The 49,202-nt window shown below is 38.3% G+C and carries 42 protein-coding genes; 21 read left to right on the top strand and 21 right to left on the bottom strand.

What is annotated here, in order from left to right; all coding sequences use genetic code 11:
- Positions 1 to 487 precede the first annotated feature (487 nt).
- The 3 genes from ACWIB3_RS08490 to ACWIB3_RS08480 all read right to left on the bottom strand — a co-directional run bounded on the left by ACWIB3_RS08490 (position 488) and on the right by ACWIB3_RS08480 (position 2,088).
- Positions 488 to 715 (bottom strand): hypothetical protein, encoded by a 228-nt coding sequence (locus ACWIB3_RS08490; protein ID WP_454291366.1) that lies wholly within the window; start codon positions 713 to 715, stop codon positions 488 to 490.
- 51 nt (positions 716 to 766) lie between these two features.
- Positions 767 to 1,222 (bottom strand): DUF3575 domain-containing protein, encoded by a 456-nt coding sequence (locus ACWIB3_RS08485; protein ID WP_454291365.1) that lies wholly within the window; start codon positions 1,220 to 1,222, stop codon positions 767 to 769.
- A gap of 77 nt (positions 1,223 to 1,299) precedes the next feature.
- Positions 1,300 to 2,088: a Cof-type HAD-IIB family hydrolase gene (locus ACWIB3_RS08480; RefSeq protein ID WP_185211884.1), complete on the bottom strand. Its 789-nt coding sequence runs from the start codon at positions 2,086 to 2,088 to the stop codon at positions 1,300 to 1,302.
- Positions 2,089 to 2,379: 291 nt separating this feature from the next.
- Here ACWIB3_RS08480 and ACWIB3_RS08475 point away from each other — a divergent pair, with 291 nt between their 5' ends.
- From ACWIB3_RS08475 to ACWIB3_RS08425, 11 genes are all read left to right on the top strand, one after another.
- The gene (locus ACWIB3_RS08475) at positions 2,380 to 3,420 is read left to right on the top strand and encodes a class I SAM-dependent methyltransferase (protein ID WP_454291364.1); all 1,041 of its coding nucleotides are present in this window, start codon (positions 2,380 to 2,382) and stop codon (positions 3,418 to 3,420) included.
- A 178-nt stretch (positions 3,421 to 3,598) separates the two neighbouring features.
- Positions 3,599 to 5,992: a phenylalanine--tRNA ligase subunit beta gene (pheT, locus tag ACWIB3_RS08470; RefSeq protein WP_454291363.1), complete on the top strand. Its 2,394-nt coding sequence runs from the start codon at positions 3,599 to 3,601 to the stop codon at positions 5,990 to 5,992.
- A 27-nt stretch (positions 5,993 to 6,019) separates the two neighbouring features.
- Positions 6,020 to 6,328, top strand: coding sequence for a hypothetical protein (locus ACWIB3_RS08465; RefSeq protein WP_093095920.1), 309 nt, complete (start codon positions 6,020 to 6,022; stop codon positions 6,326 to 6,328).
- Positions 6,329 to 6,377: 49 nt separating this feature from the next.
- Positions 6,378 to 6,668: a cell division protein ZapA gene (locus tag ACWIB3_RS08460; protein ID WP_185211888.1), complete on the top strand. Its 291-nt coding sequence runs from the start codon at positions 6,378 to 6,380 to the stop codon at positions 6,666 to 6,668.
- 270 nt (positions 6,669 to 6,938) lie between these two features.
- Positions 6,939 to 8,498: a ribonuclease Y gene (rny, locus tag ACWIB3_RS08455; protein ID WP_254529971.1), complete on the top strand. Its 1,560-nt coding sequence runs from the start codon at positions 6,939 to 6,941 to the stop codon at positions 8,496 to 8,498.
- Between the two features lie 136 nt (positions 8,499 to 8,634).
- Complete coding sequence (locus ACWIB3_RS08450) at positions 8,635 to 9,324, top strand: response regulator transcription factor (protein ID WP_254529973.1); 690 nt, start codon at positions 8,635 to 8,637, stop codon at positions 9,322 to 9,324.
- A complete protein-coding gene (locus ACWIB3_RS08445) occupies positions 9,321 to 10,655 on the top strand; it encodes a sensor histidine kinase (RefSeq protein ID WP_454291362.1) in 1,335 nt (444 codons plus the stop codon). Before ACWIB3_RS08450 ends, ACWIB3_RS08445 begins: the two co-directional genes overlap by 4 nt.
- 49 nt (positions 10,656 to 10,704) lie before the next feature.
- Positions 10,705 to 11,976, top strand: a complete 1,272-nt coding sequence (locus ACWIB3_RS08440; RefSeq protein WP_454291361.1) for a TolC family protein — start codon at positions 10,705 to 10,707, stop codon at positions 11,974 to 11,976.
- A gap of 2 nt (positions 11,977 to 11,978) precedes the next feature.
- On the top strand, positions 11,979 to 13,085 hold the full coding sequence (locus ACWIB3_RS08435; RefSeq protein ID WP_254529977.1) for an efflux RND transporter periplasmic adaptor subunit: 1,107 nt from the start codon (positions 11,979 to 11,981) through the stop codon (positions 13,083 to 13,085).
- 2 nt (positions 13,086 to 13,087) lie between these two features.
- Complete coding sequence (locus tag ACWIB3_RS08430) at positions 13,088 to 16,192, top strand: efflux RND transporter permease subunit (RefSeq protein ID WP_454291360.1); 3,105 nt, start codon at positions 13,088 to 13,090, stop codon at positions 16,190 to 16,192.
- Between the two features lie 10 nt (positions 16,193 to 16,202).
- A complete protein-coding gene (locus ACWIB3_RS08425) occupies positions 16,203 to 16,727 on the top strand; it encodes a hypothetical protein (protein WP_454291359.1) in 525 nt (174 codons plus the stop codon).
- A 95-nt stretch (positions 16,728 to 16,822) separates the two neighbouring features.
- On the opposite strand, the gene ACWIB3_RS08420 is transcribed toward ACWIB3_RS08425, so the two are convergent.
- Positions 16,823 to 18,706 carry an alkaline phosphatase gene (locus tag ACWIB3_RS08420; RefSeq protein ID WP_454291358.1) on the bottom strand — a complete coding sequence of 628 codons (1,884 nt, stop codon included), beginning with the start codon at positions 18,704 to 18,706 and terminating at the stop codon, positions 16,823 to 16,825.
- Between the two features lie 169 nt (positions 18,707 to 18,875).
- Here ACWIB3_RS08420 and ACWIB3_RS08415 point away from each other — a divergent pair, with 169 nt between their 5' ends.
- Positions 18,876 to 19,469, top strand: coding sequence for an LURP-one-related/scramblase family protein (locus ACWIB3_RS08415; RefSeq protein ID WP_185211895.1), 594 nt, complete (start codon positions 18,876 to 18,878; stop codon positions 19,467 to 19,469).
- Positions 19,470 to 19,490: 21 nt separating this feature from the next.
- On the opposite strand, the gene ACWIB3_RS08410 is transcribed toward ACWIB3_RS08415, so the two are convergent.
- The 5 genes from ACWIB3_RS08410 to ACWIB3_RS08390 all read right to left on the bottom strand — a co-directional run bounded on the left by ACWIB3_RS08410 (position 19,491) and on the right by ACWIB3_RS08390 (position 23,015).
- Complete coding sequence (locus tag ACWIB3_RS08410) at positions 19,491 to 19,964, bottom strand: DUF6428 family protein (RefSeq protein ID WP_454291357.1); 474 nt, start codon at positions 19,962 to 19,964, stop codon at positions 19,491 to 19,493.
- Between the two features lie 57 nt (positions 19,965 to 20,021).
- Positions 20,022 to 20,351: an ArsR/SmtB family transcription factor gene (locus ACWIB3_RS08405; RefSeq protein WP_454291356.1), complete on the bottom strand. Its 330-nt coding sequence runs from the start codon at positions 20,349 to 20,351 to the stop codon at positions 20,022 to 20,024.
- 111 nt (positions 20,352 to 20,462) lie between these two features.
- Positions 20,463 to 20,966, bottom strand: coding sequence for a GNAT family N-acetyltransferase (locus ACWIB3_RS08400; protein ID WP_185211898.1), 504 nt, complete (start codon positions 20,964 to 20,966; stop codon positions 20,463 to 20,465).
- 6 nt (positions 20,967 to 20,972) lie between these two features.
- Positions 20,973 to 21,812: a prephenate dehydrogenase gene (locus tag ACWIB3_RS08395; protein ID WP_454291355.1), complete on the bottom strand. Its 840-nt coding sequence runs from the start codon at positions 21,810 to 21,812 to the stop codon at positions 20,973 to 20,975.
- A gap of 39 nt (positions 21,813 to 21,851) precedes the next feature.
- Complete coding sequence (locus tag ACWIB3_RS08390; RefSeq protein WP_185211900.1) at positions 21,852 to 23,015, bottom strand: pyridoxal phosphate-dependent aminotransferase; 1,164 nt, start codon at positions 23,013 to 23,015, stop codon at positions 21,852 to 21,854.
- 585 nt (positions 23,016 to 23,600) lie between these two features.
- On the opposite strand from ACWIB3_RS08390, the gene ACWIB3_RS08385 reads away from it, so the two are divergent.
- The 5 genes from ACWIB3_RS08385 to ACWIB3_RS08365 all read left to right on the top strand — a co-directional run bounded on the left by ACWIB3_RS08385 (position 23,601) and on the right by ACWIB3_RS08365 (position 29,264).
- Positions 23,601 to 24,656 carry a LacI family DNA-binding transcriptional regulator gene (locus ACWIB3_RS08385; protein WP_454291354.1) on the top strand — a complete coding sequence of 352 codons (1,056 nt, stop codon included), beginning with the start codon at positions 23,601 to 23,603 and terminating at the stop codon, positions 24,654 to 24,656.
- 172 nt (positions 24,657 to 24,828) lie between these two features.
- Positions 24,829 to 26,652: an ABC transporter ATP-binding protein gene (locus ACWIB3_RS08380; protein WP_185211902.1), complete on the top strand. Its 1,824-nt coding sequence runs from the start codon at positions 24,829 to 24,831 to the stop codon at positions 26,650 to 26,652.
- 61 nt (positions 26,653 to 26,713) lie between these two features.
- On the top strand, positions 26,714 to 27,913 hold the full coding sequence (mqnE, locus tag ACWIB3_RS08375) for an aminofutalosine synthase MqnE (protein ID WP_454291353.1): 1,200 nt from the start codon (positions 26,714 to 26,716) through the stop codon (positions 27,911 to 27,913).
- Between the two features lie 12 nt (positions 27,914 to 27,925).
- The gene (locus ACWIB3_RS08370; protein WP_185211904.1) at positions 27,926 to 28,552 is read left to right on the top strand and encodes a histidine phosphatase family protein; all 627 of its coding nucleotides are present in this window, start codon (positions 27,926 to 27,928) and stop codon (positions 28,550 to 28,552) included.
- A complete protein-coding gene (locus tag ACWIB3_RS08365) occupies positions 28,545 to 29,264 on the top strand; it encodes a menaquinone biosynthetic enzyme MqnA/MqnD family protein (RefSeq protein WP_185211905.1) in 720 nt (239 codons plus the stop codon). The genes ACWIB3_RS08370 and ACWIB3_RS08365 overlap by 8 nt, the downstream gene beginning before the upstream one ends.
- 47 nt (positions 29,265 to 29,311) lie before the next feature.
- Here the strand turns inward: ACWIB3_RS08365 and ACWIB3_RS08360 are convergent, their stop codons facing one another.
- The 3 genes from ACWIB3_RS08360 to ACWIB3_RS08350 are packed head-to-tail and all read right to left on the bottom strand — an operon-like array spanning position 29,312 to position 31,014.
- Positions 29,312 to 29,689, bottom strand: a complete 378-nt coding sequence (locus tag ACWIB3_RS08360; RefSeq protein WP_185211906.1) for a DUF423 domain-containing protein — start codon at positions 29,687 to 29,689, stop codon at positions 29,312 to 29,314.
- A gap of 21 nt (positions 29,690 to 29,710) precedes the next feature.
- Positions 29,711 to 30,409, bottom strand: a complete 699-nt coding sequence (locus ACWIB3_RS08355; protein ID WP_185211907.1) for a thioredoxin domain-containing protein — start codon at positions 30,407 to 30,409, stop codon at positions 29,711 to 29,713.
- Positions 30,410 to 30,438: 29 nt separating this feature from the next.
- Positions 30,439 to 31,014 carry a PhnA domain-containing protein gene (locus ACWIB3_RS08350; protein WP_454291429.1) on the bottom strand — a complete coding sequence of 192 codons (576 nt, stop codon included), beginning with the start codon at positions 31,012 to 31,014 and terminating at the stop codon, positions 30,439 to 30,441.
- A 150-nt stretch (positions 31,015 to 31,164) separates the two neighbouring features.
- On the opposite strand from ACWIB3_RS08350, the gene ypfJ reads away from it, so the two are divergent.
- Complete coding sequence (gene ypfJ / locus ACWIB3_RS08345) at positions 31,165 to 32,034, top strand: KPN_02809 family neutral zinc metallopeptidase (RefSeq protein WP_185211908.1); 870 nt, start codon at positions 31,165 to 31,167, stop codon at positions 32,032 to 32,034.
- A gap of 1 nt (position 32,035) precedes the next feature.
- Here the strand turns inward: ypfJ and ACWIB3_RS08340 are convergent, their stop codons facing one another.
- Both ACWIB3_RS08340 and fabG read right to left on the bottom strand, forming a co-directional pair.
- On the bottom strand, positions 32,036 to 33,016 hold the full coding sequence (locus ACWIB3_RS08340; protein ID WP_454291352.1) for a LuxE/PaaK family acyltransferase: 981 nt from the start codon (positions 33,014 to 33,016) through the stop codon (positions 32,036 to 32,038).
- A 190-nt stretch (positions 33,017 to 33,206) separates the two neighbouring features.
- The gene (gene fabG, locus ACWIB3_RS08335; RefSeq protein WP_185211910.1) at positions 33,207 to 33,950 is read right to left on the bottom strand and encodes a 3-oxoacyl-[acyl-carrier-protein] reductase; all 744 of its coding nucleotides are present in this window, start codon (positions 33,948 to 33,950) and stop codon (positions 33,207 to 33,209) included.
- 1,342 nt (positions 33,951 to 35,292) lie between these two features.
- Between fabG and ACWIB3_RS08330 the strand changes: the two genes are divergently transcribed.
- The 3 genes from ACWIB3_RS08330 (at position 35,293) to ACWIB3_RS08320 (ending at position 38,669) form a co-directional block, all read left to right on the top strand.
- Complete coding sequence (locus tag ACWIB3_RS08330; RefSeq protein ID WP_454291351.1) at positions 35,293 to 36,789, top strand: malate:quinone oxidoreductase; 1,497 nt, start codon at positions 35,293 to 35,295, stop codon at positions 36,787 to 36,789.
- A gap of 65 nt (positions 36,790 to 36,854) precedes the next feature.
- Positions 36,855 to 37,592: a nicotinamide riboside transporter PnuC gene (gene pnuC, locus ACWIB3_RS08325; RefSeq protein ID WP_454291350.1), complete on the top strand. Its 738-nt coding sequence runs from the start codon at positions 36,855 to 36,857 to the stop codon at positions 37,590 to 37,592.
- Complete coding sequence (locus tag ACWIB3_RS08320) at positions 37,593 to 38,669, top strand: acyl-CoA dehydrogenase (protein WP_454291349.1); 1,077 nt, start codon at positions 37,593 to 37,595, stop codon at positions 38,667 to 38,669. It abuts the gene before it with no gap.
- 52 nt (positions 38,670 to 38,721) lie between these two features.
- Here the strand turns inward: ACWIB3_RS08320 and ACWIB3_RS08315 are convergent, their stop codons facing one another.
- The 7 genes from ACWIB3_RS08315 to ACWIB3_RS08285 form a co-directional block, all read right to left on the bottom strand.
- Positions 38,722 to 39,993 carry a DUF4302 domain-containing protein gene (locus tag ACWIB3_RS08315; protein ID WP_454291348.1) on the bottom strand — a complete coding sequence of 424 codons (1,272 nt, stop codon included), beginning with the start codon at positions 39,991 to 39,993 and terminating at the stop codon, positions 38,722 to 38,724.
- A gap of 7 nt (positions 39,994 to 40,000) precedes the next feature.
- Positions 40,001 to 41,266 carry a DUF4302 domain-containing protein gene (locus tag ACWIB3_RS08310; RefSeq protein ID WP_454291347.1) on the bottom strand — a complete coding sequence of 422 codons (1,266 nt, stop codon included), beginning with the start codon at positions 41,264 to 41,266 and terminating at the stop codon, positions 40,001 to 40,003.
- The gene (locus ACWIB3_RS08305) at positions 41,263 to 42,123 is read right to left on the bottom strand and encodes a substrate import-associated zinc metallohydrolase lipoprotein (protein ID WP_185211916.1); all 861 of its coding nucleotides are present in this window, start codon (positions 42,121 to 42,123) and stop codon (positions 41,263 to 41,265) included. Before ACWIB3_RS08305 ends, ACWIB3_RS08310 begins: the two co-directional genes overlap by 4 nt.
- Positions 42,124 to 42,135: 12 nt before the next feature.
- Complete coding sequence (locus ACWIB3_RS08300; RefSeq protein WP_185217875.1) at positions 42,136 to 43,608, bottom strand: RagB/SusD family nutrient uptake outer membrane protein; 1,473 nt, start codon at positions 43,606 to 43,608, stop codon at positions 42,136 to 42,138.
- A 12-nt stretch (positions 43,609 to 43,620) separates the two neighbouring features.
- Positions 43,621 to 47,289, bottom strand: a complete 3,669-nt coding sequence (locus tag ACWIB3_RS08295) for a SusC/RagA family TonB-linked outer membrane protein (protein ID WP_454291346.1) — start codon at positions 47,287 to 47,289, stop codon at positions 43,621 to 43,623.
- A gap of 101 nt (positions 47,290 to 47,390) precedes the next feature.
- Complete coding sequence (locus ACWIB3_RS08290; RefSeq protein ID WP_454291345.1) at positions 47,391 to 48,551, bottom strand: FecR family protein; 1,161 nt, start codon at positions 48,549 to 48,551, stop codon at positions 47,391 to 47,393.
- 56 nt (positions 48,552 to 48,607) lie between these two features.
- Entirely contained in the window at positions 48,608 to 49,150 is a 543-nt protein-coding gene (locus tag ACWIB3_RS08285; protein ID WP_185211920.1) for an RNA polymerase sigma factor, read from the bottom strand.
- Between the last annotated feature and the right edge of the window lie 52 nt (positions 49,151 to 49,202).

The raw sequence follows: 49,202 nt of genomic DNA, 5'->3' as shown, positions 1-49,202 counted from the left end.
GAACCAGGATTAAATGGATGAGAGGATGTGCCAAGATTTGGTAAAGAATCACGATTGAATGGATGAGAGGATGTACCAAGATTATGATCAACAAGTCGCTGGAAAGTCCCCAACATAGAAGGGGCGTATTGCATACGCCCGCTCCATACAAACCGAAAATAATATCAATTCTGATTAAATCTTGGCGCAGGAAAAGTCTCGGAAAAACACAAAAATCCACATTGAAATTATGGAAGTTTGCATTGGCGTAAAGTTCCTGTACCTTCGGTACAGCATGACAGGTCCTTTTGGATGAAAATCATACAGATTCTTCACTATTTGTTCAGAATCAGAGTTATAAAAAAGCGGGATCCTTAATATATTAAGGATCCCGCTTTTGACTTTCTAAAAACTTATTGGCTATCCTCCATCATTTCCATAAATATTTCTATTCTTTTTTATGGATAAATAAGGTCTTTTGTCTTATGTCTTCTGTCTGTTGTCTATCTTAAAATCTATATCCTATAGAGATACCAGCGCGGATACCTCCCCAGGGGCTTTTTGCTTTTAGTGAGGCGCCTTGAGCATCTACTGTGGTTTCAATATCTACAACATCATTCTGTAAGTTTTCAAGCTCTTCTCTTAGGTATTGCTGCTCTTGAGGGGAAAGGTCCATTTTTCCTGATATGGTTCCGCTAGCGCCGCCATAATGTGGTCCAAGGATTCGAAGATCCATGAATACTGATTTTGCAAGTTTAAATTGAGACCCAATAACGAAACCGAAGCCCTAAGTTCCGATTCCACCTTTAAGAGGAACTGTTTCTGTGGTTCCTTGGTCAGTTTCATAGGGATAATTGGTTGTGATGTTGTACTTTCCATATTTGAAGAAAGGACCTACGTAAAATCCTCTTCCACCATCTCCATTTTTGCTTGTATAGAATCTGAATTCGGGAGAGAAAGTAAAATGGTCTAAAGTAGCATCATTGGTAAAGTTTTCATCTTCGATCAATTCTTCAATAGTTTTTTTGAAGGGGAGGGATGATTTACCTCTAAATCCAATACTAGCATTAACACTCATTTTGGGAGCTACCATGCGTTCGTATTCGAAAGCAAAAGTTTTACCAACCAAGGGTAAAAGATTGAACTTTACGGTATTCTGTTGTGCTAAAGTCAAGGATGGGAGTAAGCATAGGGCGAAGGTTATGGACAGAAGCGCGAGTCCAAGGGAATTTTTATTTTTCATTGTGAGTTAACATTTGGTTTTGATAGTCCAAATATATTTAACTACAATGAAAGCCACAATACCTAGAAGTTGGTATTTTATAAAACTGAAAAATATTTTAGCGCATTCCAGATTCCATCATTATCTACATCATCTGTGACGTAGTTGGCGATTTCCTTTACCTCTGGGTTAGCATTCCCCATTGCGACTCCTAGCTGAACGTGTTTAAGCATGCTGATGTCGTTTCCACCATCACCGAAAGCCATGGTGTTTTCCAATGGAATACCAAAATGCTTGCAGAATATGTCAATCCCCACCTTTTTACTTAAGCCTTTTGGGTTTACATCGGCAAAAAGAGGAGTCCATCTCGAAGCAAGAGAATTCGGCATTACGGTTTCCATAAACTGCTTTTCTTCCTCAGGCCCTAAGAAGATATTGGTCTGTAAAATACTATGGATATCAACCTTCTCCATGTCGACCAATTTTGGAACCGGTAGGTTGAGGTGGGCATACATGCCGGCAATTTCAGGAGTTACATCATGAATGGTAATCTCTTGTTCAGACATAAAGGAGAAACTAAGGGGTTTTTCCTTTGCATACTCAATCACGGACTGTATATCCTGACTGGCAATGGTCTGCTTGAATAGCACTTCAAAATCATGGGTAAGGCAATAACCGCCATTAAAGGTGATATATCCATCGAAATCCAAAAATTTGATATGATCAATACTGTTTATGGATCTCCCTGTTGAAAGAATGGTTTTGATGCCATGAGTCTGAAGTAATCTGATTGCTTCAACGGTTGATTCAGGTACTTTGTGGGTCTTGAAACTCAATAAGGTTCCATCAATATCAAAAAATACGGCTTTAATTTTAGGATTTAGCATGCCCAAAGGTACGTAAATTGGGCCAATTAGCCTAGGAAATGGAGGTTGATTTAGCTGCTTGGGCAACCATTAAACATTGATTTGACCATCCTAGCTGAATTAGTTTGTAGGCAATGATTATCTTTGTACTGAAATAATAATGGTATGACTATATTCATGGATTTTTTAGGTGAGCTGGAAGGGATGCTTTTAAGAAAAGAACTGCAAAAAATTTCTTTAGGAAATTACCGAGGTGAAGAGGCTAATTTAAAAAATATCTATATAAAGCCTGTGTTAATAAAACAGGACTTAATGCTTTCATTTGTATATCGTTATCAAACGAAAGATATCACTAAGAATTATTCCATTGAAGATTCGATAAAAGAGCTGGAAAAGCTGGTGGACTTTAGAGGATTCAGACAGGTGAATGTTCAGAACCTCAGTGAAAATCTGGTTTTTCAGATGAACAAAAAAGGAGAATGGCGCCTGCAAAAAGAAAAGGTTGAGCAGAGAAAGGAGCAGTCCTTGTCTCATGATAAAATCAAGGACCGAAAAATTGCGGATTCCAGTAAGGCCTATCTGCATCAGTTAAACCTTACTGATGGGGAAGGAAAAGTGTTCAAGAATGCCCAGGATAAATGGAAGCAAATCAATCATTATATCGAATTATTGAGTTCGTCCTTAGCAGGTCTTCCTTCTAAGGAAATGCTGAAAGTAGTGGATATGGGCGCAGGAAAAGGTTATCTGACCTTTGCACTTTATGATTACCTAAGAAATAGCCTGGGGAAACAGGTGGAAGTAGTGGGGATAGAATACAGGAAGGATTTGGTTGATTTCTGCAATCAGGTTGCGCAAGATTCAGGATTTGATGCCCTGCGTTTTGAGGAGGGAAGCATTGAAGATTATCAAACAGTTGAAGGAATAGATGTACTGATTGCCTTGCATGCCTGTGATACAGCTACGGATGATGCCATATTCAAAGGCATCCAAAATGATGCTGAACTTATTGTGGTGGCTCCTTGTTGCCATAAGCAGGTCAGGAGGGAATTGGAAGCGGTGAAAGCTAAGAATGACCTGGATTTTATGACCCAATATGGTATTTTTTTAGAAAGGCATGCAGAGATGCTAACGGATAGCATACGTGCCTTGATCTTGGAGTATTATGGTTATGAAATGCGAGTCATGCAGTTTATTTCGGATCAGCATACACCAAAAAATGTCATGTTGGTCGGCTCTAAGCGAAAGATAGAGCCTAAGAAGCAGGTTGAAATCTTAGAAAAGATCAAAAGTCTGAAAGCTTATTTTGGAATCAATTACCAGCACTTGGAACGTTTGTGTGGCCTTGATATATAAGTTTTTACTTTAGTTTAGTTAATATATTTATTTAGATAATAGACAGGCTTTTTATTTATCGTTTATGTAGCAACAAACCAGTTGTTCATTTGGAATAAGGTAATTCCGGATAATAGTCCAAAAAACCTGTGCATTTAGGTCACAAAGTTCTATCTTTGTGTCTTGAAAAATTGTAGCGATGAGAATTTCTTATAATTGGTTAAAGAATTTTATTGATATAGATAAAACCCCACAGGAGCTTTCCTTAATCTTGACAGATATTGGTTTAGAAGTAGAGTCCTTGGAGGTTGAACAGAGTATTCCTGGAGGATTGGAAGGGTTGGTTGTTGGAGAAGTGATTACTTGTGAGCAACATCCAAACGCTGATAAACTAAAAGTAACAACAGTAAACGTAGGTAAACCTGAGTTATTGAATATCGTGTGCGGTGCGCCAAACGTACGCACTGGTTTAAAAGTTATAGTAGCACAGGTTGGCACAACCTGTCACCCTACATCAGGAGATCCTTTTAAAATTACCAAGTCCAAAATCCGTGGCGAAGCATCAGAAGGGATGCTTTGTGGTGAGGATGAAATTGGTTTGGGTACTTCACATGCAGGTATCGTAGAGCTAGATTCTGACGCCGAAATTGGCAGTTTGGTGAAATCATACTTCAATATGGAGGATGATTATTGCTATGAAATCGGTTTGACACCAAACCGTGCAGATGCGGCATCCCATTTAGGTGTGGCAAGAGATTTAGCGGCTTATTTCAGGTCGAATTTAAAAGCTCTGGATTTAGGTTCGTTTCAAGAGGTGTCAACAAGTGAAACTGCGGTAAAAGTAGATGTTGTAGAAGATGCCCCTCGATATTCTGGGATAAATATCAAGAATATCAAAGTTGGAGAGTCTCCGGAATGGTTAAGAAATAAATTAAGTGCAATTGGTGTTCGCTCGATCAACAATATCGTCGATGTAACCAATTATATCCTTCATGATTTAGGACAACCTTTACATGCATTTGACCAGGACAAGATTTCTGGAAATCAGGTAATTGTTAGGAAAGCGAAAGAAGGTGAATTGTTCAAGACTTTGGATGGCATAGAGCGTAAGTTGTCATCAGAGGATTTAGTGATTGCAGATGCTGAGAAACCGATGTGTATTGCTGGGGTTTTCGGTGGTGAATATTCTGGAGTTACGGAAGGAACGACTTCGATTTTCCTAGAGTCGGCATACTTTAACCCGGTAACGGTTAGGAAAACATCGAAAAGACACGCGTTGAAAACAGATTCATCATTCCGTTTTGAGCGTGGAACCAATCCGGATATTACTGTAGAGGCTTTGAAAAAAGCGGCTATCCTGATTGCTGAAGTTGCCGGTGGGGAAGTGTCATCCAATATTGTTGACCTGTACCCAAATCCTATAAAACCATTTGAGTTTCCAGTAAGCTATCAAAATATTCAACGTGTTATCGGAAAAGACATTCCCGCGGAAACGATTAGAGAGATCATCGTGAGTTTAGGCATTGAGCTTGAAAATGAGACTGCTGAGGGGTTTGATGTCAAGGTACCTGCTTATAAAGTAGATGTCATCCGTGAGATTGATGTGGTTGAAGAAGTATTGCGCATCTATGGATACAACAATATTGAACTAAAGACGCAGATCAAGGCTTCCTTAAATACCTCGGAGAAACCAGATAAGGAAGTTGTGTTGAACCAAATTGCAGATCTATTGATCGCTAATGGGTATAGGGAGATCTTGGCGAATTCATTGACCAAAGATGATTACCTGGAAAATGAGCAGACTGCTGTGAAGCTGTTAAATCCATTGAGTAGCGATTTGGACGTGATGCGTCAGAACCTGTTGTTTTCTGCTTTGATTGCCATTGGATACAATCAAAAACGCAAGAATGCAGACCTAAAGATCTTTGAATACGGGAGGTCGTATAATTTAGTTGAAGGTAATTACGTAGAAAAGCAATTGTTCTCTATCGCTATATCAGGTAAGAAAGAAGCAGAGCAATGGAATAATAATGCCAAAGGCGTAAGTTTCTATGATATCAAAGCAGTTGTAGACGATATCGTCAAAAGACTGAAAGTAGAAGGTATCCGCGTTGAGGATTATGTTGGGACGTACTTTGACTATGGATTGAGCTATAGAAAAGGAGAGAAGGTCTTGGTTTCCTTTGGGGCGGTTTCAAAAGCTAACCTGAAGAAAACAGATGTTGATGGACCGGTATTCTTTGCGCAATTTGATTGGGACTTGATGATTAAAGTTATCAAGAAAAATAAAATCACTTACAAGGAAGTTTCAAAATTCCCATCCGTAAGACGCGATTTAGCGTTGTTGCTGGATGATCAGGTGACCTTTGAGCAATTGCGTTTAATTGCCACAAAGACAGAGAGAAAGTTATTGAAGGATGTTCAGATATTTGATGTCTATAAGGGTGATAAATTGCCGGAGGGTAAGAAGTCATATGCCTTGAGTTTTACGCTTCAGGACGAAGAAAAAACACTTACAGACAAACAAATTGATGCAATTATTCAAAAATTAATTATTAACTTTGAGAAAGAAGTAGGCGCATCAGTGCGCTAAAAATTTATACATTAATTGCGAAATACTATGGCGTCATTATCTTCCCAAATGAATATTATCGTTGAGAAAACGAAAAATCTTATTCAATTGTGTGAAGCCTTGCAAGAGGAGAATGACTTGTTAAAGTTAGAAGTTCAATCATTGCAAGTTGCATTTGATACGAGTTCGGATAAAGTTAAGCAGCTGGAAGACAAGGTAAAAGCCTTGGCGGTTGCCAAAACATTAGACAATTCGGAGATCGATAAAGACGCTATAAATGAAAAAGTACTTGACACAAAACGAAAAATTAACGATTTTGTGCGAGAAATAGACAAATGTATAAGTCTATTGAAGTAGGAAAAGGGAGTAGGAGAATAGACTTATTACGTTATTAAGCTCAAAGAAAATGGGAGAGATTTCCATAAAAATAAATATAGCAGACCGAGTATATCCTTTACGTGTTGAGACGGAGGAGGAAGAGGTGATTAGATATGCCGCGAAGCTAATAAACGAGAAAATTAAAGAACTGCAGGATAACTATGCGGTTCGTGATAAGCAAGACTTGTTGTCGATGTGTGTATTGCAATATGCCACGGGGATGATCAAGGCTGAGCGGAATAGTCAGAACCAGGATTCTGGTCTGGAGCATTCCATTCATGAACTAGACAATATTCTGACAGATTTCTTCAAAAAATAAAACGTTTACGTTCTTAGAATTTAGAGCTTGTAACGACGAATTTGCCGCAATTAAATTCGGGTTGTCACTATTTTAAACTTAACGCTTCAATATCACGAGCAATTTTAAAGATGTAGGCCATTTTGCGAAAGCCATCTAGGTCATGATCATACGCTCAAATCATGTGTAATCGAAGTTTAATAATACATGGTACCTGATTTATTTAATTGCGGTTTTTTTTTGGAAACTAAATGCTATTACATTAACATATTAAATTATAAATAATAACAAATGGAGTTATCAACTACTATATCAATAATAATTTCACTGGTTGTCGGTGTTTTTATTGGACGATATCTTTTGCAGATGTTGTTCAAGAAGCAGGAGCAATCAGCGAATGATAAGGCTGCCCAAATAGTAAGGGATGCAGAGCAACAAGCAGATCATATAAAAAAGCAGCGTCAGCTAGAAGCAAAAGAGAAGTTTTTGCAATTGAAGGCTGAGCATGAAAAAGAAGTCAACCAAAAGAATAATACCATCTCCCAAAAAGAGAATACCATTCGTCAGAAAGAACAGTCATTAAATCAAAAATTGGAGAATCTAAATCGTGAAAAACAGGATTTGGATAACAAAACCAAGAAACTGGATCAAATGATTGAGTTCAATGACAAGAAAAAGGAAGAGGTAGAACAGTTAAAAGGCCAACATATCAAGCAATTGGAGAGTATGGCTGGACTGTCTGCTGAGGAAGCTAAAGAACAGTTAGTGAATTCATTGCGTGAAGAAGCTCGTTCTCAAGCGATCATGCAGATCAAGGACATCGTTGATGAAGCGAAATTAACAGCTTCGAAAGAGGCCAAGAAAGTAGTTATCCAAACTATACAACGTACAGCTACTGAATCTGCCATTGAAAATACGGTATCTATCTTTAACATTGAAAATGATGAGATCAAAGGTCGTATCATTGGACGTGAAGGTCGTAATATTAGAGCACTTGAGGCTGCAACGGGTGTAGAGATTATCGTGGATGATACCCCAGAAGCGATTATCCTTTCTGGCTTTGATCCTGTACGTCGTGAAATTGCCCGTTTATCATTACATAGATTGGTTACGGATGGTCGTATCCACCCAGCACGTATCGAGGAGGTTGTTGCAAAGACCCGTACGCAGATTGAAGATGAAATCGTTGAAATCGGTGAACGTACCGTCATTGATTTAGGTATTCATGGTCTACACCCTGAACTGATCAGGATGGTGGGAAGAATGAGATATCGTTCTTCATATGGTCAAAACCTATTACAGCACTCACGTGAGGTTGCGAATTTTGCGGCTACGATGGCGGCGGAATTGGGACTTAATGTGAAACATGCGAAGCGAGCTGGATTGCTGCACGATATTGGGAAGGTGCCCGATGATAACCCCGAATTGCCTCACGCGATCTTGGGGATGCAATTGGCCGAGAAATATAAGGAACATCCAGATGTATGCAATGCGATTGGTGCTCACCACGACGAGATCGAGATGACTTCGATGATATCTCCGATCGTTCAGGCATGTGATGCAATTTCAGGTGCCCGTCCAGGAGCTAGACGTGAGGTCGTAGAAAGCTACATCAAACGTTTGAAGGAACTAGAAGACCTAGCTTTGTCATATCCAGGTGTGGAGAAAACATTTGCTATCCAAGCAGGACGTGAACTGCGTGTTGTGGTTGAAAGCGAGAAAGTATCTGATGCGCAAGCTGAGATCTTGGCAGCAGATATTTCAAACCGTATCCAGACAGAGATGACTTATCCAGGTCAGATCAAAGTAACAGTCATTAGAGAGACCAGATCGGTTTCTTATGCAAAATAACATTCAATTAGAATTTATAGGAAAGCCCGTCATTTGATGGGCTTTTTCTTTTCCCTTGTATTAGAATTTGATTAGAATTCCATAAAATAGCATTAAGGTATGGGCTAAATGGCTAAATTTGAAATAATTAAAAGAAATGCAAGTATTAGTTGTAGAAGATGATCATCGGATAAGTTCCTTCTTAATTAAAGGTTTAGAGGAAAATGGTTTTTTGGTTACCCTTTGTAAAACCGCGGAGGATGCCTTGTTGGAGGAGAACCTTAAAATTGATTGGGATGTCATTGTTTTGGACATTATGTTGCCTGGAATCGATGGGGTGCAGTTATTGCAGACCTTACGCTATAAACAGGTCTATGCTCCTGTATTAATGCTGAGTGCCTTGAACAGTATTCAAGACAAGGTGACTTCCTTGGATTATGGTGCCGATGATTATTTGACCAAGCCTTTCCATTTTGAGGAACTGCTGTCGCGGATCAATGCCCTGAGCAGGAGAAAGCAATACCATAATCAGGAAAAGCCGAAGAGTCCGATTTTGGAATTTGATGAGCTGCAGATCGACACGGATCAGTATAAAGTCTTTTTAAAGGGGGAACTGGTTGACCTCTCGCCGAGGGAATTCAAATTGCTGATGTACCTGATAGAAAACCGAAATAAGACGGTTAGCCGAATGCAAATATTAAATGCAGTTTGGGGCATCACATTTAACAATCACAGCAATGTAGTGGATGTATATATATCCTATTTGAGAAATAAAGTTGAAAGCCAAGATCAGAAGTTTATCCAAACCGTAAAAGGAATTGGATATATGTTTAAGTATGATTCATGAAGTTAAAGCATAGGTTAGCCTTATATTCGATCTGTATTTTTAGCGTTGTTACGCTATTGATATCAGTTGTTATTTATTTTGCCTATTACGTGCAGATGGAAAAATCTGAACAACATGCTTTGGAAAGTAAATCATTATTAGCTGCCATCTATTATCTGGAACGCGATGAGTTGAGCAGTCTGGACCATGAAAATATCCAAAAGCAATTGCAGAAGACTATTTCCAGAAGAGATATTGTTGTATTTGATAGTCTTGATAAAAGGAAGGCTGGAGACATGTCCGTAATTTCTGATATTTCGAAGGATTTTATAGGGCAGGTTCGGACGGATAAAAATTCATTCTTTAACACAGATCATTTCTTTTATAACGGTATATTCTATAATGATAACGAAGGGGATTTTGTCATTGTCACCCGAGAATCCAAAGAAGGCTTCAATAATCAGATGCAATCATTATTTCATATCTTGATTATTGCATTTTTTGTTGGACTGAGTATAATTTACTTCTTTTCAAGGTTCCTGGGCTATATTGCTTACCAGCCAATAGTGGATGTAATCAAACAGATCAAGGACCGAGATAGCAAGAACTTTGAAAAACCTATCCAATTGGAAAGATCCTATTCAGAAATCCAGGATTTGGTGAACACCTATAACCTGTTTGTAGATCGCATCTCTCAAACCTTCAATGTTCAGAAAAATTTCATTGATTATGTTTCCCATGAACTCAGGACTCCGATTACTGCCCTTTTAGGCACCTTGGAGGTGACCAACCAAAGGGAGCGGAGCAAAGCGGAGTATGAAGATGTAATCCAACAACTAAAGCAATATACCACTGATCTGGAAGAGACCTTGGAAAACATGATGTTGCTGTCTGGAGCAAAAACAAGCTTTGAGTTCTCAAGATTAAGAATTGATGAGATTATTTGGCAGGTCATTGAAAATGCGGTTCTCTATTACCAAGCTGATATTGAGGTGAAAATTGAAGTAGAGGATGCTAACTTAATGGAATGGGAGGGTAATGAGAAGCTCTTGGCTTTAGCCTTCAATAATATCATTGAGAATGCAATAAAGTATTCAAACAATAAGAAAGTAACTGTGATCCTTCATGAGGACCTAGGCAGGTTGGAGGTTTTAGTGGTAGACCAGGGGATTGGCATATCTCAGGAGGACCTCAAAAAAGTAAAGGAAAACTTTTACCGAGGGGAAAACACAGATAAATTTTCTGGTAAGGGAATTGGTCTCTCTATGGCCAACATTATCTTTGTATTGCACAAAGTTGAAATGAAACTACAAAGTGAAGGGATGGGCACACAGGTCTCTCTCAAATTCTAATCAAATTCTAATCTAATTTAAAACTCACCTTAATCTGCAAATTATAGGTTTGCAGAAAATATTAATGGTGAAGAAATTCTATCTAATTTTCGTATTAAGCTGCCTTGCTGTTATTCTGCAAGCCCAGACCTATTCCCTAAAGGATTTAGAATCCCAGTTTCTGAAAAACAATTTGCAGTTAATCGCGAATAAGTTTCATATAGAAAAGTCTGAAGCATTGATCGTTCAGGAGAAGCTGTGGGCCAACCCAAATCTTACCGTTGACAACCTGAACCTTTGGGCTAACCGATCTTTTGAAACCATGCCCAACCTCATCGGCAATTTCGGAAGTAAACAGCAGCTCAATATGGAATTAGAACAGCTGATCGAGACAGCTGGGAAGAGAAAGAAACGAGTGGCCATTAAAACATTGGAGAAGACTTCTGCCCAGCTGGAGTTTGAGGAAATCCTGAGGCAATTAAAGCTAGATTTAAGAACCAACTTTTATAGCCTACAAAGAATTCAATTGGAAGAAAATCAATTGCAATCCATATTGGAATTGTTCTCTAAATTGAATGAGCAATATAAGTTGCAAGCTGAAAAACAGCATGTTTCCCAGGTAAGTTTTTTAAGGGTCCATACCGAGCTAATCGGTATCCAGAAGGAGCTTTTGGATTTAAAGAGCCAAAAAAATGAGATCCTCCAGCAATTAAGAACCCTTACTCAATTACCAGATCTGAAAGCAGATCAATTATCCTTTGATGGATTTCATGTTGGCGAGAAGACTTTATTACCGGCCGAGCTAAAAGAACAAGCTAATTCCCAAAATATTTATTTGCGTTCGATGGCCAATGATATTCAGCTTTCTGAAGGTCAGTTGAGATTGGAGAAGGCACAGAAAACCCCAAACTTAAACCTATTGATGAATTATGAGCGCGGAGGTAATGTGATGAGTAATTTCATTGGTATTGGGGTGAACATTGAATTGCCCATCTTCAACAGAAATAAGGGAAATATCCAAGCTGCAAAAATCCAGGTTGAACAAGGTCAAGCCCAGTTTCAAGCTAGGCAATTAGAAATAGGAAATGAGATCGATAAGCTATTGAATAAACTTGCTTTATTCCGGGAGAACCTGACAAACTGGAAGGATACTAATACTGCAGCACAACAAAGAGTTTTAGAGAATTATATCAAATATCTTCAGGAACAACAGGTTACCCTCATCGAATTCATTGATTTTTCCCAAGCTTTTCGTGAAGCTCAGCAAGCCTATTTGGAATTACAGGAAAGTTATTTAATCACATTTGAACAACTACAGTATGTAGTTGGCCAGGAACTATAATAATGAAAAATATTAAAAGTTTACCCTTAGGTTTAATTACCCTGATTGCATGTTGCACTGGCTGTGGAAGCAGCCAGCAGCAACAAATTGACGTACAGGATAGCACAAAAGGGTTTTGTATCAGCGATCAATTAAAAAAGACTACAGAAATTATTACGGTCAAGGAAAGCCCCATTGTAGAGCAATTGACCTTATCCGGAAAGATTGAATATAATGAGAATGATCTGGTTACCTTTCGTAGTTTATTGCTTGGCGTAGTCGATCGTGTTGATTTTGAGCTTGGTGACCAAGTTAAAAAGGGTCAGGTCCTGGCAACCATCAAATCAACGGAAATCCAAAGTCTGTTTCAACAGAAGAATGCACAGCAAAACCAGATCAATCTACTAGCGAAACTTTTGGTAACCAAGAAAGACCTGTTGAAAGACGGGATGATTTCAGAGCCTGAAATGCTGCAAGTGGAGCATGAACTGGAAAGTGCCAAGATTGAATTGAAACGCATCAATCAATCTTTGCAGCTTTATCATGCCGTAGGCGAGGGGACTTTCCAGATTTTAGCACCAAAAAATGGTTATATAATCCAAAAAGATATCAGCCAAGGGCAAATCATTACCCAGGAAAGCAATCCCTTGTTTTCTATTTCGAATCTGAAGGAAGTTTGGGTGATGTTGAACGTCTATGCAAGTAACCTTAGGTTTATCAAAACTGGAGACCAGGTTAAGGTGAGGACAATTGCATATCCAGATCAGGTCTATACCGGGAAAATAGATAAAATATACAATGTATTTGATGCCAATGAGCATGTAATGAAGGCACGGGTGGTATTGGAGAACCAAAACCTTAACCTGATGCCCGGCTTGAGTGCCGATATCATAATCGATAAAATAAAATCAGAAGAAACAGCATTAGCCATTCCAAATAAGTCGCTTGTATTCAGTAATAATGAAAATTTCATGGTTGTTTACAAGGGAGATTGCCAATTGGAAGCAAAGAAGCTTGATATTATTTCGAGCAATGAAGAAGTGACCTATGTAAGCAATAAATTAGAAGCGAACGAAAAGGTTATTGGTAGCAATGCACTATTGATTTTTGAACAGATTAAGGGCTTGTAAGGATGAAGAAGTTTGTTCAAAATATAGTAACCTTTTCATTAAGGAATACCACTTTTATTTTATTTGCCACGTTTGCCCTTTTGTTTGCGGGTATTTATGCGCTCAAACATACAGCGATTGAGGCCTTTCCTGATGTTACCAATACGCGGGCGAGGATTATCATCCAATGGCCAGGTCGAAGTGCAGAGGAGGTGGAGAAGCTGGTCACTTTGCCGATTTCCAAGGAGATGAACAGTATTCCTAAGAAATCAAATATCCGTTCGATTTCTTTATTTGGTCTGTCTGTGGTAACTGTACAGTTTGAGGATGGGGTAGATGACTTTTATGCGCAGCAGTATGTTTCTAATAAATTAGCGGGAATAGACCTTCCAGAAGGAACGGAAATAGAGGTAGAGCCACCTTCAGGTGCTACAGGAGAAATCTTTAGATACATCATTAAAAGCGATCTGCCGATCAAGGAAATATCAGCGATCCAAGATTGGGTAATTGAAAGGGAGCTTCTTGGCGTACCTGGAGTGGCCAATGTGATCAGTTTTGGAGGCGAGGAAAAAATCTATGAGATCAAGATCAATCCGACCGAACTAAAGAATTTCAGTCTGACACCGCTCGATGTTTATGAAGCGGTATCAAAATCCAATATCAATGTGGGCGGGGATGTAATCCAACAAGGAGATCAAGCCTATGTGGTGCGTGGTGTCGGGTTATTGGACAAGATTGAAGATATAGGAAATATTACGGTCAAATTAAACGGCTCTACGCCAGTTTTGATTAAAAATGTTGCAGAGGTTGTAGTTTCCAATAAACCACGGTTGGGTCGCGTGGGATACAATGAGCAGGAAGATGTTGTGGAAGGGATTGTGGTCATGTTGAGAGGGGAGAACCCATCCGAGGTTATTGGATTGCTTAAAGAGAAGATCGAAGAATTAAATACAAGGACATTACCGGACAATGTCAAGATCGAAACAGCGGTTGACCGGACGAAATTGGTGGACAGCACGGTCAAGACCGTATCAAAAAACATTGTTGAGGGTGTTTTACTGGTATCCCTGATTGTATTTATCTTCCTATATAATTGGAAATCCACCTTTATTGTAGCTTCTGTTATTCCGCTTTCATTCTTATTTGCCATAATAATGCTGAAGATCCAAGGGTTACCAGCGAATCTGATTTCAATGGGCTCTTTGGATTTCGGTTTACTCTTGGAGGGAACCCTGGTTATCGTGGAAACGGTATTTGTCGCTTTAGCGACGCTATCCCATAAGGTAGGCCCGGAACGGTTTGCAAAGATGTCCAAGATGGGAGTAATCAAGAAAAGTGCAGGTAGTGTAGCTTCCTATATTTTCTTCGCTTTGATGATTCTGATCGTTGCGTTATTACCTATTTTCTCTTTCCAGAAGGTAGAAGGGAAGATGTTTACCCCATTGGCTTTTACTTTAGGATATGCATTGTTAGGTTCCTTGATATTAAGTTTAACCTATGTTCCTGCTATGTGCAAGTTGCTTTTTACCAAAGGCATGGAAGAGAAAGAAAACTTTGTGACCAGATTCTTTCATAGATCTATCTATGGACTTTATAGTTATGCCCTGAAATTCAAAAAAATAACCATTGTTGTTTTTATTGGCATTCTAGCTTTATGTTCGATAAAGTTTATGAATTATGGTTCTGAATTCCTTCCTCAATTAAATGAAGGGGCCATCTATATCCGAGCGACTTTGCCCAATAGCATTAATCTGGATGAATCTAGCCGGCTGACCAAAGAAATGAAGCAATTGATGGTGGAGACCTGTCCGGAGATTGATTTTATCTTAACCCAAACCGGTAGACCCAATGATGGGACTGATCCCACAGGCTTCTTTAATATTGAGTTCAACGTCCAATTGACTGAACAAAATACTTGGAAACGAGGATTGGATAAGGAGGAGATCATCGAGGAACTGAGGGAGAAATTGAATCAATACCCAGGGATTAATTTTGGATTTAGCCAACCCATTCAAGATAACGTAGAGGAATATGTGGCCGGAGTTAAGAGTTCTTTGGTTATTAAGATCTTTGGTGATGACCTGTACAAGTTAGAAGACTATGCAAATCAGGTATCAGATGCGATCGGCAAGGTTCGAGGGATTACAGATATCAACGTTTATAAGAATATTGGTTTGCCAGAATTAAGAATTCAGCTTCATGATTCTAAAATGGCGAAGTATGGCATCTTTACCAAGGATGTACAAGCCGTTATCGCGATGACCATTGGTGGACAGGCGGCAACCAAATTTTATGAAAAAGATCGACAGTTTGATGTGGTCCTCCGATTCAATAAAGAATATAGGGATACACCTGAAAAAATAGGAAATATCCTCATACCGACAAGCACCGGAGAGAATATACCGTTGCAAGAGATCGCTAGCATTGGGTATGTGACTGGACCTGCCTTTATCTATCGTGAGGGCAATAGCAGATACATTGGTATTGGCTTTAGTATATCGGGAAGGGATCTAGGAAGTACGATTGAGGAGGCAAAAGAGGTAGTAGCCAAATCCATAAAACTTCCTAAAGAAAATTATATGGAATGGGCTGGTGAATTTGAAAGCAAGGAACGGGCAACCAAACAATTAATGACGGTTATTCCTATTTCCCTTATTCTGATCCTCATATTGCTTTACAGTAATTTTGGAAATATGAAAGATACCGCCATTGCTGCTATTACCATTCCATTTGCCTTTATTGGCGGCTTCCTGTCTTTATGGATCACAGGTACCATCTTTGGGATTTCCGCAGGTATCGGATTGATTATCCTCTTCGGTGTAAATACCATCAATGGAATCATCCTGATCGTTGTGATGAAGGAGTACCTGAAAAAGAAACCGCTGAAAGAAGCTATCGACCAAGGAGTGAAAAGTAGGATCAGATCTATTGTGATGATTGCCCTGATGGGTTCGATGGGATTGCTACCTGCTGCGCTCTCCAGTGGGATGGGGTCTGAAATACAGAAGCCCTTAGCCATTATGATTGTTGGTGGCCTATTGATCTGTTTGATACTTTCCTTTGCAGTGTTACCGGTAGTATTCTATTATGCATATAGAAAGGATAAAATGTTAGCAAAGAATAGTTAACTTTGCAGGCATGAAGAAAAAGGCTCATGAAACCAATAAAAAGGTAGAATTTTCCAGACCTGTAGAGAAACATTTTTACGAATTGGATCAAACATATGGAACAGGAAACTTTGCCTTATATGCCATATTTATTTTTTTGGCCTTCTTTGGAATCATGGGATTGATATGGATGATCCCTTTTCCTCAATTAGAATTTTTGGTTAAGATGAATGCCCATACGTTCTTGAACTGGGGGTCATTTTTCATAGCAATAGTTATCTACTGTTATTTGAAATTGGCACCGACCCTTTCTTATGCCGTGCTATTCACGATTGGGATCATGAGTTATTTCATCGTCCAACTGGAATATGTTGAACGAGATGGTGGGCCAACGGTCATCTTAGTGTGCAGTATTATTGCAATAATTGGATTATTTGGACTGTTCTTAAGCAGCAATAAGGTGAAAAAAGGAAATGCTTCCTTCTTGAATCTATTGACGATTGGACCCATTTGGATGTGGTCAAAAGTATTCGATAAATTGAAGTGGAAATATTGATCCATTTGATTTAGATCCATAAAGAAATAATAATAAAGGCTAGTCTTCCGATACGGGGATAACTAGCCTTTATTTATTCTAGGTAGCTAGATTGGCTATTTTAGGCCTTTTAAATCATAAATAATCTTCGCGATATCTGTATTGTCCAAAAATCCTTGAAAGCGTTCTGCAGCGGGTCCAAACGCCATTAAGGGAACTGGAGTACCCGTATGGTCATTTGTAGCAAAGCTCGCCAGGACCCTACCAGATTTAGGATCCGCATCAAGCACAATCATTCCACCAGTTTCATGATCAGAAGTCACGATGACCAAAGTTTCTTTATCCTGTTCCGCAAATTCTAATGCTTGACCGACTAATCTATCAAAACTCAGATATTCCGTCATAGAAAAACCAGTAGAATTGCTATGACCACCACCGTCTATTTTCGCGCCTTCAATCATTAGGAAAAATCCTTTGTCATTTCCTCTTTTCAGGAAATCAATGGAGGGTTTCAAGGCATGTTCAATAAAGCGATAGGATGTTTTGATTTCCGATTGCTCTTTATCCAGTTTATTCCATTTATGGTCAACTTGGTCTTCTTGAAAAACTAAAAGTTGCTTAGCAGAACTTTTTTGAACGGTTTCCAAGGAGGTGCCAATTTCTATACCTTTAGATTTTAATTTCTTAATGAGTGAACTATCATTTTTACTGAAGGATTGGTTAGGACCGCCGATGAATAAGTTTATTTTGCTAAATAAAATGTCGTTAGCAATACTGTCAGAAAGATCTCTTTCATTGACATGAGTGAAAAAAGCAGAAGGGGTAGCTCCAGTGATTTCATCATTGGACACAACACCTGTCCTCATACCTAACGTGTTCAACCTGTCAGGCAGGTTATCCACTTTATTTCCCAAGCTATCGACTCCGATATAACGGTTCTTGGTCTTATGGCCAGTGGCAATTGCGCTGCCTCCAGCGGCAGAATCGGTATGGTAGTTATCAGTGGGTTGTGTCTTTAGATAACCGGTATAGTGCATATTTAGTACATTCAGATTTCCTCTGTTAGCCATGGCAGAAGCCCAAAGCTGCGATAGTCCGGCACCGTCACTGATCAATAGAATAATGTTTTTCGGTTTTAATCCAGTTTTGAATTTCTCTTTAATCTGATAGGGGATGTAGGTAGAGTTCTCTTGATAAACTGTTTTTGGCTCATTGATCAAGAATTCACTTAACTCAAAAGGTTTGTCTGTATTGATGAAATCAATCCCTATTTTTTGCCATTCATACCAAGTGGTTTTAGTATCAGGAGCTGCCCAAAAACGAATTTTCTTTCCTAGGTTATGAACAGAATCTACTTTAGTTTTTACTTTTTGTAAATCCTTGTCCGTTAATCTGCCAAGGCCATTCCATTTGGATAAAGAGCTAAAACTTGCACTAATAAGCCCTATTCTTTCCAACTCTTGTTGGTTGAATTTCTCATTCAACTTCCCATCGAAATAGAAGATTTCATCATATTTATGAAAATCTGCAGGCTTAGGACGGTTTCCACTTATAACCAACTTGACTGCCTTAGGATTGTTTTTGCTGTCAAAGAGGTCTCGATGCGGTTTCAACAACTTGGTCAGATGCTCTAAAATTGGAGCACCCTCGGTTTTTGGATCAATTAAGAGTTGCAATTGCCCTTTGTTAGGAAAGAGGTATCCATCCGAGCTATGCTTAAATGCTTCGAGTATTGGCTCTAGGTACAGCTTGCTAAAAGTTCTTTCTTTGGTGATGTCTTCAGGATCATGAGCAACATATAGTTCTCCGTCTTTTAGGAATAAATCTGCCTCAATAGACCCAAAACCTAGGCCATAGGCCTGGTTAAAGGGATTATTACGTGTGTAGTCGTTATGCGAATGAGCATTAGCCAAAAATCCAATGGGCTTGATCTGAGAAAAGGTATTGAAAGATAAACTGCAAAAAAATGCTAGGCTCAGATAATATTTAATTCGATTCATTATAATGACTTAATATTATGGTTTTAGGTGTTTGTTTTAAAGTTAAGAATAAATGATTTAGCAAAATTAGGATGGACCTATTATTGTTGTGTTATACTACCGTTACCTCATTGTAAAGTCTATCAAGTCCTTTCATCCAAATGTCAATTCTATTCTCTATTTTTATTTCATGAAAGACCTACAATATCCTTTACATTTCCAGTTTCGTGTTACGAGCCTTGCGAATGATTTTTCGGCAAAGGATGCCAATGGAAACAGTATCTACTATGTCCGTGAAAAGATATTCTCTTGGCGTGACATTATCATGGTCTATAGGGATGAAAGTAAGGCAGAATTGCTTTATGAGCTTCGGTCCAATAAACTCATAGACTTTCAGCAAACATTTACGATTACAGATCGCACTGGAAAATTGATCGGAAAGGTGAGGAGGAAGTCTATAAAATCTTTATGGAGGTCTACATTCAATTTAATGGATTCAAACGATGTTCAAGACCATACCATTAAGGAAAAGAACCCTTGGGTGAAGTTTTGGGATGGGCTTTTTGGCGAGCTCCCATTGATAGGGATATTATCAGGTTATATCTTTAACCCTGCGTATATCCTTCGAAATGATCAGGAAGAACCCGTTTTTGAAATTATTAAGGAACCTTCCTTCTTTGGTCGAAAGTTTACAGTTAATAAATTAACCCAGCGTGAAGTCGATGATGAGCGTTTTGTCCTCAGTCTAATGCTGATGGTCTTGATAGAAAGAAGGAATGGCTAACTACCATTCCTTCTTTTATATTTAACAGCAACCTGAACCTGGAACACAGCAAGAACCTTCGATTACATTCAGGTCTGCCAAATTCAGCTTTTGCTTTTTGGGAGGAATCCCACAAGAATCTTCCGCCAAACAAGCAGTTTTTTTGTTCTTTAGGAGAAACTGTTTGCCATTGAATTCCAGATCATATTTTCCAATAGTATCTGCCTGGTATTCTACTTCAATCTCTCCATCCTCAATTTGTAGCTTATCTTCTGATAATTTTATGATGTCCAATAATTTTCCCGGTTTTAGTCTATGCTCAAAATCATCGGCACTCCATAATTGGAAATTCACGACCTTCTCCTTGCGGATTGTTCCACCGCAGTCTATAAAATTCTTAAGGATACTTCCTATTTCCGTAACATGAAAATGTTCGGGAACCTGGGTTCCGTTTTCCAGTTGAAACTCCACATTGTCCAATGTGGGAAGGATTTCTTTTATTTCTGATAGTTTCATGGTATTAGTTTTAATCTATATATCGTAATATTGCGATACTTAAGGGTAAAAAAAATGCTAACAGCATTTTTCAATTTTAAATGGTTTTTCAAAGAAATGATGTATTTCTTCCTGGAGTTCATTCCATACCGTTTCATTGATACAATAGCAAACACTCTTGCCTTCAATGCTTCCTTGGATGATATCAACACTTTTAAGCTCCTTCAAGTGTTGGGAAATAGTGGCTTGCGCCAAGCCTAGTTCGTCCACTAAATCATTGCAGATACAGCCTTTTTGCTTTACGATATGCTGTAGAATAGCAATCCTGGCAGGATGGCCTAATACCTTGAAGTAATTGGCCAATTTGTTCTGTTCCTCGGTAAAGATCTCACTCTTAGTAATTCCCATAGCAATTCTTTGTATCGCAATATTACGATATAATGTTTTTTAAATCAAATTTGAATAAAAAAATCCCTTACTGTAATACGTAAGGGATTGAAATACAGTTCGATAATTTTCTTATCTATTGTTTTTGTAAATGGCGTATGTGAATTTCAAACTACCATTTTCATCAAATTCATTCTCTTTTACCGCATTGATTTTTTCCAATGCTTTTTGAGAACGTGTGTTTTCTGAGGCAACATGGAAGATTACCTTATCCAATTTTTCAAAGGCAAAATCCATCATCAAGTTTTTTACGGACTGGTTGTATGCTCCACCCCAATATTCTTTGGCAAGGAAGGTATAACCGATAGCTATTGACTTTTCATTTCTATCATAATGATAAAATGAAGTGGCACCAATAACCTGTTCAGTTTTGCTGTCAATTATCAAGTAGGGGATATCAGTATCAATCAGTTTTTGAAAATATCTGGTAAAACCCACCGGTGTATAGCGATTGCTGTCAGGATGTTGAGCCCAGATTTCTGGATCTGACGCAGCTGCAAATACCCATTCAAAATCATTTTTGATCATGGGGATTAATTTTACCAAATCGTTGCTTAAGGTTTTTCTTTCCAACATAAGCTATTATTTAATGATACGTTTAATTTTATTGGATTTCTTAATCCATTTATGTACTGCATCGTAATCTTCTTTTTCAATCTTTTCGTAGATATGTTGCAGTTGTTTGATGTGCTCTTCCAATACTTCCAAAACATTATTTCTGTTCTGCTTGAAGATTGGAGTCCACATATCGGGAGATGATTTTGCCAGACGGACGGTCGATTGAAAACCTGAACCCGCCAATTCAAAGATCCTTCCCTGAGATTTTTCCTTTTCCAGAACGGTAAGGGCCAATGCAAAAGAAGTCAAGTGGGAAATATGCGAAACATAGGCAGTATGCATATCATGTTCCTCTGCCGTCATAAAAGAGGTTTTCATTTCCAGCTGCTCCGTTACGGAGTCTGCCAATTCAAATGCATCCTCATCCGAGCGGAATGCTTCTACATAGACCATCATTTTATCCTTAAACAAATTAGGAATTGCTGCTTCGGGACCAGAATACTCTGTACCGGCCATTGGATGGGCAGCTACATATCTACCACGGTTTGGATGATCCTTGATGAGGTTCAGGATATTAGACTTGGTAGATCCCATATCGATGATGACCTGATCTGTCGCAATATCCAATAATTTTGGCAACAAGATCATGATAGCATCTACAGGAATAGTAAGGACAATAACTTTACAGGACTTCAATGCTTCCTCTAAGGTTTGGATTTCATCTACCAACCCTAATTGAAGAGCCTTCTTTTGATTTACTTCGCTTTTTTCTACTCCGATAATCTTTTCGAAGAGTTTGGTTTCTTTAAGTCGGATACCGATGGAACCACCGATCAAACCTATTCCGACAATTGCTATATTCATTTCAAATATTATTCAAATTTTTAAAAAATGGTTTAGGATCTAATCGATCGCTTTCTTGATTCGGTCGATAGCGTTCTCAAAGACTTCGCTTTTTGCACAAAGGCTGATACGGATGAATTTTTCCCCTTCAGAACCAAATATTCCTCCAGGAGTAATAAATACATGTGCCTTATATAGGACATCATCACAAAGTTGAAAGGAATTCTCAAAACCTTCCGGAATCTTGGCCCATACAAATAACCCAACTTGGTTGGTATCATAGGTACAATCTAATAGATCCATGATTTCAAAAACTTTTTCTCTCCTAATCTTATATTCCTGATTCAGCTGGGTATACCATTCTTTATCTAAGCTCAAGGCTTTTGCTGCGGCCAATTGAAGCGGTAAAAACATACCAGAATCCATATTGCTTTTGAACCTCATGATCTGACCGATCCTGTTTTCATTAGCGATTAACATCCCAATTCGCCATCCTGCCATATTGGAAGATTTACTCAGGGAGTTTAGCTCAATGGCTACATCCATTGCACCGGGAACTTCCATGATGCTTTCGGGATGCTCATTCAGGATAAAACTATATGGATTGTCATGGCAGATCAGGATCTGGTGTTTCTTCCCAAACTCAACGATCCTTTCAAAGAAAGAACGGTTGGCCAATGAACCAGTAGGCATATGCGGGTAATTGATCCACATTAATTTCACCTTACTTAGATCCCTAGATTCGAGTTCCTCAAAATCAGGAAGCCAAGAATTTTCAGCCTTCAAGTTATAGGTAACTGGAGTAGCTCCGGTAATGGTTACCGCACTTGAATATGCCGGATATCCAGGATTCGGAATCAAGGCTTCATCACCTTCTTGAAGGTAGGTCATACAGATATGGACGATCCCTTCCTTCGAACCAATTAATGGAAGGATTTCAGTATTAGGATTTAGTGAAACGCGATAATATCGAGCATACCAATCAGCCATGGCAGTTCTAAGGGCAGGAGCGCCTTTATAACTTTGATAACCATGAGCGGTTGATAATGCTGCCTGCTCCTGAAGCGTTTTGATCACTTCGGGATGAGGAGGCAAGTCAGGGCTGCCGATGCCAAGGTTAATCACCTGCGCACCGTTCCTGTTCATCTCATCGATCTCTCTCAACTTCTTCGAAAAGTAGTATTCTTCAGTTCGTTGAAGTCGTTTCGCTACTTCTATTTCCATTATTTATTTTAATTTGGCGATAAAATTATAAAATCTTAATGGTTTTATTTCAATTATGATAAATAATAAACCTACTTTTTGAATAATTAATGACCGATTTTCAATAAAATCAACAGTAATTTAAACATCCACTTTTTTTTAACCTTTTTTAATTTTATTAAATACCCAAATCCTTTAAAATCTGAGCTTAACAGAGTGCAATTATTTTGCTCAAAAATAATTAATAGGAAAATGCCTGCTTGATTAAAAATTTTAACTAAAACAAAGTCAGTTAGTTTAGCTGTTTAGGATGAAATATTGATTTATTTACGGTATAGCTTTTTAAAAGATGTTTGATTTGGTTTGATTTCAATTTTTACCCATTAGGGTATCACTAAAGCATTTTTTAATGTTTACTTAAACTACAAAGATTAACCAATTATTTTTGTTAAGTGTCGTCTTACCCACGATTTTACTATGTAAAAACCTGTTCATGTAAAATTAATTTTAAAGAAAATAATAATTAAAGATTTAAAAGTGTATTTTCGTTTAAATGATAGTGTGACACAACAAAGAGTAAAAAATTTTCTTTAATTATCAAGACGCATGAAAGTATCTGAATTATCTGGTGTAAAAGAGATTGCTCGAAGAGCAAATGTATCCATAGCCACAGTCGATAGAGTCCTCCATAATCGAACTGGCGTAGCGCAAAAAACTAAGGAAAAGATATTGTCCATAATAAAGGAAATGGATTATAAACCAAATATCCTTGCAAAAAGGTTGGCGTCCAAAAGAGTATATAAATTTGGTATCCTGATTCCCAAGGAATGCTCAGAGGCAGATCAATGGAATGCACCTGTTTCAGGTATTAAGGAAGCCCTTTCTGAATTTGGTGATTTCGGAGTGGATTTACGTTATTATTTCTTCGATACAGAAGACCGTTTGAGTTTCATAGAACAAAGTGAAGAGCTATTAAATAAGCATATAGACGGTGTTATTGTGGTTCCCATTTTTATCAACGAAACAAGGGAATTTGCTGCAAAATGTATAGAAAGGCGGATTCAGTTTGTCTTTATTGAATCTCAGGTCCCTAAAGTCCACCCCTTAAGCTATATCGGACAAGACCTTGAACAATCAGGAAGGGTAGTAGGGCATTTATGCCAGTACCTTATTCAACCCAAAGATGAGATTTTAGTGGTCAATGTGGTCAGGGAGAAAGATTCGATCCAGCATTTGGAAGAAAAGATCAGGGGATTCGAGCAATATTTTCTGGACAGCCATTATAATTGCTCCATTGACAGCTTTAACATCGAAATAAACGAAAATGATGAATTCTCCGTTTTCATGGATGATTATTTGCTGAATAAAAACCCTAAACTTATCTATGTGACGAATTCAAGAGCATATATTGTTGCGACTTACCTAAAAAATCGCGGTCTAGATCATATCAAATTAGTTGGCAATGGCTATCATAGCAAGAACATTGAATTCCTGAAAGATGGCATCATTGATTTCTTGATCTGCCAGAAACCTTTGGAACAGGGTTATAAGGCTTTTCTTGCCTTGTATGAGTTCTTTATTGCAAAAAGAAAGGTTGTTAAGTTGCAATATATGCCGATTGATATTGTTACCCGGGAAAACTATCAATATTATGAAAACTAAATCTTATTAATCAGTCAAGAATATAAAACCATTTAATTGTGATTTTGATGCTTGGGTTCCAAGTTCTTTATAGGTTGGATTTTGACATTTATTTGCAACAATTCAATGCCATCAGGATCGAAAATCAGCTTAGATTACAATTTTTATTACATTTGTAATCTTAGTAATCTGCATGAAGACATACTTTAGACTGCTCTCGTTCGCGAAACCCATAGAAAAATATGCTATTCCTTATATCATATGTACTTTGATAATGGTGGTGTTCAGCACCTTGAATTTAGCATTATTAGCACCGCTATTACATACTTTATTTAATTCCCAAGATGCCGTAATCGAACCTATTGCCAAGCCTGAAGGCTTTGATGTGATGGGTTATTTCAATTACTTTGCCTATGACCTTAACTACCGTTTAGGTCCATACAATGCATTGAAATATGTCTGTATCGTCATAGTAGCTTCTGTATTTATCAGTAATCTTTTCAGGTACCTTTCTCAAAGGATTATGGAGAACCTTAGGATACATACCTTGTTAAATCTGAGAAAATCGGTTTTTAACAATGTTATGAACCTTCACCTTGGTTATTTTTCCAATCAACGCAAAGGTGACATCATTTCCAAGATTGCTTCCGATGTACAGGTTGTTCAGTTCTCCGTTACGGGAACTTTACAGGTTGCTTTCAAGGAGCCCTTGCAATTGATTGCTTATTTGGTCATGCTGTTCCTGATTTCTGCAAAACTGACGGTTTTTTCTTTATTGGTCATTCCGGTATCGGCCTTTTTTATTTCCAAGATCGTTAAAACCCTAAAGCATCAGGCCCAACAGGGGCAAAAGATCTATGCCAATATGATTACCTTATTGGAAGAAGCTTTGTCCGGTATAAAAATCATTAAATCATTCAATGCTGTTGAATTCATTAAAGGAAGGTTCAATTGGGAGAATGATGAATACGCAAAGATCAACCGTAGGATGGTACGCCGTCAACAGATGGGATCTCCAGTATCTGAATTGTTGGGCGTGGCTATGGTCGCGGTAATCTTGCTTTACGGCGGGCACCTTGTTTTAAGTGGTCAAGGTGATTTGGAAGCCTCTGAATTCATCGCTTATATTGCCATTTTCTCTCAAGTGATGCGCCCAGCAAAAGCACTGACCGATGCATTTAGCAATATTCATAACGGTATTGCTGCGGGTGAACGTGTATTGCAGCTTATCGATGAGAAAAATCAAGTAGCAGATAAACCGAATGCCTTGGATATCGAACGTTTTGATAGCAAGATTGAATTCAATAATGTCTTCTTTGCTTATGAGGAAACACAAGTCTTGCAAGATATTAACCTAACCATCAATAAGGGTGAAACCGTAGCGCTCGTGGGACCTTCGGGTGGAGGGAAATCAACTTTGGTAGATTTAATCCCTCGATTTATGGATGCTACGCAAGGGGCAATATTGATAGACGGAATCGATGTCAGGGATCTAAAACAAGATTCCCTAAGAAGAATAATCGGTGTGGTTAATCAAGAGTCGATCTTGTTCAATGATACGATATTCAATAATATAGCTTTTGCGAATGCAGAAGCAACGGAAGAGCAGGTAATCCAAGCAGCGAAGATTGCCAATGCTCATGATTTCATCATGGGTACCGAAGCAGGCTACCAAACCAATATCGGTGACCGTGGATCCAAGCTTTCCGGTGGACAGCGTCAGCGTATCTGTATTGCCAGAGCAGTTTTGAAAAACCCTCCAATCATGTTATTGGATGAGGCAACTTCTGCTTTAGATACCGAGTCTGAACGTCTTGTGCAGGATTCCCTGTACAAACTTATGGAGAATAGGACCACCGTTGTTATTGCGCACCGTTTGAGTACCATTCAAAATGCAGATAAAATTATCGTCTTGGAAGCTGGTCGAATTGTTGAAGTCGGGTCGCATTTGAACTTGATCGCTCAAAATGGTCTTTACAAACGCCTGATTGATATGCAACAATTTGTAGAAGCTTAGACCTCCAAAATTTAGCTTTTTCGGGTATGTTTTCCTACATTTGTATAGTAAGGACTGCGAAATGGAAGCAACAGAAAAATTATCGTTTTTATTGAACGACAAAAATTTATCGAATGAATTAAAGCTAATTGCAGAGAAGGTACTTAATAGCGAGCGTATTACATTTGAAGAAGGTGTATACCTTTATGAAAACGCAGAATTAGGATATTTAGGCGTATTAGCAAATTATATCAGAGAGAAAAAGCACGGAGATTACACCTACTTTAACCGTAATTTCCATATTGAACCAACTAACGTCTGCGTATATGACTGTAAATTTTGTTCCTATTCGAGATTGATCAAAAACAGGACAGATGGTTGGGAAATGGATGTTGATGGTATGATGGACATCGTGAAAAAATACGATGGCGAGCCTGTAACCGAAGTCCATATCACTGGGGGAGTTGTCCCTAAACAAAACCTTGAGTTTTATGCTGAGTTTTTTAGACGTTGCAAGGAGCATCGTCCTGAACTGCATATCAAAGGTCTAACCCCTGTAGAATATTATTACATTTTCAAGAAAGCAAAATTGAGCCATTATGAGGGCATGAAGTTCATGCAATCCTGTGGTTTGGATTCTATGCCGGGTGGTGGTGCTGAGATCTTTCATCCAGAAGTACGGGAGAAGATCGCGGACGATAAATGTAATGCAGAACAATGGCTGGATATCCATGAGCAGGCACATAAATTAGGAATGTATACTAATGCAACCATGCTATATGGCCATATCGAAGAATACTGGCACCGTGTAGACCATATGGAACGCTTAAGGGAATTGCAGGACAAAACAGGGGGATTCCAAACTTTCATTCCATTGAAATTTAGAAACAAGGATAACCAAATGGACCATGTTCCTGAGGTGTCCGTTATTGAAGATTTGAGGAATTATGCCATAGCGAGGATTTATCTGGATAATTTTGCCCATATCAAAGCGTATTGGGCGATGATCTCTCGAAATACGGCTCAGATGGCCCTAAGTTTTGGAGTAGATGATATCGATGGCACATTGGATGATACCACCAAGATCTATAGTATGGCAGGTGCAGAAGAACAGACCCCTGCGATGAGTACGAAAGAACTGGTTGAATTGATCAAGAATGTTGGTCGTCATCCGATTGAACGTGATACCCTTTATAATGTGGTCACAGATTATAAAGATTTTGTATTTGAAGAAACCAATCCAAAGAAACAATATTATTCTTTGCCTGTCGTAAATTCATAAGTCGGAGCTAAATTGAAGAAAACATTTTATTTTATACGTCACGGTCAAACCGATTTAAATTTAAAAGGTATTGTGCAAGGTAGAGGTGTGGACAGTCCATTGAATGACAATGGATTTAAGCAGGCCCAAGCCTTCTACGATGCATATAAAAATATCCCTTTTGACAAGATTTATACCTCAACCTTATTGAGAACCCACCAAACGGTTTCTCCTTTCCTTAAAGACGGTGTTCCAATGGAACAATTGATGGGCTTGGATGAGATCAGTTGGGGAATCTATGAAGGGCAGGAGCAGACTGAAGATATCCTGTCGGGATTTGATAAAGTGGTTACCTCTTGGAAAAACAATGATCTGGATCTTGCTATTGAAAACGGGGAATCTCCAAATGCCCTTGTCTTTAGACAGAAAGAAGCCGTTGATTACATGTTGGAACAAGAAGACGAAGAAACGATTTTGGTCTGTATGCACGGTCGTGCCATGCGGATAATGCTCTGTCACCTGACTGAGGTCCCTGTATGTAAAATGGATGACTTTCCGCACACTAATACCGCTCTATATAAATTAGAGTATGAAAACAACAGTTTTTCTATTGTTGATTATTACAACACAAAACATTTAGAAGGTTTGTTAAATGAATAAGATTAGAATATCTGCAGTTTCTTATACCAATACATTGCCCTTTTTGCAAGGAATAAGAAATTCAGATGTAATGAACGATATTGAGCTTTCTGTAGATTATCCGTCAGAATGTGCTCGTAAGGTTATTGCCGATGAGTCTGATATGGGTATTATTCCCACTGCCGCCTTAACCGACCTAAAGGAATACCATTATATAGGTGATTACTGTATTGGTTCAACCGATTATGTTGATTCAGTTTTTATCTTCTCCACGAAACCTATTGAGGAAATCAATACCCTGCTATTGGATAAGCAATCAAGGACCTCAAATGGTCTCGCTAGGATCCTCTTGAAGCATTACTGGAAGAGAGATGTGGAAATAGTCACGGAAGGAGCGGCTGATGCCTATGTATTGATCGGTGACAGAACCTTTGGTAAAAAAGAGCAGGTTCCATATGCCTATGATATGGGGCATTATTGGAAAGAGTTGACAGGTTTGCCATTCGCCTACGCCGTCTGGGTGTCGAATAAGAAATTACCTGATAGTTTTGAGGAAAAATTCAACGCTGCATTAGCTGATGGAGTTTCAAGACCCGATGATGTCATTCCTGGTTTACCGATTTTCCCAAATTTTGATTATCATAAATATCTAAATGAGAATTTGAATTATCATTTGGATGATGACAAGAAAAAAGCCATTGAAATGTATTTGAAGTGGTATAAAGAACTATAAAAAAAATCCCCGAAAATTTTTCGGGGATTTTTTTATTTTTTCAGTTTCTAGTTCATAAAAGAAATCAGGAGCATTAGCCAACCAACGATCATCAAAAGACCGCCCAAAGGGGTGATAGGTCCAATAAATTTCATATTGAATTTCAAAAGGTCCTTAAAGCTCAAGATATAGATGCTTCCTGAAAACAGGATACAGCCCCAAAACAGACCATAATATGCCCAGTTTTCAATAGAACTGGAGAAATCAAGATGAAAACCAATGATCAGCAAAGTAATGGCAGCATACATTTGGTAGCGGACTCCAACTTCAAAGGAACTTAATCTTTCTTCAGATAACACCTTCTTTAGGGCATGAGCACCAAATGCTCCAAGCACAATGGAAAGAATTCCTAAGACAGCTCCGGATATTAATACAGTTTGGTTCACCTTTTTCTAATTTTTGATTCTTTATTTCGCTTTTTTGATCTGTGCTAGTATTTCGTCTTCGGTTGCAACGCCTGATTTATTCCAAGCTTCTTCACCTTTTTTGAAAAGTAATAGTTGAGGGATGCCACGGACATTTAAAACTTTCATCAGTTCCTTGTTCTGGTCTGCATCTATCCTCACCACCTTAACTTTTCCGGCCTGTTCTTTTTCAATCTTTTCAATGGTAGGTTTCAACTCCTGGCAAGGAGCGCACCATACAGCAGAAAAATTAACCAAAACCAGATCAGATGAATTGATGATCTTATCAAAATCTTCAGTGCTTAAGCCTTTGCTTTCCTTAGCGTTGTCAGGTTTAATCTCAGGTTTTTCTGCACTTCTCCAATCCATCATGCCACCTGAATAGTCATATACCTTAAAACCATTTTCAGTCAGTAATGCCGCAGCTTGTTTACTTCTTCCACCACCTAGGCAATACACATAAACAGGTTCATTTTTGTCTAACGTTTTGATGGACTCCTTGAAGTTTTCTTTTTCGTTCCAATCCACATTTACTGAATTTGGAATATGTCCGCCGGCATATTCAGCAGCAGTGCGCACATCCAATAATTGGGTTTGAGGTTTTGCTATGACCTCTTCCATTTTTTTTGCATCAATTTTTTCTTGCGCATTTACCTGTAAACAGGCAAGCCCAATCAATGCGGTGAATAATAATTTTTTCATGTTCTATGTTTTTCTTTCTGCCTAAAAGCTTAGCCTTTACGCAGGTACTTTGTTAATATAACGATTGTTTGCCCTTCAATCTTACCTTCAATCTGTTCGGTATTGTCAGGAACAAGTCTAATATTCTTAACTACGGTACCCAATTTCGCTGAAATGCTTGAACCTTTTACGTCCAATGTCTTGATAAGCACCACGGTATCACCTTCAAACAAACGGGTGCCATTTGAATCCTGATGAAATTCTACGGTTGCTTCAGCTTCATGGTCTCCAGTTTTCTTAGCCCATTCTAGAATTTCATCATCTAAATAAAGGATATCTAAATTATTGGCTGCCCAGGCTTCATTTCTCAATCTGCTCAACATTCTCCAAGCCACAACTTGAACTGGCAAATGCTCTGACCACATGGTATCTCCAAGGACTTTCCAGTGTTCCGGATCAATCTGTTCGGTTTTTTCTATCTGTGCTCTGCAAACAGAACATATCAAAATGCTGTTATCTAAAGAAGGGTTGGAAGCAGGAGGGACTTCGTAAATGTCCAGGTTTTCGGATGAGCGACATAATTCGCATTGACTCTCACTTCTATTTTTCAGATCGTCTAATAACATATGTTTGGTAATATATAATGATTTCAAAGATAAGCATTTTAAATGAGGGGAATGAATTGTACCTTTAACCAATATTATCACCTGATAATACCTATGGCAAAGAATTTGTAGTGTAACCAAAACAAACTAAAATTAAATAAAGAAATATTTATGAAATGGCAAGGCGGCCGCCGCGGCGGAAATATCGAAGATCGTAGAGGGATGTCCGGTGGACAGAAAATGACTCTTGGGGGAATAGGAGGTGTTATCGTTTTGATTATCGGCTTCTTAATGGGCGGTGATCCTAATGATTTATTGAACCAGATGCAAGGATCAGGGCAACAAGGGACAGTCAATGAACAAGGTGAATATCAATCTACACCTGAAGAAGATAAATTAATGGATTTTGCTGATGTAGTTTTGGCCAGTACTGATGATGTATGGGGCAAGATTTTTCAGGAAAATGGAAAATCATATCCTAAACCAACCATGGTGGTGTACACCGAAGGTACCGAAACTGGTGGTTGTGGTGTTGGTCGATCAGCTTATGGACCTTTTTACTGTCCTGGTGACCAAAAAGTATATCTTGACCTCAGCTTTAACCGTGAACTATCTCAAAAATATGGTGCAAAAGGTGAATTTGCTTTAGCTTATGTTATTGCGCATGAGGTAGGTCATCATATCCAAAATATTTTTGGAGTTCTATCGCAAACCAATGCCATGCGAGCAAAATTGAGCGAACGTGAAAACAATAAAATCTCGGTGATGACCGAACTGCAAGCTGATTTTTATGCTGGGGTATGGGCGCATCACTTAAATAAATCTACCGATGTAGAGATCACTTATGATGATATCGTTGAAGGAATGCGTGCAGCAGCAGCTGTAGGTGATGACCATATCCAAGAACAAGCGTATGGACAATCTAATCCAGAATCATTTACACACGGTTCATCAGAACAACGTATGTACTGGTTCAAAAAAGGATATGATACCGGCGATATCAATGCTGGTAACACCTTTGAAGATCCAAGCTTGCAATAAGCTACTGAACTAAAAGATTGCAACCTCGGATATCCGAGTTGTCAAACCTACCCAAGATTTCAAAGGATCCATCCGCATGGAACTTTCCAAGGTCTTGTGTAGCTATAAAGGAACAGGAATAATAATTGGCTAAATCAATGACATTTATTGCTCCTGTTTTTTTATTGTCCAATAAAGACAGGGGATCATTGGTGTCACGTATCAAGATTTTCATCCAGTTTGGGGTATGGAATAAACCTTCACCATAAGAATAGCCTTGAGAAAGCAATTCGGTCATGCCATATTCAGAATGTATGCTCTTCACATTAAACCCCTCACATAATATCTGATGCAATTCCTCACGGATCATTTCCTTTCTCTTACCCTTCATCCCACCTGTTTCCATCACAATCAAGTCCGGGAAATCAATTTGGTATTGCTCAATGAAATCCAATAGGGCATAGGTTACTCCGAATAGGACAGTCTTGGTTCCCGACTCATTGAGTTTGTTCAATGTTCGTTGCAGATCCTCATGGTTGTATAGGAAATAACCACTTTCGGGTTGATTTGATCGGTTAATGAGGTCGTCTACCATATAGATCAGGGATGATCCTGAACGCTCTAAATAGGAGGGCAATAAGGCTACTATGGCGATGTCTTCGATCTTACCATAAAATTGCTCGAAAGCTCTCCTGAAACTCTCCACATACAAATCACCCTTTGCGACAAGATGTTTGCTGGTAATCATACCTGTTGTACCTGAAGAAGAGAAGGTCACTTCCGGTTCCAAACCTTCTATGATTACTTCCTGCGATTTAAAGAATTGGATAGGGAGAAAAGGGATTTCACGGTAATGCTGTATTGCTTCTGGATTCACTTTTAAAATATCCAGAAATTGCTGATAGACTAGATTGTTCTTGGCTTGGAATCTAAAGATTTCAACAGCACAATTGTTAAAGTCTATTTCATTTTGAATAGTGAATATTTTGTCCGAAATTTCCATTGCTGCAAATATACGACAACAAATATTAAATGCTTTTTTAATACTGTCGAATTTCAAAAATCCCAAAAAACAGATAAAAAAAGTTCGGGTCAAGCTTTGACCTTATTCGAGACATATTCCGAAATTTCCGAATATGTCTCGAATGAGACCAGAACTTGACCCGAAGAATTTTACTCAAATTCGTTCGATCTTATAACATTCCTCCACAAACAGGGATCACCTGTCCAGTGATATAGGAAGAGAGGTCTGAAGCTAGGAACAAACATGCATTGGCAACATCTTCAGGTTCACCAGCACGTTTTAATGGGATATTAGCTTCCCAACCTTCAACAACCTTAGGGTCCAATACATCAGTCATTTCAGTGCGGATAAATCCAGGAGCCACTACGTTGGTACGGATGTTTCTTGATCCCAGCTCTTTAGCAAGGGATTTAGAAAAACCGATGATACCTGCTTTAGAAGCTGCATAGTTAGCTTGTCCAGCATTTCCTTGTACACCTACTACAGAACTCATGTTGATGATGCTACCTTTACGGTTTTTCATCATCACCTTGGAAGCAGCTTTAGAAACGTTGAAGATTGATTTTAGGTTGATGTTGATTACATCGTCCCAGTTTTCCTCTGTCATACGCATCAATAGACCATCTTTAGTGATTCCCGCATTGTTAACGACGATATCAAGGGTTCCAAAATCAGCAACGATATCATTGATTAATTTATCAGCTTCATCAAATTTAGAAGCGTCAGAACGGTATCCTTTTACTTTTGTTCCGAATTGTTCAAGTTCTTTTTCTAGGGCTTGGCCTTTTTCTACCGAAGAAAGGTAGGTGAAAGCAACGTTCGCTCCATTTTGGGCAAATACTTCAGCAATTTTTCTACCGATCCCTTTGGATGCCCCAGTAATCAAGGCTGTTTTTCCGGCTAACAATTTCATATAAATAAATATTTATGTTCAATAATATAAAGTCCACAAAAGTGGAAAATAAACTGCATAATACAAAAAATGAATAGCAATAGGAAGGATTCAATGACATAATTAAAGAAAGATGGACAAACCTTCTTTTCATTAACCTTTCCAGTGTCACCTTGAGGAACGAAAGGTCTCGGTCCTACATAACCCATTTTTGGAATAGTTTCTGTCGTAAGTTTGCAGATTGACCGCATTCTCTTCGTTACTTTTAGAGCCCAAAAGTAACCAAAACCAAACCGACAAAGGAGCTCACGGACACCAATTTTCTTCGTTACTTTTGAAGCCCAAAAGTAACCAAAAGGCTTCGGCTCATTTAAGATGGCTTTTCGCACAATCATCTGCACATGAAAAGAACGCCTTGTTGTCGGGAATATCTTCCTTCAAAATTCTCCTTTAGATGGAGAATTTTGAAGGAAGTATTCCAAGGCCAATCCCATCGCACAGGGCAACGGCATTCTTTCCATTTTTCCGCCATTGGAAATGAGCCGGAGGCTAAAGGGCTTCCTTCGGAAGGATAATGTATATTTATATATTTTGAGAAACCCCCAGAGGGGGTGGAATCTTTGTAGAAGTTGGATGTTTGAAATGGCCAACCCCTAGCGAGGGTGGAATATTTTTCCATATATTTTTTATACGGGTCTAAAAAGAAAAAAAATAGTTTGCTCATCTTACGATTTGGCAATGACAACGATCCTTAAAAAAATAAAAAAATAGATTCTTCGTTTCACTCTGAATCCCTCTTTTTCGCATTTTGATTCTGAACGATTAGTGAAGAATCTGTACGGTTCTCCTCCAACAGGTCCTGTCATGCTGCACCACAGGTGCAGGAACTGTACGCTAATGCAATGATTCCCAAAAATTGGTTTGGAATGTTCCGAGATCCTTCCTGCGTCAGGATGACCGGCTTAGCATTATAAAAGGTATGTTACAGATCCTTCCTTCTTTAGGATGAAGCAGAAAATATGTGTCGGGCTATGCAATAGTCCCTACGCAAATTTGTATTAAAACCGCATTCAATGGTTTACGATCTTGGTCTATCCTCCCATCCATTCAATCCTGGTTCTTCCCCAGATCTTGGCCTATCCTCTTATCCCTTTCATCCTGGTTCAAACCTCTGGCGGGTGAGCCTGTCTAATCCCAAACCACCCCTTTTTAACACTCAGAAATCTAAAAAAATAGGATTATGGTAGATTTGAATAAGGGAATAGGTGTTTATTGATAAAATCACAATTATTTGAAATGTTTCTGACAAATTTATTCGCTATAATATAAAGCGAATATTAATTTTGTATTTCATTTAAAAACCATGGGTAAGAAAACAAAAAAAACGGAGGTTGACGTCGTTCTGATTGGTGGAGGCATCATGAGCGCGACGTTAGGTACGTTAATTAATGAGCTGAGTCCAGATATTAATATTGAGATAATCGAGCGTTTGGATGTTGTTGCTGCAGAGAGTTCAGATGCGTGGAATAATGCCGGTACAGGTCACTCGGCACTTTGTGAACTAAACTATACACCAGAGCAGCCTGATGGAAGTGTGAAAATTGATAAGGCAATCAGTATTGCTGAACAATATGAGATTTCCAAGCAGTTTTGGTCTTACCTAGTAGAGAAGAATATTATCAAGAACCCTAATCACTTTATCCGCCGCGTTCCGCATATGTCGGCCGTTTTTGGCGATAGAGATGTGCAGTTCTTGAAGACCAGATTTGAGACCATGACCAAACAAAATCTATTCATAGGTATGGAGTATACCGAGGATAAAACTTTGTTGAATGAATGGGTTCCCTTGATGATGGAAGGCAGGTCAGCTGATGAGGCTATTGCTGCTACAAAAATGGATATCGGTACTGATGTGAACTTCGGTGCTTTGACCAGAGATTTGATTACTTACTTGGATGGAAAAGACAATATCAAGTTGTCCTTGAACCAAGAAGTTAAAGATATTGACCGAGAGGATGATGGTAGATGGGAAGTAGAAGTTAAAGATTTGAAAACAGGCAAGAAGAGAGAAATCTTGGCTAAGTTTGTTTTCATCGGTGCAGGTGGACACTCTTTATTGTTGTTGGAGAAATCGGGAATCCCTGAAGCTAAAGGCTATGGTGGTTTCCCCGTTGGAGGACAATGGTTGAGATGTAATAATGAAGAGATCATCAAGCAACACCATGCCAAGGTTTATGGAAAGGCATCAGTAGGTGCTCCTCCGATGTCGGTTCCGCATTTGGATACCCGTTATATCGATGGAAAACAAGCTCTGTTGTTTGGTCCTTATGCAGGTTTCTCGACCAAATTCTTGAAAAAAGGATCATATTTCGACTTGCCGGCATCCATTAAACTTTCCAATATCCGTCCGATGTTATCGGCAGGATTGGATAACCTACCATTGACTAAATATTTGATCACCGAGGTGATGAAAAAACCTCAGGACAAATTAGATTCCCTGAAACAATTTATGCCAACCGCTAAATTGGAAGATTGGGAAATCGAAAAAGCTGGCCAACGTGTACAGGTTATCAAAAAAGACCCTAAACATGGTGGTATCTTGGAGTTCGGAACTGAGGTAGTTTCCAGTGCCGATGGATCCATTGCTGCCTTATTGGGCGCTTCACCAGGTGCATCAACTTCAGTAGCAATCATGATCAACTTATTGAAAAGATGTTTCCCTGACCGTGCAAAATCTGATTCTTACCGTAAGAAATTGCGTGAGATGATCCCATCTTGGGGCAAGAAGTTAAATGATGACGCCGAGCTGTGTCAATCAACAAGAAATCGTACCTCTGCAATTTTGCAGATCGATAAATAATATTCACAATACTTATGGGGTGCTGAATATGTCCCGTTTATGACGGGACATATTTTTAGGCTGAGATGATACCCAATTCCGGTTTTGATCGGAATGAACCTGATCCAGGTAATGCTGGCGTAGGAATAAACAGAGATCCTTTCCCTTATCTCCATAAGTGCTTATACCATTCAGCGAAATTGGAGGAAATCTTTAATAACATTATTCAAACATTGCAGCAAACGTCCTGGTTGGAAAGGTTTTCTGTGATCTGTGGCATTATCCAAGTCCTATTGTCCAAGAACAATAAGGTATCCAATTACCTGTTTGGGATACTGGGGATTACGACTGGGATGCTGGTTCTGTACAATGCCGGGCTATATGCTGAAATTGCTTTACAAATCTATTATTTGGTCATGAGTATCTATGGCTGGTGGTTTTGGATAAGCAATAAGACCGCAAAGGAACAGCCCATTACCCATACGACTAAGCAAGAATGGGTTACCGTCCTCAGCATCGTATTTGGAGGTTTCTTGATCTTTTACTTTTTGCTTCGCAGCATTACCAATTCCGATGTGCCTATTTGGGATGCTTGGGTGACCTCCACAGCCTGGGCTGGTATGTGGCTTTTGGCGAAAAGAAAAATAGAAAATTGGATCTTGCTCAATATCAGTAACCTTTTTGCCATACCACTTTTGATCCATAAAGACCTTTACCTATTCGCAGCACTGACCACGTTTCTATTTATAGTTGCCATTTTCGGTTACCTAAATTGGAAACGAATTATGAAAATCCAAAAATTAGAATTAAATACAGACAATTAAATGTTGATATCAGAACAAATTCAGATCATAAAGGAATTACAGGCCGAAGGAATCAAGAATAAGGCGCTTACGAAAGAGCAACTTGACCTTGTGTACCAAAACAACTGGTTTAATCTTTGGGTTCCGAAAACATTAAACGGCTTGGAAATGTCCTTTCCAGAAGGCTTGGACTTATTGGAAGAGCTGGCTTATTGGGATGGCGGATTGGCCTGGACGGTAACCTTATGTGCTGGTGCGAATATGTTTGCAGGCTTTATACAACCTGAATTTGCCAAAAGCCTCTGGTCTGATCCCAAGATCTGTTTGGGAGGCAGCGGAAGAGTCGGAGGGAAGGCAATTGATGCTGGAGAATATTTTGTGGTTTCTGGTTATTGGAACTATGCCACCGGTGCTCCTCATTTAACCCATTTCACTTTCAATGCTGAAATCATTAATAATGGAGAGGTACTGAAAAATGAATCAGGCGAGAATTTATATTTTTCCTTCCTGGTCCCAAAGGATGATGTACTCATCCATTATGATTGGGATACCATAGGGTTGGAATGTACCGCTAGCCATTCCTTTTCCTTTCAGGACCTGAAAGTGCCCAAGGAAAATGCTTTTGTACTTGATCCAAAAGCTAAACAATCTAATTCGACCCTTTTTAATATTCCTTTTATGCCATTTGCAGAGTTGACCCTATTGGTGAATTATGTAGGTATGTTCAAGCGGTTTTTAGACCTGTGCGAAAAGTATTATTTCGAGAAGTCAAAGGATAGACATTGGGGTGAGAAACAAAGTAAAACTAGGTTTAAACAGCTGGATCAATTACGTACAAAATTTGAAGGGAAGGTAGGCCAGGTGAAGGCTTATGCTGTTGAGCTATGGCAAAATGCCAGTGAAGGGAAAGAGGTTGAGGCGGATCTGTATTTGAAAATTGGAGAATTATCCAGAGAAATTGCCAAAGATGTGCGTATGGATTGTGCCGAGATATTGCCTTTGTTGGGAATCAGAGCAGCGCAAAAGGAAAACGAATTGAATATCGTATTTAGGAATTTATTTACGGCAAGTCAGCATAGTTTGTTGAATGTGTGGTAGGATAAAACAACTCCCTAGAAGGAATAATATCTAGGGAGTTGGTAAAATAAATCTAAGATAAATCGGCAGGAGCTTGGAAATAAGCCCAAGTTAATCCATCCGTTGCATCTACTAAGGTGTAGCCAATGCCTGTTTTGATGACGTAAAATCCATTTCGATTATAAATATATCTTGCTGTGATATTCATTGCTTGAATGACAGAAGGAATTGTGGCAGGAGCGCCTTCCAAAAAAGGTATGAACCTGAGGATTCCATTTTCAGCGAATCGTGAAACAGGACCGTGAAAACTACCGGGATTTTCACCTCTCAGATTGAGACCCATAAACCAGAAGTAGGTTTTGTATTCCTCGTAATAATCATAATCAGGAGCTAAATTAAAGTCCGTAAAATTTGGGATCTTTTGAAATCCTGCAATATCGGGTTGATTTCGTTTTCCAAATCCATGAGTAGATAACCACCATAACCTTTTTCCCGGCACTACCGTAAATTCTTTTGCAGTTTTTATGTCGTAAATCTGGGGTTTGCTTTCATTGGTAATTTCTACGCCATTTCTGGAACTCATCGAAGATGTTTTGAGCTCTAAACCTTCTATCAATTTAATTTTCACCCCTTCAATATCAACTTGCTTAACCAGTGATATTCCACTTCCATTAAAGAAATAATTGGATTTAGTAACTACTGGATTTTGATTGGTTCCTGAAAGAAATGATAATAGACGCTTTGCGGTGTCAATTTCTAAGCCGAAGGTTTTTCCATTCTGTTTATATGAAAAGAAATATTTTGGCATTTCTGTTAATTTCTTGAATTTTTCATAATCAGCATCAATGGAATTTCCTTTTAATTGAGTTAATTTTTCAGGAGAACATTTAGTCAATTTCAAAATTGATTTTCTTATTTCTCCTTCTAAAATTATTGTATCAGCCTTGATGTCCTTAAATGTAAATAATGTATCGATTAATTGAGCATCTGTAGCTAAGTTCGAGAATTTGCTGCCTTTGGGGAACCGTATTGAAGGATTAGTTTTGATGATTTCGAATTTATAATCAGTTTTATCGTATGTTGAATAATTCTTGGAGAAATCACTGATAAATTCAGATGAGTTCTCAGAATTAAATCCAAGGTAACCATAAGTGACCACTTGATTCGGACCATACTCAATGATAAACTCCCAGCCTGTTTTATGTGAGGCAATTGCGTCAGTAAGTTTCTTTAACTTGACTTCGGGTTTTTCCCATACTTCTATTACTTCAAATGTGTTCAGGTCTCCTTTCTTACATGAGAAAATGAAGCAAAGGGACAACATAAATAATATATACTTTTTCATGGTTTTATTAATTAAATCTTATCCATACTTTGCTGTCTTTCACGCTCACAAAATCAAATTGCTCGTCCCCTGTTTCAAAGACGTAAAAACCTTGAGGATCAAACCAGATCTGATTTTGTTTTCTTGCTGTTTCTTCAAATTCGGTACCTGGGGTCAGTCCGGTCAGCGCACTAAATACCTTAAAGGATAAAATACCTTGATCATTATATAGGGTGTTGAATAAAGGTCCAAGATTAAACTGACCTAAGAAAATTATATACAATGCATCGAGGGGATCAATGTATCTTCTAGGAATATAAAGAAGGAAATTGAAGCCAGGAAAAGTTCTAATACCTAAAGCGTCTTTTTTTCCAGCGATCGTAAACCCAAAAGAGGATGCATATCTTTTATTGATCAGGTACATTCTTCTTGGTGCATCTTTATCGATAGAAACTGGTTTGTTTTGATCAAGGATTTCAATATCTACAGTACCATTTAATTTTGCAGTTGTTTTATTGTTGGTCTTGTTGATGATGAAGTTATCAAAACCTTTCACGGCCAAGCCACCTGCATTTAAGGGGTCCTTTAGAAAAATGCCTTTATCGGTAAGGGCATACTCTGTAATAAAGCTTTTGAAAGTAGAGTTCTCTTCATAATAAAAAGCAATATTGTTGGTTTCAGTATTGAAAATCACCCCATAATCCTTATTGTTGATTTTTACAGTTTTATAATAGTTTGTCAACTGGTTGATTTCTTCGACTTTTGCATTTAAGAGAAACGCTTTTCTAATATAGTCGTCACCTTCATTTTCCTTGGCTCTGACTAAAGTCAAGGTGCTTTCATTATGATTTCCAACTAATTTTATGGTATCTGTAGAAGTTTCAATGATTGAAAATTCAAAATCAGAAATCAAACCACCACCTCTTAATCCTCCACTTTTTTGTTCATCTGGGTCAGACAGCTGATGTATGTAAGAATACGTATCAAAATATAGACTGACAACCTGATCCGCTGCTAAGCGGTAAGAGCTTTCGTCGGAGGTGCCAGCTTTGATATTATCAATAGTGGCAAAGCTTTTAACCCTGTTTTTATCGTCGAAATTGAACTTAAAAGTATAACTTCCGCCACCTTTTGGATATAAATATCCGATCCATCCATTTTTCGAGCCTGTTAATTGCTTAGCATATTCGTCTTTTAATTTATTCAATTTGGCGTCAGGTCGCACTCCTTCAAATTCCTTTTTACAAGAAATTAGGAGCAAGCACATGATCAATGAGAAAATTATTGGTTTCATTTTGTAGTTGGTTTAGTTAACGATAAGAATGCGGCTCGAACTTCCCTTTGAAGAGCCCTGAAATCAATGTTGAAAACTTCCTTGTAGTACTGGACAACAATGCTCTCTTTAAGACGAAACGTCGCCTCAACTGGAGTATTGGCTTTTACTAATGCATCGAATTTTTCTTGTCCTTCCACCAACAAGTAAGCAATAGTTTCAACGAAGTCTTCCTGTTCCGCAGATTTTGCATAACTCGACACAAATCCCTGTGCATTTGCTGTTTCTTCTGGCGTATTGAACCAAGTTTGTGTATACCATGCTGTACTTATGCCTCTCCATGCCTGAGGGTAATGAATATTCTGATGCAGAATATGGGCAAACTCATGGTGAATGGTATGGAGCATCTGACTGACTGTCTCAGGTTTTGAAAAATCAAAGTCATTTACTACATATAAAACGACCTTGGTTCCGCCTTCGGCAGTCCCCAAAATAATAGTACCGTTGTTTTGGTATTCCGCACTACCAACCAAAATAAACTTGGATAGAGAGTATCTTTTCAGAAATTCTTTCCCAGCAACTTTTTCATAGGGTTTCATCCAGATATCCCTAACAGCCGTTAGTACAGGAATCACTTTTTTTTCTTGTGGCGGTACTAGCGTCCTATTAAAATTGATTTCAAATGGCGTCCATTTGTACTTGATCTCAATATTGTAGGATTTAATAAATTCTTGATAGATAAATTTATCTAAAGGACCATTAACCCATCTTTCACCACCTAAGTCCACAATAGGTTCATCAGGCAAAGATTCTTCTTTAGAACATGATATGCAGAATAGAAATAAGATTAAGGCTATCGAGTATTTTAAATGTTTCATAACAGTTTGATTTTATCTTGGATTGGGTTGAACACCTGATAGTACCACCTCCGCCGGTAGCTGAAAGAGGCGCATAGGGCTGTTAGCACCTAAGACGTAAGTTTCTTTCTCATCATGTGTTCGATGGGTTACTACTATTTTATGTCGAACAATATCAAACCAGCGAAGCCCTTCAAAAAGGAATTCCCTTCTTTTGAAGTCTAGAGCAGCTTTAATAATGTTTTCTTCCAGATTTAAGCTTCCATAAAAACCATTTAATCTGGTGGAGTTAACATTATGGACATTTGGTTCATAAACGGGCTGATCGGGACTGTAATATACTTTTCGACTGATGAAAGTATTTAAGTCTGCGATGGCTTTGCCGTAGTTTTTTACACGAGCATATGCTTCTGCACGGTTTAATAGGAGCTCATCAGCCGTCAATAAGGGAATCATATTATAAGGAATACCATAGGCCGCATTTAAACTTCCTTTGACAAAATGTTCGCGAAATTTTGGGATATTCAATGAATAATCCGTTCCACCATATATAGGATATGCAAAACGTCCAGTGGTAATGTTATCGCCAAATATGATTTCACCCAAAATAGGAGCAGTAAAACCGAACCTATTGAATGCTAAATCTCGACCCCAAGAAGACACGGCTTCCACTAACAAAAGATTGGTTGGGTTTTCTGTACTGGAATACCATTGTTGCAAAGTCATGTATTCCATTGCTGCAAATGCCCTATTGTTTACGGGTCTGATATAATTTGAGAGATTTTCTCCTAGAGCTAGATTTGCATGTTCAACTGCTTTTTGATAATTATGTTTAAATAAATAAAAACGAGTTGCAAATGCATGGGCAGCAGTTTTTGTAAAATGGTATTTTTTGACTTTGTATCTGTTGTCATCAAGTAATGGAAGACCTTCCACAATATCTTTTTCAATGAGATCATATAGACCCTTCACTGTTCCGCGTTCATATTTATTGAGTACAAATTTTTCAGGTTTATCAATAAATGGAATCCCTGGATCAGAACCAGAGGTTTCAGGTTCAAAATCTTTACAGTACAAGATAGCCAGCATATGGTGCGCATAGGCTCTGGTTAATAATGCTTCACCTTTTAAGGAGGCGGTTTGCTTATTTACTCCAATTTTTTCTATAGCTTCAAGCGCATGGTTTGACGCACTAATGGCTTTATAGGCAGTGTACCAATAATAAGTCGGTGAATCGGAGTCGTTGGTCTCCACATCGATGAACATCCAAGGGTTCATATTCGTTTGAACGTTTGAACTGCTGGTCATGCCTTTGTCCCCCGCATTGTCTGATGCAGATTCCGTGAAAGGAATATAATTTCCCCTAGGATATGCAGAGGTCAATAATTCAGCTATTTTACTTGGAGAGTCTAATTCTGTCCTTAAATCAGGTGGAGTTTCCAAAAATTTAGAACATCCCAACAATAGAAAGGCAGAAAGGACAGTTAATAATACATTTGTTTTCATAATAGTTTTCGTTTATAATCCTGCTTTAATGGAAAGGGTAAATTGACGAGGTATTGGCAATGCCACTCCTCCGGATCCATAAAACTCAGGATCTTGGCCATTCAACTTTGGATCTGAGTAAATCAAGAAAAGATTGTTAGCAACTAGATTTAATGAAAGGTTATTGAAGATCGATTTCCCAAATAATTTTTTTGGAAATTGATAACCTAATGTTACTTGTTTCATTCTGATGAATCCACCATCTGCCACTCGTTGGTCGGTATAGTTGTAGGCATTATACACTTGGTCTCCGGGTAATCTAGAAGAGGTCCTTGAAGTCGCGATAGAAGGGGATAAATTTTCATAAGGTGCAAGGAATCTATCCAAGAAATCATAGGACATCGCATCTAATTCGGAGTATTGATTTTTATAGATAGGATTCAGTCTTACTTTGTTTCCTGCACTATAGGTTACTAAGAATGAAAGGTTAAGGTTCTTATAATTGAAATTGTTATAAAAACCACCATTGAATGTTGGATCTACAGGACCTTCATATTTTAAGTAGTTGGTCTGTATACTTTGAAGGAAAACATTGTTGGAGATTTCATTATTTTCATTGACAAATATGGGTGTTCCATTGAATTCGTTCAATTTCTCAAAATCAATAGAAAATAGACCTCGATGTGGATGACCTTCTTTCGCCGCTCCAACAGAATTTACCAAATTCCAGATATTGGGTTCATTTCTTATCGAAGTTATTTTATTGTCATAAAAAGCATTGGTCAATTGGGTTTTCCAGCCCCAATCCTTTCTATCAAATACTGTTGCCTTGAACAATAACTCTATTCCTCGGGATTTCATATCGGCGTAATTGGCAAATTTTATCGCTTCACCTCCAATTCCTGAAATGCGCATTGGTCCAATTAGATCAAATGCATCCCTTTTATATAAATCTAAGACAATCTGATACCGTCTATTAGCGAATGTTGCGTCAAGTCCAATATTGGTTTCATATTGCTTTTCCCAGGTCAAATCTTGGTTTTCTAAGAAATCGATGTTGATTACTGGTTCTTGTTCATGGATAAATGGGCGGTTGACCGATCCGGAGCGTAACACCAAACTCGCATTGGTGGCAGGTCCCATACTTGCGGTCAAACCATATGTACCTCTCAAGGTTAAGGTGTTGAAGAAAGTCTGGTTCTTGAAGAAGTTTTCCTGGTCGATGTTCCATGACCCTGAAAGGTTCCAGGTAGGAAGCCATCTTGCTACACGGCTTCTGCCTAATTGATTTGACCCATCATATCGCGCTGTTCCGGTGAATTGATATCGGCTGTCGAAAGAGTATGTTCCATTTGCGGCAAAAGCAACAAAGCGGTCAGAAAAGACTTGCATTTTATAGTAAGGTAAATTTCCTTCAACAGTCATTTTGATGATATTAGGGTCAATAAAAGGAACACCGCCTTTATCAAACTGGTATCCATAGCCCGTCATATCTTTAGTCATCCTGTCCAAGAATCTTATCTCTTGGGTGGCAAATGCGGTAAAATAGTGTTTTTGGGATGTTAAGTTCCAATTGAAACTATTTCTTAAATAAAAGCTCTTTAGGATGTTTTCATTGGTAATATAAATACCTCCATAAGGCAAAACAGACATGGGTCTGGCGTCCGGATTTGCAGGGTCTCTATATAAGAACCTGTTTTGGTTTGCAATGATGCTATTTTCAATTCCATCAACTCCATATATTGTACCGGCACGATAAGCATTTGATAAATTTGAGGTTTCGTTTATTTTATGCTCATTTCCAGTACTTGCATAACGATATGCACCAATGAAATTGTAATTAATGTTTTTAGGAAGTTTATAGTTTAGTTCCCCTTGGACCTTCAGGTCTATCATTTTTAACTCCATGTAATTTTTGTCCAGTTCATTTAATATGTTGAATGGAGCATAATTCATGGTTACATTTTCTCTATTTCCTTGTTCATCGAAAGGAGCAATGACCCTTGAGGTATTCATGGCATAGGAGAAAGGGTTGATGTCGAAATTTCTTGATACAACACCTGTAACGGGGTTGCTATCTTGCCCTAATGTGCCGGGTGCTTTTTGATCTCGGATGGAACCTGTTGTCAACAAGCCAATCGATAGCTTATCTGTGATGTTGTAATTTCCTCGAATGTTTGCGGTGTATCTTCTTACTCCATTTGCTTTTGCCCAACCATTATCCTGTAAAAATGAGGTTGAATAGTAGGTTTGGACCTTATTGTTACCATTGGAAAAACTCACAGAATGTTCCTGTAATAATGAATTGTTGAAAAGGGTTTTGAACCAATCCGTGTTTTGATAGATGTATCTCTTCAAAAAGGCTTCACGGCCTTCAGGAGTGTTTTCGACCAAGGGAGTTCCATCTTCTTTCCAAGTTGATAGTCCCCTTGATAAGTTTCCGAAAATTCCGGAATTCATATTGTTCCTGATCAACGCATAATCTATGGCCCCCTTTCTAGCAATTTCTGAATAGATTGACATTTGATCGTAGGAATTTACAATGTCAAATTGAGAATAGGATGGACGAAGGTAGGTCGTATAATTTCCTAGATAAGACACCGCTTGGGTACCGGCTCTACCTTTTTTTGTTGTAATAATAATTACGCCATTCATTGCCCTTGCTCCATATAGGGAAGTGGCGGCAGCATCTTTAAGGATTTCGAAACTTTCGATATCATCTGGGTTTATTCCGGCAACGGAAGATCCCAATAGGGTATTGGCATCACCTGTAGATAATTGATCGTTAGAGATGTTGACTACATCTTCCAAAATAATCCCATCGATTACCCATAAAGGTTTGTTGTCTCCAGTAATTGAAGTCGCACCCCGTACACGAATTTTTGGTGCAGCTCCAAATGTTCCCGAGACATTCTGAACACTGACACCAGAGACTTGACCTTCCAACATTCTGGAAACATCGGGGACACCAAAGCGTTGTGCGTCTTCGGCTTTTACTTTCGTAGCAGCGCCGGTGAACTTCCGTCTGTCGATGGTCTGATATCCAGTGGCAACCACATCAACAACTTCTAAGGTCTGTTGATCTCTTTGCATATTGATGTTAACTGTTTTTCTACCAGCAATGGAGATTTCCTGCCTTTTGTAGCCTAAGAAACTGATAATGATAACGTCTGTCGGTAAAGCACTGATCTCAAATTTTCCATTTTGATCAGTCGAAGTGCTTTTGTTTGTTCCTTTGATACTAACAGAGGCGGCTGGAAGGGGCTTTCCTTCAGCATCCCTGACCGTACCTTGAATGTTTTCTTGTTGACTTACAAGGGAGTTGAGGATGTTCTGCTTACGGATACTGATAGTAATCTGATTATCAGATATTTGATAAGCTAATTTTTCTTTAGGTAGGATCAGCTCCAAGACTTGGACAACGGTTCCCTTCTCTATATTTATCGTGATGGGTCCTGTAATTAGATTTATGCGGTCGTTATAGAAAAATTGGTAATCAGTTTGATTAGCAATAGCCTTTAGGACCGTGTTTAATTTTGCCTTTTGGAACTTTACGGATATTAATTGTTCATTAGCCTTTACGATGATGCTATAAAGCATCAGAAGGGTCAATAGAATAATGAACTTTAGGATCTTTACCAGGAATTTAAGGTCAAAACCTTTCTCTTTTCCTAGTTTTTTGTGAACTAAAAAGTACAGCATTTTAAGAAATTGATTAGATGTTTAAAATTGGTTCTTGCTTGTATCGGGATTAGCCACAGGTAGCGTTATATCCCTAAAATAGATGTTATGTGCTCATGATATCAATGTTTAAGTGTTGAAATTAATTGGTTATCTATAATCAGGAAATTGTATTTGGAGGTGCTATTTAAGATGTCTAGGATCTTGGAAAGCTTTACATCTCGATCGATAGTACCGGTGAAAGTTTCATCATTATTTTGGATGGATTGATAGTTTGTCTTAATACCATACCAATTCTCAATTTGGAAAAGGATATCCTTGAGATTGTCCTTGCTAAAAATGAATTTATTGTTTTTCCACGCTAATTCTTTCTGTAAATCGGATTCTGATACGATGAGCCTATTCGCGATAAGCTCAACTTTTTGTAAGGGCTTCAATTCCTTGAAATCTGATTTTGATCTTATTTCAATTTTTCCTTCTTCAAGAGAGGCTATTAAACTGTTGTTATAATTATTGACATTAAAGGAAGTCCCTAAAACTTTAATTTCTGCATCGGCTGTTTTGACGATAAAAGGTTGTTTTGGACTGTGCTTGATCTGGAAGTAAGCTTCACCGCTTAAGTTGATCATTCTAATTTTTTGATCGAATCGTGAAGGAAATTTTATGGTTGAGTTGGAATTTAACCAGACCATGCTGCTATCAGGTAGTACGATCGAATAATATTGGGCTGCAGGGACTTGGATCTCAAGCCATTTTATCTTCTCATTTTTTGTCGGTTGGTTGACTGTAGTTATGATTTTTTGATCTGAATTCAGGATTTCCCCAGAATGTTTCACCTGTAAAGGCTTATCCAACAGGATCTTTTCTCCATTTGATAAGATTAGTTGGGCCCCCACTTTGGCTGGATATTTATCCTTGTAAGCTGAGTCTACTTTGCTTTCATTTTGAGAAAACTGTATAGTTTCTTCGTTGTTAAGCCAGGAGGAAGAGTATAATAATAAGAAAGAAAGAGCAAACAGTGTTAGAGATGCAGCAATAGACCATATGAATATTTTAGTTTTCTTTTTTCTTTGTCTCCTGCTCCAAGATTTTTCGGCATCGAAAGAATTTAGTAAGTCAAGATCTTCTTTCAACTGTACCGTGTTAACCGCATCTCGGAAAAAGTCTTTGTTTTCCATGTTTTCTTCCAGCCAATTATTCAGTTTCCTGATATCACGGACCGTACAAATACCTTGAATGTATTTGAAAATCAGAATGGCGATTAGTTTCTCCTTTTGGTTCATAATTATAATTAAGAAAACTTAATTACGGAAAAGGATGAAAGCTTATTAAAATAAATTTAATTGGAAGTTAAGAAATTGATAAATATTAAGAAGTATTCTGGGTTAAGATGCTTCTGTAGAAATGCAAGACCTCTTTTTTTGTGGGTTTTGACCGTGTTGATACTGATATTTAATTGGTCTTTAATTTCATTGTTGGTTAATCCTTCAAAAAAGCTTAGTTTGATTACCTGTTGGCACATGTTGGGCAGGGCATTGACAAGTCTATCGATTTCTTGTAATAATTCGGTGTAGATTACGAGGCGGTCTATATCTTGGGGATCTTTTTCATCAAATCCCGTAATTCTCCAATACCTTTGACTTATTTCAGTCCTTCTATGTTCGTTGATCAATTTATTTCTCACGGCAGTATATAGGAAGGATTTAATGGCCGATGGGTTGCTCGATATTTTAGATTTGTTCAATAGGTAAGAAGTGAATGCGTCCTGTGTTAGATCTTCTGCGCGTTCATAATCCCCTGTTAATTTGAATGCATAAAAATTTATGAATTTGTAATATTTGATATACAAATTTTTGTCAGACATATTGACTGGAGTGTTCATTTTTGAATGATAAAGGTATTGTTATAATGGTTTAATATGAATAAATATATGT

Source organism: Sphingobacterium sp. NPDC055431, assembly GCF_053644255.1.
The sequence above is the reverse complement of the archived record's forward strand: the minus strand, read 5'-3'. Positions and strand labels throughout refer to the sequence as shown.

Excerpts from the sequence above, each read along its gene's own strand:
- ACWIB3_RS08480 (WP_185211884.1), bottom strand. The coding sequence starts at position 2,088 with ATGCTAAATCCTAAAATTAAAGCCGTATTTTTTGATATTGATGGAACC.
- ACWIB3_RS08390 (WP_185211900.1), bottom strand. The coding sequence starts at position 23,015 with ATGGAAATAGAAGTAGCGAAACGACTTCAACGAACTGAAGAATACTAC.
- ACWIB3_RS08425 (WP_454291359.1), top strand. The coding sequence starts at position 16,203 with ATGAAGAAAAAGGCTCATGAAACCAATAAAAAGGTAGAATTTTCCAGA.
- rny (WP_254529971.1), top strand. The coding sequence starts at position 6,939 with ATGGAGTTATCAACTACTATATCAATAATAATTTCACTGGTTGTCGGT.
- ACWIB3_RS08350 (WP_454291429.1), bottom strand. The coding sequence starts at position 31,014 with ATGTTATTAGACGATCTGAAAAATAGAAGTGAGAGTCAATGCGAATTA.
- pheT (WP_454291363.1), top strand. The coding sequence starts at position 3,599 with ATGAGAATTTCTTATAATTGGTTAAAGAATTTTATTGATATAGATAAA.
- ACWIB3_RS08340 (WP_454291352.1), bottom strand. The coding sequence starts at position 33,016 with ATGGAAATTTCGGACAAAATATTCACTATTCAAAATGAAATAGACTTT.
- mqnE (WP_454291353.1), top strand. The coding sequence starts at position 26,714 with ATGGAAGCAACAGAAAAATTATCGTTTTTATTGAACGACAAAAATTTA.
- ACWIB3_RS08330 (WP_454291351.1), top strand. The coding sequence starts at position 35,293 with ATGGGTAAGAAAACAAAAAAAACGGAGGTTGACGTCGTTCTGATTGGT.
- ACWIB3_RS08405 (WP_454291356.1), bottom strand. The coding sequence starts at position 20,351 with ATGGGAATTACTAAGAGTGAGATCTTTACCGAGGAACAGAACAAATTG.
- ACWIB3_RS08420 (WP_454291358.1), bottom strand. The coding sequence starts at position 18,706 with ATGAATCGAATTAAATATTATCTGAGCCTAGCATTTTTTTGCAGTTTA.
- ypfJ (WP_185211908.1), top strand. The coding sequence starts at position 31,165 with ATGAAATGGCAAGGCGGCCGCCGCGGCGGAAATATCGAAGATCGTAGA.
- ACWIB3_RS08490 (WP_454291366.1), bottom strand. The coding sequence starts at position 715 with ATGGATCTTCGAATCCTTGGACCACATTATGGCGGCGCTAGCGGAACC.
- ACWIB3_RS08315 (WP_454291348.1), bottom strand. The coding sequence starts at position 39,993 with ATGAAAAAGTATATATTATTTATGTTGTCCCTTTGCTTCATTTTCTCA.
- ACWIB3_RS08465 (WP_093095920.1), top strand. The coding sequence starts at position 6,020 with ATGGCGTCATTATCTTCCCAAATGAATATTATCGTTGAGAAAACGAAA.
- ACWIB3_RS08415 (WP_185211895.1), top strand. The coding sequence starts at position 18,876 with ATGAAAGACCTACAATATCCTTTACATTTCCAGTTTCGTGTTACGAGC.
- ACWIB3_RS08460 (WP_185211888.1), top strand. The coding sequence starts at position 6,378 with ATGGGAGAGATTTCCATAAAAATAAATATAGCAGACCGAGTATATCCT.
- ACWIB3_RS08485 (WP_454291365.1), bottom strand. The coding sequence starts at position 1,222 with ATGAAAAATAAAAATTCCCTTGGACTCGCGCTTCTGTCCATAACCTTC.
- ACWIB3_RS08430 (WP_454291360.1), top strand. The coding sequence starts at position 13,088 with ATGAAGAAGTTTGTTCAAAATATAGTAACCTTTTCATTAAGGAATACC.
- fabG (WP_185211910.1), bottom strand. The coding sequence starts at position 33,950 with ATGAAATTGTTAGCCGGAAAAACAGCCTTGATTACTGGGGCATCCAAA.
- ACWIB3_RS08450 (WP_254529973.1), top strand. The coding sequence starts at position 8,635 with ATGCAAGTATTAGTTGTAGAAGATGATCATCGGATAAGTTCCTTCTTA.
- ACWIB3_RS08300 (WP_185217875.1), bottom strand. The coding sequence starts at position 43,608 with ATGAAAACAAATGTATTATTAACTGTCCTTTCTGCCTTTCTATTGTTG.
- ACWIB3_RS08380 (WP_185211902.1), top strand. The coding sequence starts at position 24,829 with ATGAAGACATACTTTAGACTGCTCTCGTTCGCGAAACCCATAGAAAAA.
- ACWIB3_RS08295 (WP_454291346.1), bottom strand. The coding sequence starts at position 47,289 with ATGCTGTACTTTTTAGTTCACAAAAAACTAGGAAAAGAGAAAGGTTTT.
- ACWIB3_RS08290 (WP_454291345.1), bottom strand. The coding sequence starts at position 48,551 with ATGAACCAAAAGGAGAAACTAATCGCCATTCTGATTTTCAAATACATT.
- ACWIB3_RS08310 (WP_454291347.1), bottom strand. The coding sequence starts at position 41,266 with ATGAAACCAATAATTTTCTCATTGATCATGTGCTTGCTCCTAATTTCT.
- ACWIB3_RS08445 (WP_454291362.1), top strand. The coding sequence starts at position 9,321 with ATGAAGTTAAAGCATAGGTTAGCCTTATATTCGATCTGTATTTTTAGC.
- ACWIB3_RS08385 (WP_454291354.1), top strand. The coding sequence starts at position 23,601 with ATGAAAGTATCTGAATTATCTGGTGTAAAAGAGATTGCTCGAAGAGCA.
- ACWIB3_RS08285 (WP_185211920.1), bottom strand. The coding sequence starts at position 49,150 with ATGAACACTCCAGTCAATATGTCTGACAAAAATTTGTATATCAAATAT.
- ACWIB3_RS08475 (WP_454291364.1), top strand. The coding sequence starts at position 2,380 with ATGCTTTCATTTGTATATCGTTATCAAACGAAAGATATCACTAAGAAT.
- ACWIB3_RS08395 (WP_454291355.1), bottom strand. The coding sequence starts at position 21,812 with ATGAATATAGCAATTGTCGGAATAGGTTTGATCGGTGGTTCCATCGGT.
- ACWIB3_RS08435 (WP_254529977.1), top strand. The coding sequence starts at position 11,979 with ATGAAAAATATTAAAAGTTTACCCTTAGGTTTAATTACCCTGATTGCA.
- ACWIB3_RS08355 (WP_185211907.1), bottom strand. The coding sequence starts at position 30,409 with ATGAAAAAATTATTATTCACCGCATTGATTGGGCTTGCCTGTTTACAG.
- ACWIB3_RS08400 (WP_185211898.1), bottom strand. The coding sequence starts at position 20,966 with ATGTTGGAAAGAAAAACCTTAAGCAACGATTTGGTAAAATTAATCCCC.
- ACWIB3_RS08305 (WP_185211916.1), bottom strand. The coding sequence starts at position 42,123 with ATGAAACATTTAAAATACTCGATAGCCTTAATCTTATTTCTATTCTGC.
- ACWIB3_RS08365 (WP_185211905.1), top strand. The coding sequence starts at position 28,545 with ATGAATAAGATTAGAATATCTGCAGTTTCTTATACCAATACATTGCCC.
- ACWIB3_RS08410 (WP_454291357.1), bottom strand. The coding sequence starts at position 19,964 with ATGAAACTATCAGAAATAAAAGAAATCCTTCCCACATTGGACAATGTG.
- pnuC (WP_454291350.1), top strand. The coding sequence starts at position 36,855 with ATGATACCCAATTCCGGTTTTGATCGGAATGAACCTGATCCAGGTAAT.
- ACWIB3_RS08320 (WP_454291349.1), top strand. The coding sequence starts at position 37,593 with ATGTTGATATCAGAACAAATTCAGATCATAAAGGAATTACAGGCCGAA.